This window comes from Anaerococcus nagyae (assembly GCF_040364225.1).
Classification (GTDB): Bacteria; Bacillota; Clostridia; order Tissierellales; family Peptoniphilaceae; genus Anaerococcus; species Anaerococcus nagyae.
On record NZ_AP031484.1, the window covers coordinates 173,014 to 230,684 of the forward strand.

Genomic DNA, 57,671 nt, shown 5'->3' on the forward strand with positions numbered 1-57,671 from the left:
ATAGCATCCACTTTATTTTGTCTTAAAAGGTTGAGATAAGCTTTTTTTCTAGTTAAGTCATTAGTACTGTCACCTAGGAGAGTGAGGTATCCATTTGCATTAAGCCTTTGTTCAAGCTCGTAAGCGGATTGTGACTCAAAGTACTTTCTAATGTCAGGAACCATAATTCCAACAAGAGAAGTTTTATTTTTTGCAAGAGATCTTGCAACTCTATTAGGAGTATAGTCATTTTCTTCAATAATATTTAAAATCTTTGCCTTAGCTTTATCACTTACTTTATCAGAATTATTTAGAACTCTTGAAACAGTAGCGATAGAATATCCAGATTTCTGTGCGATATCATAAATATCCATATAATCACCTATTCAATAATTTGTAAGCGCTTACATTACATCTATAGTCTAACGCTTCTATATTTATTTGTCAAGTTTTTTCTTAAAAAGTTATCTTGATCAATTAATAAGAATTCCTATTAGGTTTTTTGTGTATTTTTTAATATATTTATTATATTCTCTAATCCAATACTTTAGGATCATTTTTAATTTCTTCGATTGTAATAGAAACACTAATCTTTCTAAGATTAAGGCAATCTCTAATGAAGCATCTTTTAAGCTACTACCCAACTTGTAAAGTTTTCCATAAATCATTCTCTTTTTTGTATTTTATAGCTAAATCATAACTTATATAAATTTTGTGAAATTTTACAAAATGATTGTAAAATATTAAAAAAGGAGGGCTTATGGATCGAAATGTAAACTTGACTAAGGGTGATATCACTTCTTCTCTTTTAAAATTATCAATACCACTAGCCTTAACTGCTTTTATCCAGATTACCTACGGTTTTGTAGATATGTTTTTTATAGGACGCTTAGGTTCTAATGCCCTTGCAGGTGTTGGACTTGCAGGATTTTTGATATGGATTGCAAATTCTATTACTATGATACCCAAAGTTGGTATGGGGGTTTTTGCTTCACAAGCTTTTGGAAGAGAGAACAAGAAAGAAACAGTTAGAGTTCTAAACAATGGTTATATTTTAACTATTATACTAGCCATTATATATACTTTAATACTACTTATTTTTAGAAATTTATATGTTGGGTTTTTTAAATTATCAGATGTTGCTAGCCAAGATGCTAAAGATTATATATTCATATTAGCTTTAGGCATAACATTTTTCTTTATAAATCCAGTTCTTTCTCAAAGTTTTCAATCTTTAGGAAACTCTTTAACACCTTTTAAGATCAATTCAATTGGTCTTATAGCAAATATTATCCTAGATCCAATTTTGATTTTTGGATGGGGTCCTATACCTAGACTTGAGGTTAAAGGTGCAGCCATAGCTACGGTACTGGCTCAAATTATTGTTAGTGTAATATTTGTAGTCAGAATTATTAGAAAGAATGAACTTCTAAAGAATTCCATAAGTTCTTGGGATCTTAGAGTAGAATGGATGAGTCAAATATTTAAGCTAGGGCTTCCATCTGCCTTGATGAATGCTTATATGGCTTTTGTTAGTATGATGCTAAATAAGTTTATGGCAGGATTTGGGGAAGCAGCGGTGGCTGCCTACTCTGTAGGTAGTCAGCTTGAATCTATAACGTGGAATACTACAGAAGGTCTGCAAATAGGTATAGCTGCAATGGTTGGGCAGAATTATGGTGCCAAATTTCTTGATAGGGTACATGAAGTTATCAAAAAGTCCTTTAAGATAGTATTTTTTATAGGTGCTATATCCATGCTAGTTTTATTTATCTTTAGATATCAGCTGATAAGAATATTTGTCCCAAGCGATCCAGAGACAATAAAGCTTGGAGCCTTATATCTTGCTATTTTATCTGTTTCTCAAATATTTATGGCAGTAGAAATTGGACTTACAGGAGCTTTTAATGGTATGGGAGATACCAAGACTCCAGCAAGGATAGCTATAATATTAAATACTATGAGAATCCCATTCTCTTTAGTGTTTATGCCGATATTTGGAGTGGCAGGAGTGTGGATTGCTATGACATTAACTTCTGTGTTTAAGGGAATATTTAATATGATATTAATGAAAAAGAGAGTGAGAAAAGAACTTTTATAATAAGTTGATATTATTAAAAAATAGCTGAGTACTTTAAGTTACTTAGCTATTTTTTTGTGTGGAGATTTTACTAAAATTTTATCTAAACTTTACATATATATAAATTTTGTAAATAATATACAAAGTATTTTTACAAAATTTATATAAAAACTTCAAATACATTGATAATCAAAGACTTATATATTTTACAATTGTATAATATCTAGTTTACAATTATCATCTAATATCTAATAATGAATGCGATTTTTTGACAAGCTTATTTAAATTATGGAAATAAGAAACTAATATTTATTTTGAAATTAATTAAGCATTCAAAAATTTTTAGTTATAAGGAGACTAGATGAGTAACATTAAACTCGAGAACATCTATAAGGATTATATTGAAGGAGAGCACGTAGTTCGTGATTTTAATCTTGATATAAAGGATGGTGAGTTTATAGTACTGGTTGGTCCTAGCGGTTGTGGAAAATCTACAACACTTAGGATGATTGCTGGCCTGGAAGATATTACATCTGGTAAATTATATTTTGAAGAAAAGCTAATGAATGATGTCCATCCTAAGGATCGTGATATAGCTATGGTTTTTCAAAACTACGCTCTATATCCACATATGTCTGTGGCAGAAAATATGGGTTTTGGTTTAAGAATGCAAAATATGAGCCAAGATGAGATTAATCAAAGGGTAGATAAAACTGCTAGTATTATTGGGCTTACCGAATATCTTGATAGACTTCCAAAAGAACTATCAGGAGGGCAAAGGCAAAGAGTAGCTTTAGGTCGTGCTATATCAAGAAATCCTAAGGTATTTTTAATGGATGAACCACTAAGCAATTTAGATGCTAAACTTAGAGTCCAAACTAGATCTGAAATATCAAATATTTCTAAGGAATTTGGTAATACTACTATTTATGTAACTCATGATCAGGTTGAGGCTATGACCATGGCTGATAGAATTGTTTTGATGCGTGATGGTATTATACAACAAGTTTCAACACCTAAGGATATATACTTATATCCTAATAATGTTTTTGTCGCAGGCTTTATGGGATCACCTGCTATGAATTTCATTCCTGTGAAAGTAACAGAGAAGGGATTAGAGACTAAGACAAGCCTACTAAAGATAAGTGATGTTATGCTAAATGGTCTTGCTTTAAGGGGTTATATGGGCAAGGAGATTATTTTTGGTATAAGGCCTGAGAATCTGTATCTTTCTAAGGATGTTGGTGAAAATGATAGATATGTTAAATTTGATACCAAAGTAAGACTTGCAGAAATGCTAGGATCAGAAACATTGATTCATTTCTTAATCGATAATATTAATATCATTGCAAAAGTAAATACTCTTGATGATTTTGATAGAAATCAAGATATTACCCTTGCTTATGATTTAGATTTTGTAAATTTATTCGATAGGCAAACTACAGAAAGAATTACCTTAGATAGCAAAAAAGATTATAAGCATTTTATAGGAAAGGAGGAAAGAGATAGTGGAAAACACCAATCCGACTATGAAAAATCACGTAGATCAAACTCAAATAATAGCTCAGTCGAGCATTATAAGTCAGCTAAGCTCAGCTAGTTTTGGTCAAGAAGCTTATGATCCTAACTTTAAGCCTATAAAAAAGACGTTTTTTCAAAAAATAGCAAAGTATAAGACTTTTTACTTAATGCTTTTACCAGCTTTAGTGTTTTTTATATTATTTTCTTACTGGCCAATGACAGGAAATATCTTAGCCTTTAGAAAATTTAGTTTTAGTTCTGGTATGTATGGCAAAGGCTGGGTAGGTCTTCAATATTTTAGAGAGTTTTTTGCTGATAGGCAAACGCCAACATATATCAAAAATACTCTTATAATATCAGCAATTAAGCTATTTATTTATTTACCTTTCCCAATAATACTTGCTCTAATCTTTAACGAAATTTCAAATACTAAGCATAGATCTGCTTTCCAATCAATAACATATCTACCATATTTCATATCCTGGGTAGTTGTAATTGGTATGTTAAATAAACTTTTTGCACCAAATACTGGTCTTATTAATGTAATGCTTAAAGGTATTGGAGTAAGTGATGGATCTAAGTTCTATCTTATGGATAATAAATTTTTCTATCCTGCAGTATTTGGAACATATCTATGGAAAAATGTCGGTTGGGATTCGATAATATATTATGCAGCAATAATGGGTATATCACCTTCATTGTATGAGGCGGCAGCTATTGATGGAGCAAATAGATTAAAGCAAACAAGGCATGTAACTCTTCCTGGTATATCAAGAACAATTATGATACTATTTATAATTTCTCTTGGGGGCATACTTTCAGCAGGTTTTGACCAAGTATATTTAATGCAAAATCCAGGAAACTATAAGGTATCAGAGATAATTGATACATATATAGTAAAGACAGGACTAGAAAAAGCAAGATATGGCCCAGCAACAGCAGTTGGTCTTATCCAAGGACTTGTAGGATTGTTACTGACAGTGATTGTAAACAAAATCGCAGATAAATTTGGCGAAAATTCTTTATGGTAAAAGGAGACATAATGAATATTAAAAAAACTTTTAGCAAGGCTATCATTATGGCAATGAGTCTTGTAGCGTTGACAGCTTGTGGAAATTCCAAAGATTCAAATACAGCTACTGATAAAAATCAGACTACACAAACAGAAACTACAAATGAAGATAAAAATGACAAAGAAGCTGGTAAAAGCAAAGAAAGTACAGATGATAATACTGATAAGCCAGATACTTGGATAGCAGATAGAGAAATAAAACTTCTAGTATTTGAATCAGCAGGAGATGCTGGAGAGGATACTATCAGCCCAGAAATAGCTCAATATATCAAAGATAGAACTGGCATTACTTTAACTATAGAATCTGTATCAAATGAAGACTCTTATGAGGCTCTTGCAGCTGGGCTTTCTTCAGGAGATTTACCAGATGCAGTAGCATTTTATTTAGATAATTCAGGCAGACCAGAGTTTCCTCTACTTCTAAAAGCAAGTAATGAAGGAATGTTTGCTGATATATCTGAAGAACTTAAAAATTCTAAAGTCTATGGAAAATATTTTGAAGATGGATATTTACCAAAAGATACGAAAGATAATATCATGATGAGAGATGATCAAGATGGAGCAACATATCTAGTTCATATGTCCATTAATAGAAAAGAAGCTGATCCAGGTCGTAAGACAATCGGTGGTATGTATATGAGAAAAGATATAGCAGAAGATCTTGGTGTAAAGACAGATGATATAAAAACTACAGAAGATATGCAAAAGCTTCTTGAAAAAATTAAAAAGGGAGATTACAAGGATAAAAATGGTAACCCTGTAGTGCCACTTGGACCAACATCTTGGGGTGGATCTGATAGACCTTGGCCATATAGAGACATGGTTTGGGAAGGTGAAGGTGCCCAAAAATTCTTAAAAGATGGGGATAAAGTAAAACACGAATGCATGACAGATTATGCAGAAAAAAGAGTAGCTAAAGTTCGTAAGTGGATTGATGAAGGTCTTATGGATCCAGAGTACTATACCATGGAAGAAACACGTGCCCAAGAGGGGATCCAAAATGGATCATTTGCTATAGTAGCTGACTCTCATAATTACAGACCAGAAATTGCAAATGGTGAATGGATTCCACTAGGAGATCTTAAAAGAGCAGATGGTTCAGATAATATGGTAATGGCATACAAGTCAGGTTATACAGGTTGGGCAATTCCATCAACTACAAAAAATCCGGAAGAAGTTGTAAAATTTGCTGATTGGATGGCTTCTAAAGAAGGTAAATTACTTTATTTCTATGGACTAGAAGGTAAACACTACGATATGGTAGATGGCAAACCAGTTCCTAAAAAAGAATTAGTTAAAGAAGCAGAAGAGAACCCAGATGAGGCTATCAAAGAAGGCTTTAGAGGAGTAAGAGCATTCTGGGGTGAGCACTTTGCTTATACAGATATGGATAACTATGAAGACTTTGGTGAAGAATCCTGGGGCGATAGCGTAAGAGATGAAGGCGGCAATGAAGCTCAAAAAATCATTGAAGAATACAATTATGATGAAAAATATAAAAACAAAGAAGTTATAGATGGTCTTTATCCAAGAGCTTACTTATTTGAATTTGAGGGAGAAGATGGCAATTTATCTCAAGCTCTTGATGATTGGAATGATGCGTTATTAAAAGCTTATTATGCAAAAAGTGATGAAGAAGCAAAAGCACTACTAGACCAAGCTCGTACTGGCCTAGAAGAAGCAGGAATAGATGATTTCTGTAAATTCCTAGAAGATAAAGAAAAAGACGGAGATACAATATTCTATTAATTAGAATATAAAAACATAGGTATACTAGACCAGTGGATAGGGCGTAGGTGTAGCGGAGACCCCTATTTCCCTTTCCATGAACACCCATATACCCATTTCACCCCCCTCCGCCTCGGTAGGGCCAATGAGTAGTAGAATTTCAATTCACGAATTCTATTTTATTAAATAAGTGATATTAAATTTTGAATTTTTTTAAAATTTAATATTGCTAGATAATCAATAAAATTTATATAGTATTCTCCGGAGATTTCCGGAGAATTGTTTTTATAAGGGAGGATTATGAAAAGTACAACAAAACCAATGCAATCTAGCAAATGGTCACAAATCATATTTTATATCGTATTGATACTTATGTCCCTTGCAATTATTTTGCCATTTTTACACATATTAGCCTTAGCTTTTAACTCTGGTAAGGATGCTGCTACAGGTGGGATTACATTTTTCCCAAGAAAGCCTACAACTGAAAATTTTCATGAAGTATTCAAACAAAAAAATCTAGTAAATGGTTTTTTTATATCAGTATTTAGGACAGTTATTGGTACTGTTGCAGGAGTATTTTTGATGAGTATGGCAGCTTGGGCTCTTACAATTCCTGATTTACCAGGCAGAAGTAAAATTACATTCTTTATATTTTTTACTATGTTATTTAGTGGGGGAACCATTCCTTATTATTTGGTGCTTAGCCAGCTTAATCTAACCAATACCATATGGGTTTATGTTATTCCATCTTTATATAGCGTGACTAATATTTTACTTTTAAGGTCTGCTTTTCAGCAAGTACCTATGAGTTTGGTAGAGGCGGCAAGAATCGATGGTATGAAAGAATTTAGGATATTTACTGATATGGTTTTGCCAATGAGTAAGCCAACCCTTGCAACTGTTACACTTTTTACAGCTGTAGGACATTGGAATGACTGGTTTGCTGGAAGCTTTTATGTTAGAAATCAAAAGCTAAAACCACTGGCAACATTACTTCAAGATATGCTTACCCGTCAACAAGGTTTAGCAGATGTGCTTGCTAAAAACTCGGGGGCAGCCTATCAACAACTTGATAAGGTACAAATAACAGGGGATTCGCTTCAAATGGCTACTATTATAGTTGTAATATTACCTATAGTAATTATGTATCCATTTATACAAAAATATTTTGTTCAAGGTATAACTATAGGATCTGTTAAGGAGTAGGAAATGGAATTTAAAAATAATACATTTAAAATAGTGCAATTTACCGACACTCACTTTGGAAATTTACCTCATCATGAGGACGATTTAAGAACTTTTGATCTCATTGATGAAATTCTAGAATTAGAGAAGCCTGATTTAATAGTGCATACAGGTGATATTATGTGGTCTGATGGAGTTAAAGATTCTGATAAGGTATTTACCATTGCTATGGAGCATTTTGATAAACATAATATTCCACTAGCCATAACCTTTGGCAATCACGACTCAGAAGAAGGCATAAGCCGCTCTGAACTTCGTGAAATTTATGAAAATACCATTACTAATAAACCAGTTAAGGAAGACACCTTTATAATAGATGATAAAGAGTCCTATGTAATTTGCCTAAAAGATAAGGGAGAGGATATTGCAATTCTCTACTTTATAGATTCTGGTGCTGATGATAAATTTGGCTATGGAACATATGAGTGGGATAGTCCAGAGCAGGTGGAATGGTTTAGAAAGACTTCTGCTAGATATAAAAAAGGTGATGGGATAAAAAGAGGCATAGTTTTCCAACACATACCAGTCCCAGAATATTGGCAAAGTATGGGAAATATCATTTCTGGAGTCCAAGAAGAAACAAATGAAGCAATATCAGCTCCTAAAATTAATACTGGATTATTTGCTAATATGTTGCTTAATGGGGAGACTTGGGGAATGATAGTGGGCCATGATCATGAAAATAATTTTGATAGTACACTATTTGGTATCCACTTAGCCTATGCTAATTCATCAGGCTATCAAGCTTATGGAGACGTCACTAAAGGCGCTACTGTTATTGAAATAAGCAAAGATCCATTTGAAATAAAAACTAGAAATATTCAGATTGATGAGAACAAATAAATTATTTACGAGCCAATATAAAGAATTGTTTTTACCTCTTATTGTAGAGCAATTATTTTTAACGCTTATAGGAAATTTCAATGTTTTTCTATTCTCACTCTTTAACGATCAAATGGTAGCAGCAATTGGTATATCAGATCAACTTTTGAATATATTTGCTATGATTACAAATATAGTTGTACTTGGAGCGAGCATATTAATCATTCAAAATGCCGACAAGTCACGAATAGAGTATGTGAAATCAATCCTAAAGGAATCTGTAATATTAAATCTTATCATAGCATTATTAATAGTATTAAGTGTATTTTTATTTAACAAAAATTTACTGCAATTAATGCAAACACCTAAAGAACTATTGGATGAAACTTCTATATACATTAGAGTAGTTTCGTTAAGCATAGTCTTCTTAGCAATGACTTCGTTGATGCTTGCGAGTTTACGTGCTTTTGGCTATGTAAAAAATGCGGTGAGTGTTTCTGTCTTAAATACCGTACTTGTAATAATAGGAAATAGTCTAATAGTTGTTCTAAATTTGGGAGGTATATCTTATATAGCAGTTGCAACGCTTTTGGCAAGACTTTTGGGAATGATAATAACTTTTCTTACATTAAAAAAGAATATTCCAGAATTATTTATAATAGATAAACCCTTTAAGAAGCTTCCTCTAAAAAAGGAAATACTATCACTAGGAATACCTTCTGCTATGGAACAAATCTCTTATAACTTTAGTCAGACCATTATAACAGCAATTATAGCATCCTTAGGAACAATAGCGGTAAGCTCAAAAATCTATACTCAAACTATAACTTCATTTATATTTTCAATAGGAGTTGCGGCAGGAGTTTCTGGTAACCTTATTATTGGAAATCTTTATAGAGAAAAAAACTTTGAAAAGATCGAAGATTTTGGGATTATGAATACAAATAAGATTAGCTTAATAGCAGCGGGAATTAACTTGATATTAGCTTTGCTTGGGAATTATATAGTAAAGATTTTTACAACTAATCCAGATATTATGGAAATAGTTAGAAACTTGCTGTTTTTTCAAATATTATTAGACCCGATGAGAGTTTCCAATGAAATACTGGTTAATAGTTTAAATGTATTAAAAGATGTAAAATATCCTGTTATGGTAGGAATTATTACAACTTACGCTTTAGTAATTCCTTTGTCGTATCTTGCGGTAAATAAGCTTGGTATGGGTCTTCAATCAGTATGGATAGTTTTTATAATTGATGAAAGCCTTAGAAGATTACTATTTACAAAAAGGTTTAAGTCTGGAAAGTGGATAAAATTGAATGAGGTGGAAGATGGACAGAAAATTTAAAAATTTAGCACATATAGTATTTGAAAAAATATATTATTATCTGATAATGTCTTTGATGTATGTAGTATCAATAATAGCAGGCTTAGTTTTTTTAACTTTTGGAGGGTCTCACGTACTTTTATATAAGCTAAATGATAAGCTAAGTCATGAAAGATATAAGGAAAAGATAAAAGTTTTTAAATTTTTCAAAAAAAATTTTATTTCTTTTACAAAGAAATATATAAAAGTTAGTATATTATATGTAAGCTTAATTTTAATCTTAGCTGTTGATATATTTTATTTTTCAACAAGTATAAGCCCTATATTTACAGCTTTATTTTATCTTATACTAATTCTAAGTTTTATAATTATAAATGCTATAGAACTAAGCTTTTTACTAATGGCAAAATATTCAGAAATGACATTTAGGGATGTTGCTCAAAATTCTATATCTTTAATTATAGTAAACATAGTAGATGTCTTATTTTTAGACGCAATAGTTGCATTAGTAGCAATTGTTATTTATAAAATATCTGACATTTTGCTTATTATACTATTTCCAGGAATTTTTATAGATCTAAGCTATTATATATTTAACAAAATGCTAGATAAAAAATCTATAAGCTATTTATTGTTTAATATAAAGTAAACTAAAGTTTCATATAGTTTTAGGAAATGGACAGTTACAAATTAATAAAAATCTATCCTTTCTTTAGTAGAAAGTTTTATATGTAGTCCATCGTCTAATAGATACGATTTTTGGAATGAAGTTTAAATGATTTTTGAAGGATTTATTTCTTTATAGCCTCATTTTAAGATTCTCTTATCAGATTTTTGAGAAATATATGAGTATAAATATTGTGGATGTAATAAAAAGTTAATATAGATGTTCTATTAATTAGTATAAACAAAAATAGGAGTGATTTCTATTTTTATAATGCTGTAATATAAATCTTATGAATTTATTTTTAAAAGAAGCTATAGATATGACTTGATTCTACTAATCTTAATATTTTAATAATAAAACCCCCAGTGGTAGAATTTTATACCACTGGGGATAATTTAGTTTATTATAGAACTCTATTTACCAAACATATTCTTATGTCTAATAGTTATTATAGATCGTAAAAGACTTACTAATATCCTATCTTAATGAACTTTCTTGTTCGTAATTAGAGTCTTCATTTCTTGTATTTCTTCTTTTGATTTCATATTCTTTTTTAGTCATTACATCATCAACACGAACATTAACTTCAACAACTTTTAATCCAGTCATTTGTCCAACAGATTGAGCTATATTTCTTTTTAATTCTTCAAATACTTTTGGAGCTGAATAACCATATTCAAGAATAATTGAAGCGTCTATAGCAGCTTCTTTTTCTCCAACATCAGCAGAAATCCCTTTTGTTAGAGAACGTCCACCAAATTGTTCAGAAATTCCAGAGAAGAATCCACCTTTCATATCTAGCACTCCAGGAACTTCTTGACAAGCTATTGAAGCTATTTTTTCAATAACAGAATCTTCGAAAGTAAGTTTTGATTCATGAGCTTGTTCTCTATCATCTCTGAAATTATCTTGGAAGTTATTTATAGCATCTTCCCTACGTTGCTCTCTTTCAATTCTTTCTTCTTGTTTTTCCTTTTTTTCTTGCTCTTTTTTGTTTACGCCTGCAATTTCATTGTATTTTTCTTGATTTGCCATAATAATATCTCCTTTTTTACTTAATATTTATCAAAAAATTTTTCTAGTTTAAATATAGTTTCCGGATCGCCATCTTTATACTTACCATAAATTTTGCCAATATTGTATAAGATTATAATTAAGAGAGTTCTAAAAAAACCTATTGTTAAAAATAGTATTGAAACTATAAGTCCAAGTAATGCATATTTGAACTCATTCCAATGAGAGCTTTCAAAATTTCTAAATTTACTTTTAAAAAGTGAATCTTCTTTATCTTTCTTTTTTTCAACTACAACTATTTTTTCATTATCATTTTTTTCTTTAGAGTTCTCATAATTATTTTGATAATCCGAAAATTTTTCATAATTATTATTCATATGAACCCTCTTAGACTACTCTCTTATTAGAATCTTTTTTAATATCGTAGAATTCGATATCTACCTTATTCACAGGATAACCAGTGAAAGTTTCTAAACTTTGTGCAATATCTTCTTTAATTATTTGTCCTAATGAATTTAAGTTTTCACCTTCATAAACACCACATTTAACCTTAGTATTTATTTCGTTAGACTTTCCATTTTTGACCTTGACAATAGCATCTGAGCTTCTAATCTCTGGATATTTTCTTACAGTAGTGAGTACATTATCTAGAATTGCTTTTGAAGTAATAAGCATTTCACCAGAATTATTTTTATCAATTATATAATTATTAATTGTAGGAAGAGCAAGAGCTCTAATAAAAACATATAAAGCTAATAATGCTCCCAAAATTGCAACTACAGTTAAGAAATAGAAAAACCATCTTTGCTTATTGTAGTTATCTAGTGTTGCACTGACTTTGCCATAATCAAATATCAAGAAATATGAACAAAATATAGCAAGTAATGTGGCGATAGCAAAAATAACATTAATCCATTTTCGCCATCTTTTCAACTTAACCCCTCCTTTCAAGAATGTTAATATTAGACTTATCTCTATATAAAATATATCCACAAAATCATAATTTAATCATAAAAAAGAAAATTTTTAAAATTTATATGGATACAAAAATTAATCGTTCTTAAGTAAACTAAAAAAATATTACTTGATTTGTTTATTCTCTAAAAGCTCCTTATTTTAAAGCTTACTTCTAAGTTTAGAGTATAAAAAATAAGAAACCTTTTCCTGGGCTATTGTAATTAATTTTTATATAACTATAATGGAATTAGGAGGTAAGCTCATGCAAGATTATAGAAGAGAACATGATTCTTTAGGAGAAATAGAAGTAGATCGCAATGCTTTTTATGGAGCTAACGCTCTAAGAGCTCGTGAGAATTTTAATATTACAGGGAGAACTTGTGATGATAAGTTAATTGATGCTATTCTTGAAGTGAAAAAAGCCTGTGCAATTGAAAATGAAAAGATAGGTCTTTTGACCAATGCTCAAAAAGAAGCAATTATTTCTGCTTGTAATTTACTTTTAGGAGGTTCTTATAGAGATAATTTTATAGTTGATCCTATCCAAGGAGGAGCTGGAACTAGTTTTAATATGAATGCCAATGAAGTTATTGCCAATATGGCTAATCAGTCCTTAGGTGGGAATTTAGGAGTTTATGATAAAGTTCATCCAAATGATCATGTAAATAAAGGTCAATCTACTAATGATGTCATACCAACTAGTGGTAAGATTGCTCTTATTAGATATTTTAAAGAACTATATGATGAAAACATTAAACTTATAAATGCCATAGAAGATAAGGCAGATGAGTTTAAGGAAGTTTATAAAATGGGAAGAACTCAGCTACAAGATGCTATTCCTATAAGTCTAGGTCAAGAATTTGCAGCTTATGCAAGAGTACTTAAAAGAGATAATGAAAGATTTAAAAAAGCTATACATAGTCTATCATTTGTAAACTTAGGTGGAACTGCTATAGGTACAGGACTAAATGCTGATAAAACTTACGTAGAAGAGATCGTACCAGTCCTAGCTGAAGTAACAGGCCTTAATCTTAAACAAAATGAAGACTTAATAGACGGTACTCAAAATTTAGATGGATTTACTTACTCATCTAGCATATTAAAAACTTATGCATCAAATCTATCAAAGATTGCAAATGATTTAAGACTTATGAGTTCTGGTCCCCAAGTTGGTATAGCAGATATAAAGTTGCCAGCTCGCCAAGCAGGATCATCTATAATGCCAGGTAAGGTAAATCCTGTTATACCAGAAGTTGTAAATCAAGTTGCTTTTGGCGTAATAGGTAATGACTTAACAGTAACCATGGCTGTTGAAGCAGGACAATTAGAATTAAATGCTTTTGAGCCAATTATATTTTATAAGCTTTTTGAATCTTTAAAGACTTTAAAAGGAGCTATTTATACATTAAGGGTAAATTGTATAGAAAATATTACAGCAAATGAGAAGTATTTAAGCGATCAAGTGGAAAAAAGCGTAGGCTTAGTAACAGCATTAGCTCCTCATATAGGTTATGAAAAAGCATCTGTAATTGCTCATAAAGCTCTAGAAACAGGTGAAAGCGTTAGAGATTTGGTATTATTTGAAGGCTTGATAGATGCCAATGAATTAGATGAAATCTTAGATTTCAAAAAGATGATTCAACCTGGAATTCTTGATGAAGATAAGTTATTATAAGAGGAAAATATGAAAAAAAGAATCGAAGAAGACACTATAGGTAAAATTGAAGTTGCTGAAGATGCCCTTTGGGGAGCACAAACCCAAAGATCTTTTGAAAACTTCCCACAAGGGGTAGAAACAATGCCCCTTTCTCTATTAAAAGCAATAGTATATATAAAAAAAGCTTGTGCTGAAATAAATTTCTCTGAGGACAGACTTAGTGAAGAAAAGCGTGACTTGATAGTTTATGCAGCTAATCAAATTATTTTTGGCCATTATGATGACCAATTTCCGCTTACTATCTGGCAAACTGGTTCTGGGACTCAGACTAACATGAATGTGAATGAAGTAATAGCTCATATTGCAAATAAAAAGAATGGAAAAAGTATCATACATCCAAATGATGATGTAAATATGAGTCAATCATCAAATGATGTTTTTCCAACAGCTATGCATATATCAAGCTTCTTAAATCTAAAAGAAAATCTATACAAAGAAATAGAAGCGACTATCGAAATATTAGAAAAATTAGAAAAAGAAAACGAGACTATAAAAACAGGAAGAACTCACTTACAAGATGCAACGCCTCTAAAACTTTCCCAGGAAATTTCAGGATGGAAAGTAATGGTTAAAAGAGATTACGAAACAATAAAAGTAGTAAGTGAGAATCTAAAAAGGCTGGCTATAGGCGGGACTGCGGTAGGAACAGGAATAAATGCAAGTAGTGATTTTGGTAAAAAGGTAGCAAAAGAGCTTTCAAAACAATTAGATTGTGAATTTGAAAGTGATAATAATAAGTTCTATGAGTTAGCAAGTAAATCAGCTTTAGTAAATAGTCATGGTAGCCTAAAGGCCTTAGCAAGCGATCTATATAAGATTGCTAATGACATAAGATTTTTATCCTCTGGTCCTAGATGTGGTATAGGTGAACTTATAATACCTGCCAATGAACCAGGATCATCCATAATGCCAGGTAAGGTAAATCCTACTCAAGTTGAGTCAATGACAATGGTAACAATCCAAGTTATGGCAAATGATTTTGCTATAACTATGGCTAATAGTCAAGGGCAACTTCAATTAAATGCCTACATGCCATTAATAATTTATAATATGGATCAATCTATAAACTTACTTGCTAAGTCCTTAAAATGTTTTAGAGAAAATCTACTAGTAGGACTTAAAGCTAATAAATTAAAGATAAAAGAGAATTTAGATAACTCTTTAATGCTTGTGACAAGTTTATCTCCGTATATAGGTTATGATAAGGCAAGTAAGATTGCAAAATATGCTTATGATAATAACTTAACTTTAAGAGAAGCTAATAAAGATTTGGGATATCTATCTGATGAAGATTTTGACAAATATGTAAGAGCAGAAGACATGGTATAGGAGTTTTATGGATAAAAAAATAAGATAACTGTTTTTCAGAAAGTATACAAAGTCGATTTTATAATTTATTAATAATTTAAATTAAGCTACAACCCATCTTGATTAGATGAATATACCTTGATTTGTTACATTCATCTCTAAAACTAGTGCGAAAGCATAGAAAAGTTTGCCTAGCAAACGAGTTTTAGTGTGAGTGAAAAAACGAGTGCATGGAGAGATCTTATGAGATTTCTCCGCTCACTACGTTCGATTGAAATAGGTAAATTTATATTTTGTCAAAAGTCTGCAAGATAACTATCTTTTATTATTTATCAATTTTTATAACGATAACAAATTTTTCACTATAATAGAGAGTGATTTAATAAATAAAAATGAAAAAGTATTGAGATAAGAAAATATAAGAGATAACAAGCTAAGTACACAAAAAGATGCAAATTACAATAGAATATACATATATAATGTAGGTAAGAATAATCACTATATGCTAATCTATACAAAATCTAAAATATTTAGATTATATTATTTTTATAGTAAGTTTATGGTAAGTGAAGAGAAAATCAATATCATAGCAAGTAATTCATCCTATAACAATATCGTTAATTAAAATTTAAGGAAAGTACTAGAAAGTCAATATAAAAACTGAAATAAATAAAGATACAAGGAACAATATTATATAATATTGTTCCTTGTTGGAATAGCTAGCTATATTTCATATAAGAATAGTGAAAAATAAAGGAGCTGTTGCAAAACTATGAATAATTATCATCACATCATTAGAAGGTTATCTTAAGAAATTTTTTACATGCTTGCAGACTCATGAAAACAAAATTTTCATAGAGGTTCTTCTAATGATTTTGGGACGCTTTATTCATTCTGTAACAGCTACTGAACTTTTATATTTATAGTAATTTTTTTATTCGTTTAACAAATTATCTTTATCAATAAGAGCTATAGTATCCATAGTAAGATCAGCTATATTTTTTATATCATCCCATTCATTCTCATTATAAGGAAAATCCTTCACCCCGCAGCTATGTATTCCCATATTCTTAGCTACTTTTATAGCATATAAAGCATCATCATATAGGATGATATCAGATGCATCTACCCCAAATTTGTCTATAGCATATTGCCAATATTTTGGATCTGACTTTTTATAATTTGTCAAATCAGGTGTAGTATAAAAACTAAAGTAATCAGCTATGCCTAGCCTTTCAAAAGCAAGTTTTAAATATATAGAGTCAGTTGAAGAAGCTATAGCCATCTGATAACCTGCCTTATGTAATTCTTCTAAGGATTTAATAGCTCCATCTTTTGGCATTAGAGAGTTCCTATAACCATCTTCTATAATTTCATTAAAATAGTCTCTAACTTCATCTTTAGTCATATCTTTGGCAAGATTTTCAGCTATAAAAGCGCACATTCCATCTAGTGGAAGAGCCTCAATCTTACCTTTTTCTTCAGCAGGAAGACTACTTAAACTAAAGTCATATTTCTCAAAAATTTTATTGATTGGATCTATCCAAATATGCATAGAATCAAGTATAGTTCCGTCACAATCAAAAAGTAATTTCATTATTTCTCCTTTATAAATATAGGGGAAGTTATGATTAGTCTTTGATTATCCATATCTTTCATATCCCCCAAGACTTCAAATCTTATATACCCTAAATCAAAATTATTTATTTCAAAGTCTATATTGCTATCATAGTTTATGTCTTTTTCTAAAATTAATCTTTCGTTATTATAAACTACAAATTTATGAGGAACTATTTTAAGCTCATCTTTATTTTTAAAGGTTGAATCAGTGATTCTAACAGAAGCTTTGATTTCCTTAGAATATACTTTATCTCCAAGTTCAATATTATCTAAATTCAAATGAAGAATTGGTCCATAGCTTATATAAGTATGGAGTCTTTTAATAGCCTTTAAAGTATTTTCTTCGCTAATATTACCATCTATACCAATCATGCTAATAGCTACGCTTTCTTTTGGATTGGATGGATTGTGCCAATCGCGTCCTGCTAGTGCTGCTAACTTATAACCATCCTTTAAAAGTTTAGTCCAACTATCATAAGCCTTTAAAGTGGACTTGTTAGCATGAGCATCTTCGCTATTTACGAGCTCTATATAATTAAATTTAGAATAATTATCTACTAGATATTCAAAGTGACAGCCGGTGCATAGAGGATTTCCTATATCAAAAGGATGAGCCATACCAATAACGATATTTGAATCATTACTTTTAATATTATCAATACATTCTTCTATATTATCTAGTTTTGCTTTAGTATAGTTTCCAGCATCTTTACTCCCTAAGATAAGCATATGTCCATAGAATGTAGTCCATTCTATACCATGAAATGCTGGAAGGATTTCCTTATCAAGATTATTTTCATAAATTTCATCAAGGCCAGAATTTGTATTATGATCTGTTAGAAATATCCCCTTATAACCAAAATCACGAGCGTTTTGTAAAAGCTCTTTTGGTGAAAATCCGCCATCAGAGTGGTAGGTGTGGGAGTGAAGTTCTATAGGGTAGTATGTTAGTTTACTCATCTAGGGCCTCCAGTGAAAATTTACAGTTTACCTTACTATTGCAAGAGTGCATGCTTAATACAAATTCATAAGCTCCTGCTTTAATATCAGTTTTTTTATAACCTAGGCTGGATTTTTTAGGACTGATGATTATTTCTTGTTCGTTATTTTTATTGTGGTAAGCCCCTATAAAGTTTCCTTCATAGAATAAAGAAGTGGTAATAAAATTTTCTATTTGACTTTTTAAAGTATCTTCTCTTTCTTTTTTACTAAACTCACCTTTCGGCATGTATTTATCTATGCATTCTTTTAGTATTTCTATACGTTCATTTTCAGGGACACGGGTTGGACTATAGGTCATATTAATTCTTATTTTTTGATAGTTTTTATCCAGAGTAAAAGGATATCTTTTATGGGTGAGAGTATCCCCTCTATCAAGTTTTAAATCTTTATCTAATATTATCATTTGTTATCCTTTATATTTGTTTATGAATAATTATAAAAATCAAATATTAAAGCTATATTATTTTTATGTAAAATATTATTAAAGTATAAAGCTTATGCTATACTAGAGGTAGAAAAGGAGGTTGTTTTGAATATTTTACTTGATTTATATTTAACATTTGCTAAGATCGGTTTGTTTACTTTTGGTGGGGGCTATGCTATGCTTCCATTATTGGAAAGAGAGGTTGTAGATAACAAAAAATGGGTATCTCGTGATGATATCTTAGATTACTATGCTATTGGCCAATCTACTCCGGGTATTATTGCTGTAAATACAGCTACATTTTGTGGATATTCTCAAGCTGATGACTTAGGTGGGATTGTTGCTTCTCTGGGGTTTATAACTCCTTCTATAATAATTATTTTAATAATTGCAAACTTTTTGGAGAAGTTTGCAGATATAGTTTGGATTCAACATGCTTTTGCTGGTATTAGGGTTGGTGTAAGTGCTCTTGTTTTTTATTCTGTATTAAAGATGGTAAAGTCTAACGCCAATACAGGACTTAAATTTGCTATATTTTTATTAACCTTTATAGCGATTGCATTTTTATCCATATCACCAGTAATTGTCGTTATAAGTGTTGGAATTTTTGGAATTTTATTGGGAAAGGGAGGTCATAATAAAGATGCTTAGCTTGATTTGGGAATTTTTCAAAACTGGACTTTTTGCATTAGGTGGAGGTATGGCTACTATTCCCTTTTTGCAAGACATGTCTAGAAATTATGGTTGGTTTACTGAATCCGATCTATTGGACATGATAGCAGTTTCAGAGTCAACGCCTGGAGCAATAGGTATAAATATTGCAACCTTCGCTGGATTTAAGTCTTTGGGTATAGCTGGAGCAATACTTGCAACTATATCACTTATTACTGCGCCAATTATAATTGTACTTATAATATCTAGAATGATGGCAAAGTTTAAAAATTCAAAGATAGTTGCTGATATGTTTTATACCATAAGACCATCGACTGCAGGCTTGATACTCGGGGCCATGAGTTCTGTCATGGTATATACACTATTTAATGTAGATTTATTTAAAAGTACTGGAAATATATTAGACTTTTTTAGAATAATACCAGTAGCTTTATTTGCTATATTTTTATTTATATTGATAAAATTTAAAAAAGTACACCCGCTTATAATTATAGGTGTAAGTGCAGTTTTGGGTGTAATTTTTGCCTTATAGGAGATTAGTTATGAAAGAACCAGTAAAAATTTTAAATTTTGGATCTCTAAATATTGATAAAATTTATAATTTAGATCATATAGTAAATGAGGGAGAAACGGTTGCTACAATTTCTTATAAAGAAAGTCTGGGTGGCAAGGGTCTTAATCAAACAATTGCTTTAAAAAGAGCAGGAGTAGATGTATATCACGCTGGTTTTGTAGGAGAAGTAGATGGAGAAATTCTCTTGGACTACCTAAGAGATAATAAAATCAGGTCCTTGGTAAAAAAGACTTCTGGAAATTCTGGTCATGCTATTATACAAGTTGATAAAAATGCTAACAATTCTATAATTGTAGAAGCAGGAGCTAATAAAAAGATTGGAAAAGCATATGTAGATGAAGTTTTAGAAAAATTTTCTCAAGGAGATTTCCTTCTTTTGCAAAATGAAATCAGTAGCTTGCAATACATAGTAGATCAAGCATGTAAAAAAGAAATGAGGGTATTTTTTAATCCATCACCAATTGATGATAATATAAAATTTATAGACCTAAATAAGATAGATACTATCATAATAAATCAAAGTGAAGGTCGTAGTTTGAGTGGTTTTGTAGAAACTTTTGAAATATTAAATTATTTTAAAGAAAATTTTCCAGAACTTAAAGTAGTATTAACTTTAGGGAGATTAGGAGGTATATATTCTTATAAAAATGAGGAAATCAGATTTAAAAGCCATAAGGTCAAGGCTTTAGATACAACAGCAGCAGGTGATACTTTTTTAGGATATTACTTAGCTAGTGTTGCTAGTGGATTAGATATAGAAGAAAGTCTTAATCTAGCAAGTCTAGCAGCAGGCCTAGCTTGTACTATAGAAGGCGCAGCCCCTTCTATACCCTCTTATAGAGAACTAGAAGTATATATGAAAGAAAATAAAGTGGAGATATAATGAAAAAAGTAAATACGATTTTTGATACAGATCCAGGTATAGATGATGCCTTTGCTATAAGTTTTTTACATAATAGTAAAGTTTTTGATGTAAAGATGGTATCATCTGTAGCGGGAAATGTTGGATTAGAACATACTACAAGAAATTTACGTGGCTTGGTTAAGGCAATGGATTGGGATGTACCAGTTTATAAAGGACTTAGTAAACCTCTTATAGGTGAACAAATATTAGCAGAAAAATTTCATGGAGTAAATGGACTTTTAGGTTATGAATTTAAAGATGACCAATTAGCACCCTTAGAAAAAGAATCTGCAATAGAAGCTATGATAAAGGTTCTAGAAGAAAATGAAAAGACTCTAATAATTACCGTAGGACCTCTTACAAATATAGCTAGCTTGCTTACTATAAGAGAAGATTTAAAAGAAAAAATAAGCGAGATAAATATAATGGGTGGAGCAATAGGCATGGGCAATGTAACTGCAACTAGTGAGTTTAATATATTTGCAGACCCCGAAGCTGCAGATATTGTATTTTCTAGTGGTGTAAAGATTAATATGCTTGGCCTTAATGTAACTACACAAACATCCTATGATATTAATATGCATAAAGAGTTTAAAAAGTCAGAACTTAGAATAAATCAAATATTAGCAGACATTATGGATAGAAGAATAAAAAGAGCAGGAGCTGAGGAAAACTATACAACCCATATGCACGATACTCTAGCAGTAATGTATGCTACAAATCCTGAGATATTTGAAAGTAAGATGCTACATATAGACATTGAGACTAATGGAAAGTACACAAGGGGGATGACTATAGCTGATACAAGACTAAATTCTCTTTGTGAGAAAAATATAAATGTAGTGACTAGTATAGATAAAGATAAATTTAAAAAAATATTTATGGAAAACTTATTATAGAAAATAGCAGTCGAGACCATAATAATGTGTAAATTCACCATTTATGAATAATCAAATGAATTAATTAAAGGCATAACATTTTTATTAAAGTCTTAAGAAGAATAGTTTTTGATATATACGATTCGTTAATTTTATAATTAGAATATGTCTTACTATAAATCTTATTAATGCAAGTTGATTTAAGTAATATTTATTAAATTTATGTAAAAAGATTCCATGGATAGGATCTCCTATCCATGGAAAAGTATTTGACTAATTATTATTTACCAAGATAATTTGATAAAGAAACATTTTAAAATAGAAGAGAGTTCGATATCTTTGGGTGCATAGATTAAATTATTAATATTATTTTGTCATATAAAGAATGAACAAAATAATACCAGTTAATACTATAGTTATACCTACAGATAGGATAACAGTTTCCAAACCATTTTCATATGTTATTGGTTTAAAGCTATTATTACTCTTTTTATAAAAGATTATAGTATCAATAGCAGACATTTCTAATATTATCGCAAGAATGTACCAAACATTTAAGGAAGCCTGTAGTATTTTTATTGCTATAGCAAAACCAATAAATAACATTAAGTTTGGGATATAAAGTTGTGATATTGATATATTTTTTTGCCTTGTCATAATTATTTACCACACTGTTCATTTATTCGAGTCCATACTACACACAAAATTGATAAACTGTTAGGATAATATATTAACACATAATTTTTATTATGTAAAGTACTTTTATATTAAAATAGCACCCATAAGAAGTTCTATTAAACATCTAGTTCATAAAAATTGATAGTATCTGTGTAATTCTATAAAAAGAAAAAGGTGAAACCTTAACTAATACAATGTTTTAACGAGCAAACGAAACTAAGAGGAATCGAATGATATAATACACTTTGCAATTGATGGTAAAGTACAAAATTTAATTAACGATTCAGCCATACGAATGATTAAAAACCTACCATCTGATTGAGTTCAAGCTTTATTGATATTAATGAATTGTATGGTAAATATTTTACTAGATATATTTACACAAGATTATGGACTTGACTTCGGGATAAAAGTAATAAATATTCAATATTGTTTAAATATATATGTTTAGTAATGTTAATAATTGGAATAGTAAAAGTTATGACAAGTAATCTTATCATTTAGCATAGCAAAGATAATAATAACTGAGTATTTTACTCTTAAAAGTATAAATAAATATCAACCACATTAATTAAACAATTAAATGAGATGAAGATGATAAAAGAGGCATCTACAAGATAAATAAACAAATCTTATATAAGTAAAGTATATAACAATCTTTAGCTAGTAAGTACGCTATTTAGTTAATAAATATTTAGAGATTATCAAATGAAGATTTGAGTTTATTTTTTGTAGTAGCCTCTATATTTTAATATAATTAAATTGTTGTTATAAGTTTTTTCTTAGGCTTGTTTCTCCTAATAGAAGCAAATATAGACCCCGCTATATTATGCCAAATAGAAAATATAGCTCCTGGTAATGTTGCTAGTGGATTTAGAGTAAAATTTACACTTGCAAGTTGTATGGCAAGCCCACTATTTTGCATGCCTACTTCTATTGCAAGGGCGGTTGCCTTATCATAATCCATTTTGGCTAGTTTTGCTACCAGTAGACCACCTAAAAGACCTAGGGCGTTGTGAATTGCTACTATTACTAATACTATAAGTCCTGATTGAGCAATCTTATCTGCATTTGCTCCTATAATTCCTGATATTATTAGGATTATAGCTAAAGATGAGATAAGAGGAAATACATCTTTTGACTTTGAAACTGATGTAGGATTTATTTTCTTTATTGAAATTCCTAAAAGTACAGGTAGAAGGATTACTTTAACTACTGATTTAAACATAGCAATTATTGAAACATCAACCCATCTTCCAGCTAATAAGTATACCAAGGCAGGTGTTACTATAGGTGCAAGAAGTGTGGAAAGTATAGTCATAGATACTGACATAGATACGTCCCCTCCTGCTATGTGGGTGATGACATTGGAAGCTGTACCGCCAGGGCAAGATCCAACTAGAATTATCCCTAAAGCTATATCCTTATTTACATGAAAAGTTATAGCTAATAACCATGCTAATAAAGGCATTATTGTAAATTGAGTTAAAGATCCTATTAACACTTCTTTGGGATTTTTTATTATTTTTTTAAAATCTCTAGTATCAATACTTGTTCCCATACCAAACATAGCTATGGCCAAAAATATAGTAGTGTATGAGGTCATCCACGAAAAATATTGGGGTAAAAAATAGGCTATTAATGAAAAAACTATTATTATAAGTCCAATATTTTTGCTTATCTTTTGGGATATATTAGCTAGCTTATTCATATTAAACTCTGTAAATAAAGTTATCTATTAGCCTGGTTTTTCCAATAAATACTGCTATAGCAATAAGCCTATCGTCAGCAAAGTCTTTAGAATCTTTCATAGTAGTTAAATCTACTGCACTTATATAATCTATTTTAGCTAGTTTTTCAGATGATATGATTTCTTTCATTTTTTCTAAAACCTCACTAACGCTAGCCCCATTTTTAGCTAATTCTTCTCCTTTAAAGATAGCTTTTGATAGGCAAAGGGCAGCCTTTCTTTCTTTATCTGATAGATAAGTGTTTCTAGAAGATAAAGCCAATCCGTCATCCTCTCTTACTATAGGGCAAGGGATAATCTCTATCGGAATATTTAAATCAAAAACAACCTTTTTGATAATAGCTACTTGTTGGGCATCCTTTTGACCAAAGTAAGCCCTATCGGCTCCAGTGATGTTAAATAACTTAGTGCAAACTGTACAGACGCCTCTAAAGTGACCAGGTCGTTTTGCTCCGCATAAGTTATTGGACATATCTTCTATATCTACAAAAGTTTTTCTATCATGATACATTTCGCTAGCTTCTGGTGCGAAAATAAAATCTACACCTATATTCTCACATAGCTTACTATCAGATTCTAAATCTCTAGGGTAGGTTTTAAGATCTTCCTTTGGACCAAATTGTATAGGGTTTATGAAATCAGATACAACTACAATATCATTTTCTGCACGAGCTTTTCTTATAAGACTAGCGTGTCCCTCATGTAAAAAGCCCATAGTAGGGACAAGTCCTATACTTTTGCCTTCTATTTTATATCCTTTTAAATCTTTCCTTAGTTCATCAATACTTTTAACAATTTTCATAAAAATCTCCTCTAAATATATTAGAGATAGCCTCATACACCACTAAATTTATATTTTACTTAAGATAAAGTTCCATGTTTTTCGTAATTTGATACTTTCTTAATTTTATTTTCATCATCCACAAAGACTACTTTTGGACTATAATTTTCTAATTCTTCCTTATTATAGCTTGCATAAGCCATAATTATTACCTTATCTCCAGGACAGGCGAGTCTTGCAGCAGCACCATTTAGGCAAATTACACCGCTATTTCTTTCGCCAGCTATTGTATAAGTTACAAGCCTTGCTCCACTATCAATATCTACAACTTGTACTTTTTGATATTCTCTTATACCTGATTTTTCAAGTAAATCTTCATCTATAGTGATAGAGCCAACATAATTAAGTTTAGCCTCTGTAACTGTCGCTCTATGTATTTTTCCCTCTAACATTTCAATATTCATAAAATCTCCTTAAAAAAACAAGGCTATTAACAATCTATTTTTTAACGATAAAAAATCAATGGCCTTGTCTAAGTAACTAATTAATATTTTGAGTCTCATTACTTATATAAGCTCATTTTTTAAAATAAAATATAATGGTGTAAAAGAGTATAGTTTTCACTAGAAATACCATCTCCACTGGTATTATAATGTTTTAATAAAAAATTAACAAGGATAATTTATCTTTAATCTAAAAATAATTTATATTAGTTAATTATATATTTAAATATAGTATAGTATTAACTAGTCAAAGATAGAAACGCAATGAATATCAGATGATATTCTAGAACTGGTAGGTAGCCCAGTCGTCTAAATATTATTTATTTAGGTAAGTAACCTTCCCCTCCGGGTTGTCCATTCTTTGAGAAAAATATTAAGGAGGGTATGTATGAATAAAGTATCAATAAAATTAACTGTATACTTTGAGGATCCGTTTTGGGTAGGAGTTTTTGAGAGGGTTGAGGATAACTCTTTATCAGTTTGTAGGGTGGTTTTTGGTTCGGAGCCAACAAATAACGAAGTATATAATTTTATTTTGAAAAATTATAATAAGCTTAGATTTAGTCAAGATATTAATATTAAACTTAAAAAGAAAGCAACTAATCCTAAAAGACTGCAAAGAGAAGTTGGAAAACAAAGCAAACAGGTAGGAGTATCCACAAAATCTCAATTAGCATTGGAAAGGCAAAAAGAAAAATATAAGTTGGAAAAACAAGCTAATAAAAAACAAAAAATGAGATTAGAAAAGGAGAAAAAGTATGAGCTTAAAAAAAGAAAGCGTAAGCAAAAGCACAAGGGAAAATAGGAATTTAACTCAAAGATATGGATTGACCTAGATCTTAAATAAGGATAAGTGTTTATAAGTTTTTTTGTAGATTAGTTATAAATATGAAATTATAATTTTTTTGTTTTCTTACGAATGAGTTGAGTAGTTTATTACTAGACATGGATGATTATAAAAATAAGAATTACAGAAATGAAGAAATATAAATGAAATTAAGAAGAAAATATTGATAAGCATGGCCATAGAACTATGTATATTTTTAACAGTAATTTAGGCATAGGGTATATTTTTGATTTTCAGATTTAGAATATGTGTCAAGTTATAAAAAAAGTTAACTATAGAAGGCGCCTTATACATTCATAAGATCTTTTCTTTAATAATAGTTAGATAACAAGTCATAAGAATATAGTAAATAAGACTGGAGCCACCCAACTCCAGTTTTTTGATCTGTTCTCATAATAAAAATCCCCCTGATTAATTTTCTTTACACTAATCAGGAGGTTTTTATACGTAAAATCTTACATAGTTTACTTAAGTTAATTTTAAACTATTTTCTAATTCTTTTTCTAATCTCGCCTATAAGTAGTGGTAGGAATGATAGTAGTAGTATTATCCACCATTGCCATGATATAAATTCTAGTTCAAAGAGCTTTCTAAGGATTGGAACATACATTACTACTAGTAATAGGGCAAAGGATAATAGATTTGCTTTTACTAGGTTCTTGTTTGAGAACCAACCTAGTTCTTTTAGAGTATATTTTTCACTTCTTACTGAGAATGCTCTTAGAAGTTCACTTGTTATAAGTGTTGCAAATACCATTGTATGTGCACCTTCTATGTTGTTAGGGAAGATGTATTTTAGTCCTATGACATAGGCGAGTAGCACTGATATTGTTATAGCTATGGATTGGAAGATGATTCCTTTTCCTGTTTCACCTGATGTAATTGCAGCATCTGGATCACGAGGTTTACGTTCCATTATATCTGCTTCCGCTGGTTCAACTCCTAGTGCTAAGGCTGGAAAAGCATCTGTTACTAGGTTTAGCCAAAGTAGTTGAATAGGTGTAAGTGGACTTGGTAAGCCAAATAGTATTGATAAAAATACTATAGCCACTTCTGCAATATTACATGAAAGTAGGAAAGATACAAACTTTTTGATATTTGAGAAAATTACTCTACCTTCTTCTACTGCATTTACTATTGTAGCAAAGTTATCATCTACTAGGATCATATCAGCAGTATCTTTGGCAACGTCGGTTCCTGTGATACCCATTGATATACCTATATCAGCGTTTTTGATTGCTGGAGCATCATTTACTCCATCTCCTGTCATGGCTACTACTTCACCATTTGCTTGTAGGGCATTTACTAATTGCACCTTATTTTGTGGAGATACTCTGGCAAAGATTCTCTTAGTCTTTACTATTTCTCTGATTTCTTCTTCTGACTTATTATTTAGGTCGCTTCCTTGCATGGCTTGATCTTCACATTCTGCTATACCAAGTTCTTTTGCAATAGCAAGGGCTGTTTCAAAATAGTCACCTGTTATCATAAATACATCTATACCTGAGTTGTGACACTCTTCAACAGCTGCTTTGGCTTCTGGTCTTGGTGGGTCAATCATACCTGTAAGGCCCACAAATACCATTTCACGTTCTATATTTTCTGTTGAAAGCTCTTCATTTTCAAGACTTTCATATGGTTTAAAGGCATATGCCATAACACGAAGAGCTTGTTTAGCAAGTTTTGTATTTTCTTTTAGAACTTTTTCTTTTAAGTCATCTGTGAAATCTTCTAACTTACCATCTATCATAATTTTTGATGAGTTATTAATCATAACATCTGGTGCACCCTTTGTCATTGCATAATAAATTTTATCAATATTATGGAAAGTTGTCATCATCTTTCTATCTGAATCGAATGGGATTTCATCTATTCTTGGATGAGCCTCATTTAAGTCTTCTTGAACAATATCCCATTTTTCAGATAGAGTAAGCATTGCAGCTTCTGTAGGATCACCTGTAATTTCGTAGGATCCATTTTTTTCAATCAAGTTTGCATCGTTACTTAATGATGCAATTGTCATGATTAGCTTAATTTGACTATCATCATCTATTACATCGCCTTTGTGTGAGATATCACCTTTTGGAGTGTATCCACTTCCTTCAACATCATATTCTTTAAAGTCTGTGTAAACTTTTGTTATAGTCATTTCATTTTGTGTAAGAGTTCCTGTCTTATCTGAACAAATTGCTGTAGTTGAACCTAGGGTTTCTACTGAAACTAAGTTTTTAACTATTGCTTTTCTATCAACCATTCTATTCATACCTATAGATAATACTATAGTTACAACAGCTGTAAGTCCTTCAGGTATTGCTGCTACTGCAAGAGATACTGCAACCATAAAGTTATCTAATATACTCATTGATGTTCTAAAGTAGCCTACAACAAATACTAATGCACATATGATAACTACTAAAATAGCAAGCTTTTTAGATAGGTCTTTAAGTTGCCTTTGTAGTGGGGTTTGCTTATCTTCTACGGTATCAAGACTTGTTGCTATTCTACCGATTTCTGTATTATGACCTGTTGAAGTTATAAGACCTTCACCGTGTCCATAGGTTACAATTGAAGATGAATAGGCAAAGTTCTTACGATCTCCTATACCTACTTCTTTGTCATAAAGCTCTTCAGCATCTTTTTCTACTGATACGGATTCACCTGTTAAAGATGATTCATCAATTTGTAGGTTGCGTGAGTCTAGAAGCCTAATATCAGCTGGTATAATATCTCCTGTTTCAAGAACAACTATATCTCCTGGTACTAGATCTTCTGCTTTAACCTTTCCACGCTTGCCATCTCTAATAACTGTAGCCTCTGGAGAGCTCATTTTTTGTAGTGCTGCTACAGAATCTTCGGCTTGACCTTCTTGGTAGATACTCATAATAGCATTGATAACTACAATTGCAATTATTATAATAGCTTCTATTTTATCTCCAGTAAACATGGATACTATTGATGCTAATATAAGTAAGATTACCATTGGATCAAGGATTTGCTCTAGAATTTTTTTGCCCAGAGATTTCTTATTGGATGATTCTATTTTATTAGGTCCGTATTTTTCCAAACGGCTACTTGCTTCATTAGAGCTTAGACCCTTTTTAGGATCAGATCCAATTTTTTCTAATATTTCTTTTTTAGAACCTTGGTAGTCCATAATTCCTCCTATAAATGTTTTTGCAAAAATGGTAATAAAAAAGACTTTTGACGAGTACCGCCAAAAGTCTTGCCACCTTGTGAGGGTTTATTTAACCGGAATATAAATTCGTTCTGACGATTAAATAATTGGGCTACTCCCTTTCTGCTACTTTAATTATAACCAAAATATTAAAAATTACAACAATTTTATTTAAAAGTTATTAATAATGGGATTTTATTTTTGAATATAAGCTTTTAGTAAATCATAAAGGCCATTAAGTCCATTTACATGAGTTCTTTCATAGCCATGACTTGCTGCCACTCCTGCGCCTATTAGGGCATGACGAAAGTCATTTGCACTTACAACTGCTGCTGAGGCATCTGATCCATAGAATGGATAGATGTCTATAGCGTAATCTATATTTTCAGTTTTAGCAATTTCGATTAAATCATTAGTCAGATCAAAGTTGTATGGACCTGACGAATCTTTTGCACATATTGAAACTTTGGTTTCATCTGTCTTAAGGTCATCATAAACTACACCCATATCTACAGCTACCATATCAGTTATTCCTTTTGGATGACCGCTGGCTGCACCATGTCCTACTTCTTCATAAACTGTAAAAGTCATATAGAGTGGACGATTGATTTTTATATTATTTTCTTTTATATCTTTGGCAATAGCCATAAGAAGTCCAGCACTTGCCTTATCATCTAGATGACGAGATTTCACAAATCCATTGTCCACTCTAAATCTAGGATCAAGAGCTATAAAATCTCCTGCAGATATGCCAAGTTTTTCGGTTTCTTCGAAAGAATTAGTGATTTCGTCTATTACTACTTCCATATTAATATCATCTCGGGTAATTTCTTTTGGATCGCTTGAACCATGGACTGCTGGATTATTTATTCTCAATACTCCAGTAAATTCTTTGCCTTCGCGAGTTATGATTGTAACATTTTCTTGTTCTGCATAAGAAAGAGGAAATCCACCAAGTGTTGTAACACGAACTCTACCATTTGATTTTATAGATCTAACCATAAGACCTAGGGTATCAATATGAGCTGATAAGAGCAATCCATTACTATTGCCTTCATTTATAGGTACAACTACATTTCCTTTATGAGTTTGGTAAGGTTCGTATCCCATTTTGGTAAACTCGTCTATTAGGTATTTTTCGGCTCTTTTTGTATATCCAGTTGGGGAAGGAGTATTACAAAGTTTTTCTATATAATTTAATATTTGTTGTGTCATTTTCTCTCCTTAGCCGTTAGATGCTGATGAATTGGCGCGTTCTCTATCTATCATATTATTTAGACAGATTACTAAGGCTATAAGTTCCTCCGTATAATTTTCATCAAAAATTGCTAGTTCGTAAGTATCTGTTAGAGTAAAAATCTTCCTGTTTACTGTTCCTATATTTTTATCAGAGCTATTTTTAATATCAAAGTCATAGTGGAATATATCGCCTTTTAGCTCTAAAGTTTCATTATCCATGTAAACATGAACTTTGTGTCTAAAAAACTCGAATTTTTGTTGAATAACCATTTGGGATCCATCAGCAAAGTCTATAGTGTACTTTGGGAAAAAAGCTATAAGCTCTCTTGATATATTTATTATTTTTTTTCCATTAGGATCACTTACACTTGACTTATAACCTATAAATGTAAAATCCTGATCTAGGTAGTAAGCTTCTCTCCCATCTTCATCCAAAATTGGATAATGATCTGTAATCTTGAAAAATTTTTCTTTAAAATATAATTTTTTCATAGTCTATCCTTTATTTACTTTAAGCTTTCTTCTATTATATAATACTTGTATAAATTAACAAATGAATGGGGGATTTTATGGTTTATTTAATTACTGTTATTTTTCTAATTCTTGCTGGGATTATTTTTTATAAAGGCAAGGACATTGTTATTAGACCTGCTATTAATAAGATGGATACTTTATCTCTCTTATTTGTGTGGCTTATTTTTATAGTTTTTGGATACTTTATAAAATTTAAGATTAGCGAAACTTTTGTTATGTGTGTAGTTATATCAATATATGTTATTGCAGCTAGATTTAATAGGGGATTTTTACATGATGGCTTTATTTTTCAAGGAAATGTATCCTTTATCAATCAAAAACATGAATTTTCTGATCTGAAACAAGTAAATTTTATAACTGAGGATAAGCAAGCGATATTTACTTTGGTCATCAACTCAAATTCTATTGATACTTGGCGTTTTCCTATCGAAAAAAAGGATGAAATCCTTAAAATTTTTAAGGATAATAAGGTGCAAGTTATTTATAAATAGATAAAAGTCTAAGAGCGTTTTTTAAGGTGCCCCCATAAAGTTGGATCTAGTATCAGAATTAGCTTAAAAGCTTACTCTGGTATTTCTTTGTTTCATTCCTACCCCTAGGGGTAGGAAATTTTTATGCTGCATTCTTCTTTCTATATTCTACTGGTGATAAATATCCTAGTTTTTCTTTTATTCTTTCTTCGTTATAATATTTTATGAAGTCTTCAATTGTTTTCTTTAAGTGCTCGTACGAATAGAATTTATTTCCGTAATATATTTCTTGTTTTAATATTCCAAAGAAATTTTCCATTGGCGAGCTATCCAAACAATTTCCTTTTCTTGACATAGATTGACCGATACCATTAGACTCTAGTTTTGATGTATATTGCTTTACCTGATATGCCCAGCCTTGATCTGAGTAAAATATCCTTTCTTCTTTTGCTTTGTTAGTTATTTCTTCATCTTCATTTGGCATATTTAAACGTTTTTGCCAATACATATATGTTGATCTTGGTAGATTAAAGTATATTAACAAGTCTTTCAATTTGTATTTGTTTCTTAAGACCCTGATTGTTTCAGCAATTGTATTATTTCTGCATCTGTCATTTGAGACAATTCTATCTTTTTTATTGCATCATTTTCTAGTTAAAGCCAGTAGTTTTTTTCTTCTAATTTATTTATTGTTCTAGTTCATATATTTTTAACCTAGATATTATGAATGATAATAAACGTTGATGATGTGATATAGAAATAGGTGATATTTATGATTCGGTATAAATATATAATAATTTTAATTATTGGATTTCTGTTAATCTTATTGTTTAAAATATAAATTACAAAATTGCTTTTAAATTAAACGAAGATTTATCAACATTACAAAAGTGATACTAATAACGCTCAATCAGTGAAGCAGAAAGTTTCTGTCTTAGGATATAAGGACAAAAGAAGTCTTATGCTGAAAAAGAAATAAGAGATTAGGCAATAAGTTAAATAAAAAAGGGAAGAAGAATTTATATATAAATGCTACCAATAGGATTATGTCTGAATTCATAAGTTAGTAATAATAAATAAATCAAAATAAAGTTTGGATTCGGATGTTTTAATATAGAGTTACATATTATGTAAGAAGGGAGTGTGATGATATGAAGAACTTGAATCCACAAGGGTACAAAAATGGAGATAAATATAACATAAAATAGTAAAAGTTAAAATGAATTATTCAAGGAGAAAAACATGAAAATATTTAATAGAATTATTGCTATGATTTTAGTCTTTGCAAGTATTTGTACTGTAATACCAACAAGTGTATATGCTAAGACTGTAGATAAAAATACCAAAGGACATATTGAAATTAAAGTTGATGAAAATGGAAACCCTACAGAAGAAACAATTAATGAAATTTCGGAGTCATTAGAATTTATAGTTGAGGAAGCGTTAATCTTGGACTCCGATGGTGGCATAATTGGTGTTGATGCTAATAAACTGATTAAAAGATTTGGACATTCACCGAATTTAGACAAGTTAGCTGAAATAACCAATAAAGAAATTGATAAAAATGGTAAAGTAATGCCATATAATGCATTTACAGATTGTATGATAGAAGCAATAAAGGATTACTTTGGAGTTGGTTTAGTAGGTATATTGACTTCTGGAACAGTGTGTAAGTTGATTACAGAAAAAGCTTGGAAAGAAGTAGTTAAATTATAGCTAAGAGTATAGTGAAAACCAGAGGTAAATATATTGGAGTAACAAGTATTGTAGCAACTTTAATATACTATGAAGGCAAGTGTGCATATAAATCTTATGCATATGTAGATTTAGATAATGGATATTTTATGAATAGAAAAGATGGGACTAATCTAATTTGCATGAAGGGATAGAACATGAATAAAAAGAAATTATTATATATAGAAGTTTTATTTCCTTTGATTTGGATAATATCATATGTACTTTGGAAAATATTGATTAGAAAAATGTTTATAGTAGATGCATTAAAAGATGGAGCCGCTGTCATGGCAATTATGTATTTAATATTAAATTTGCTTCTGTATACAAACTATGAAAAAATTTTTTTAAATGATAAATAAATCCCAGACCAAGTATATAATTAAAAAATAATCGATGAGTTAAATCGATAGAGTCCTGTTAAAATTAATATAATGTAGAAATCAAATTATAAAACTAAGAACTTATATTAGGAGGATATATGAAAAATTCTAAATTAAACAAAAAACTATTTGCGATAACTATGGCGATTCTAATCTTTTCTCAAACTACTGTACCAGTTTTTGCTTCTAGCTACAATAAGTATAAATCTTCAAACGATGAAGTCAAATATGAGAGTTTGTTAGCTAATAATTTACCTGATTATAAGAAGTCAGAGCTACTTGAATTGAAAAATGAACTTGATTTAAATTATGAAGAGATTAATTTTCTTGAAGAACAATATTTAATAAATCATAGTGGAACAGAGCTAAGATGGAAAGTATCAGCAGTAAAAAAAAGTCATCAAAGTAGCTAAACCAATTTTAAAGAAAGCAGCGAAGAAATTCGGGGTAAAAATGGGTGAAAAAGGAATAGCTGATTTAACAGACTATTTATTTGAGTGGGAAGATGATCTTCAAAATGGTATAGAAAACTTCTTAATAAATAAATGGGGATGGAATAAAACAGCAGCTCATTGGACAGCAAAAACAATAATGTTTGTTGCATTTTAAGTGAGGTAGTAAATATGATAAAAAAAATCTTGTTTTGGATTTATTTGGTTTTCTCAGTATTAATTTTAATTATATCATTTATTAAAAGGATACTGGAGATAGACCTTTTAGCTGAGAATCATATATTAAATAAACTATTAGTATTTTTATCAAATTTAAGTATTACAATGAAACTTGTAATTGTAGTAGTTTGGGTAGTGGTCACCATTTATTTATACAAAAATTATGCGGCTTATATTGATAAAAAGTAATTGGTAAGGCTAATTTGACAATTTAAATATAAAAAAAGAACGATTAGAAATATAAGGTGCCCCATAAAGTTTGACCTAATATCAGAATTAGCTTAAAAGCTTACTCTGGTATTTCTTTGTTTCATTCCTACCCCTAGGGGTAGGAAATTTTTATGCTGCATTCTTCTTTCTATATTCTACTGGTGATAAATATCCTAGTTTTTCTTTTATTCTTTCTTCGTTATAATATTTTATGAAGTCTTCAATTGTTTTCTTTAAGTGCTCGTACGAATAGAATTTATTTCCGTAATATATTTCTTGTTTTAATATTCCAAAGAAATTTTCCATTGGCAAGTTATCCAAACAATTTCCTTTTCTTGACATAGATTGACTGATACCATTAGACTCTAGTTTTGATGTATATTGCTTTACCTGATATGCCCAGCCTTGATCTGAGTAAAATATCCTTTCTTCTTTTGCTTTGTTAGTTATTTCTTCATCTTTATTTGGCATATTTAAACGTTTTTGCCAATACATATATGTTGATTTTGGTAGATTAAAGTATATTAACAAGTCTTTCAATTTGTATTTGTTTCTTAAGACCCTGATTGTTTCAGCAATTGTCTTATTTCTGCATCTGTCATCTGAGATAATTCTATCTTTTTTTTTATTGCATCATTTTCTAGTTGAAGCCAATAGTTGTTTTCTTCTAACTTCTTTATTTTTTCTTTTAGTTGTGCTTCATTTAATGAATTATCTTCTTCAGTGGTTAATTGTGCTGATAATTCTATATTTATATCTTTTGATTTATCTGGTATTTTTGCCATTTTTGAAGGTCTTCCTCTCTTCTTAGGTTTAAGTCCTTCAATTCCTTTTTTTCTATATTCATTGACCCATTGAGTGATTATCGATGGATTATTGATTTTAAGATTGTTTGCTAGGCTTTGATAGGACATTTCTCCTGTTAAGTACAAGTTTACTACATTTAGTTTAAATTCTAAAGAGTAATTATTATTTCTTCTTGATACTTTTAGCCCATCATAGCCTTGGGTCTTGTATGCACTGACCCACGTTTGAATAGCACGCTTATTAGGTATATTATATTTTTTTGCTAATTCTCTGTATCCTATTTTCCCTTCAAGATATTCTTTTACTAGTTTCATCTTAAATTCTGTGCTGTATTTTGCCATTAAAACCTGCTAACAAAAGTCAAGGAGAAAAGCAAATTAATTTTACTTTTCTACTTGTTATTTTGAGTTTAAATTTGACCATACCAAATAAGCCGGCTATTGTCGGCCTGTTTTAATTATTGTATTCTTAATTCTATGCTGCTTTTAATACCTTCTTTTCTTGTTTTGATGCCATAACTTTTGCATAGTATATTCTTAAGAATTTATTTAATCCTGCAAATTTACAAATCTTCTTAGCCTTTCCATCTTTTTCTTTTTTTATCATATACAGATATATATCGTTTTCAGTATCTTTTGCGCTCATCATGCATTTCATAGCTTGATAACCTACTTTTCTTAGTATTGCATTGCCTCTTTTTGTTATTTTTCTCTGATCGGCTTTAAAATTCCCTGACTCATATGGTGGTGAATCTATTCCTACAAATGATATTAAACTTTTTTTGTTTTTAAATTTTGATAAGTCTCCAAATTCCGCTGTAATTTGCACTGCTAATTTATCTGATATTCCTGAGAATTTCTTTGCTTCTTGATATTCTTCTAAGGGCTCGGCAATTTCCATCATTTGTGATAAAATAGTGTGTAAAATTTGATTTATATGTTTTATCAATTCTATTCCTTCTTGTATGCTAGTCTTTATATATGAGCTATTAGAAGGTTGAGTTGAGATACTTTCCTCTGCGAGCTTGTATATGGATTTAGCTTTATCTGCATTAGGATGGTATCTCTTTTCTTTTGCCCAGTTTTTAAAATCTTCTATGAATTTTTCTTCTGGTTTTTCTAATACTAAATTTTTATGCCACCATATTTCTAAGAAATCCAATAGTTTATCTTTTGAAAAGTCTCCTGAAGCATGTGGAATTAATTTTTTTATTCCTGGAAATGTTTGGCTTATTGTTTGGTCTATGAAGTTCATTTGATTGATTCTTAGGTCCATATAGTGCTGATAGGATCTGTTTAATTTTTTTAGGACTCTGAAATTTTCTGAATCCACTTTATATTCTTGTAATTCCTTCCAGTACATTAAGCCATATTCTGCTATTTGTATGGCATCTATATTATCATTTTTTGCTTTTCTAAAGTTAAGTACTCGACAAAACTGTTTCATTTTCAAAGGGTTTACTACACTTACAAAGTATCCTTTATCTTTTAATTCATAGAGGATTGGAAGATGGTATTTCCCTGTTGCTTCCATGACTATTTTGACTTCTTCATTTAATGAATTTAGTTTTTTAAAAAATTCTTCTACTTTCGTTTTGTTAAGATGAACATCAAAAGGCTTCCGAACGATTTTGCTACCTTGTTCTAATGCACAGGCTGTAAACTTTTCTTTTGCTATGTCTATCCCTATAGATATCATATTATGACCTTCTTTCCTTTAATTTATAGTTCCTACCTGCACCATTACACTCATTTTAGCTCGTGACACGGACGTTTTGCCCAACCTGCTTAACCGAATTTGAATAATGAAGAGGTAGTTGACAGTTTTTATGACGGATATTTTAACCCTAAAACTGACTCGTCATACTACTTCTTAATTATACAAAAATAGTGCAAGATAGAAATAATTTCTTTCTTACACTATTTATGGTACTAAAAACTGACCTCCTTAAGTTAGTTTTTTGGTCTAACTTTTGGGGTCAGTTCATTTTTTGCTATTAGACTTTTTATTTTATTTTTTAACGGCCGCCACCTCCGCCACCGCCAAATCCTCCGGCTCCTCCGCCAAAGGATGCTGATCCACCAGCTCCTGCAAAGGATGAGCTTTCTCCACCTGTGCTTGTAGCGTGAGAGTAGTTACTTATGTGGTGGATCATATGGTAGTTATAAAACCCGTAATATGCATAATCTGGATTTACATTTACAAATCTATCGTAGGCATCTTCGCTGATACCAAATAGAGCAGCAAATATCATATATTTATCCAAAATGCTTATATCTTCAATTTTTTTTGTATCTATATTTTCATAGTCTTCTAGGTAATTTTTGAATCCTACAAAATTTTTGTATAAATCCATACCTTCTTCTGTAAGATGGAGTTCTTCTTTTGTTTTGCCTCTTGCTTTTGCCTTGGTTACTTTTTCTACATATCCTTTTGATATTAATGTATCTAAACTAGATTTGTCTATTCTTTGGGAGAGATTTTCTAAGGATTTATGGTTTTTCTTCATATATTTTTTTAATGATGATTCTGTGATTTTCCCACTATCTTTTTCATATGCTGCGCCTATGAGATATCCAAATAAATCTTCTTCTATTTGTCCCATATTTTCTAGTTTGTGATTGATTTCTATTTGATCTAAGGATTTTTTAAAAGGCCCGTGGTCTTTTTTATCTTCTATAAAGCTAATTGCTCCTTCATTTATCCATTTTAAGAAAAATGCATTGATAAGATTATCAAAATTTGTTTTATTTGGGTAGGCATTCTTTGCAATTAAATATAAATCTTCTAAATTTCCCTCATAAGGTATTTGATCAAAATTATAATGTTTTATATTTTTTATGTCTGGTATTTCTTTTATGTTGGCAAATTTATAGGTATTTGCCTCATCCACAGCTTTTTTTATACCAAATGCTCCAAGACCTATACCAAATAGAGTAACAATGGCTACTAAAAAAGCAGGAAAATCCGAATCGTCATCTGTAAGCTGGGCTGTACCTTCGGTGTCTTCAAAGTTAGCACCCTCAAAGGCCACATCTTTGTAGTCATCAAAAATTTTATTTTCTCTGTAGCTGGTATTGAAAGTTCCTTTTGGGAATTTGAGTAGTATTCTTCCTTTGCTAATGTCTCCAGTTGTTTTTGCAACAATGGTTCCATTTTTGTTATTAATATCTCCCTCATATCCAAAAGCCCACATCTTTGTATTTTCATTTATAGGATTGTAGGAATTTATTTTTATAGTAAAATTATTTGGTTTTGGATCTAGACGTGCTCCTACAAATTCGAAAAACAGCATATCGCTATCATTTAGACCAATTATTATTGGATTAATTTTATATTTTAGTTCATAGGTGTTATTTTCATTTCGTTTAGATATGCCCCAGCAAAGCTCTACTTCATTATCGTTATCGTCTATGCGACCATATTTGTAAGCTTTTCGCTCAAAACTTTCATCTATATTCCAAGGATCTTTTGGGCTAAAATTCTTACCGTCCATGGATACGGAAAAATCTTCAATTTTAATTCCTTTTAGATTTTCAATATTTTTATATCTTTCACTAAAATCATTATCTCTTTCATCAATTTGCCACTCTTCATTTACTTTTCCTATACCATTTTTATCAACATCAACATCTATATTGATATGATCAAAGTTTTCAGCAAAGACCGTTTGTGGTATAAAAACTAAAAAACTTAAAAATAATAAGTTTACAGCTTTTTTTAACTTTTTCATTTCATCTCCTTTCAATGTATGATTATTTTAATTTTATAAGTATTATACCCGTAAAAAATTATAAAATAGATTGATGTATCTTTGTTGACATTATAAATAATCGGTTGTAAAATTGCATTAGATTAATGGCGGTTGCAAAACTATGAATAATTATCGTCCCATCATTAGAAAGTTCTCTTGGGAAAGTTTTTACATGACCTGTTGGCCCGTGTAGGCAAAATTTTCGTAGAGGTTCTTCTAATTATTTTGGGACGATTTATTCATTCTGCGACATCCCATTTGGGTCTTTAAGGAAGGTTTATTTATGCAAAGTAAATTTTTGAATAGAAAAATTCAAAATTCTACAGAAAATCCAGCTTTTGTTTTGGCTATTGGATTTCTGATTTTAATTACAATAGGCGGGTTGATTTTAAGTACATCATTTGTTACTCAAAGTGGTAATAGAACTGGAATTATTGATTCTTTTTTCGTAGCAGCTAGTGCATCTTGTGTAACAGGACTTAGCCCTGTCAATACGGCCGAACACTGGAATTTCATGGGGCAATTAGTTATTATTTTATTAATCCAAATCGGTGGTTTAGGGATAATGACTGTTGCCTCTTTAATACCTCTGCTTTTAGGAAAAAAGATAGGAATAAAGTCTAGGATTATTTTAAAGGAGCAGCTAAATGTAGAAAATACAGAGGGAATGATTAAGCTATTTAGGTATGTTCTAGTATTCACTTTAGCAGTAGAAAGCATTGGAGCGGTTTTGCTTTCATTTAGGTTTATACCAAGCTATGGCATGAAGACAGGTATATGGTATTCTATATTTCACTCTATATCAGCATTTTGTAATGCCGGATTTGATACTTTGGGGGATTCTCTTTATCCGTTAAGAAGTGATTATCTAGTAAACATTACAATTATGGCTTTAATTGTAATAGGTGGTCTTGGATTTATGGTAACTAGTGAACTTTATTATAAGAGAAGCTTAAAAAATTTATCTACACACACCAAACTAGTACTAATGACAACTATATTTTTAATAGTTATTGGTGCCTTAGGTTTTTTTATAATTGAATCTGGAGATGGTGGAGTTTTACAAAAAGAGAGTTTAGGAGCAGGTATATTAGAATCATTTTTACAATCTGTATCAGCAAGAACAGCTGGATTTTACTCAGTAGAGCTGGGAAAAATTAAAGAATCTACCGCTTTGGTGCTTATAATACTTATGTTTATAGGTGGTTCACCAGGATCTACAGCTGGAGGAGTTAAGACAACAACATTTGCAGTATTATTATTGGCTACAGTATCGGTTATAAAAAATGAAAAAGAACCTGTAATTTTTAAAAGAAGAATTAGTGATCAAAATATCAAGAAAGCTTTATCTATAGTATTTATATCGATGTTTATAGTTTTGATCGTAAGCTTTTTTATATCTCTGATAGATGGATTCAGTTTTATAGATATTTTATATGAAACAGTTTCTGCTTTGGCAACAGTAGGTGCTACTAGAGGAATAACTCCAGAGCTTTCTAAGATTGCTAAAATTTTAATAGGCTTTTGCATGTACCTAGGTAGGGTTGGTCCAATGACTATGGCTTTTGCCTTTGGTTTAAAAACAGATGAAAAATTAATTAGATATCCAGAAAGTTTTATAAGTATAGGTTAGGAGATATTATGCAAAAAAATATAATTGTTTTAGGAATAGGTAGATTTGGTCAAGCTCTTTCTACAAAATTATTTGAAAAAGGGATGTATGTAACAGCGGTTGATAAAGATATAAATAAGGTAGAAAAAATAGCCAACAATGTTTCGAGTGCTGTACAAGCGGATATAGCAGAAGATGTAGCTATGAAATCTTTAGGGATAAATAATTATGATGTTGCAATAATAGCAACTGGCACGGATTTGGAATCTTCTATAGAAGCAACTCTAATTTGTAAAGATGAAGGCATTCCAGAAGTTATAGCAAAAGCTACAAGCCAATCTCATGCAAGGATATTAAAGAAGATCGGGGCAGATTATATTATATATCCAGAGTTAGATACAGCTGAAAGACTAGCTAGGTCCTTATCAGGAACTAATTTAATAGAAAATATTCAATTTTCTAATGATTATTCATTAATAGAGATTGTAGCTAAAAAAGAGTGGGTAGGCAACACAGTAGGAGATTTAGATTTTAGAAATAAATACAAAATGAACATGGTTGGTATTATGAGAGATGAAGAAATGATTATGGATATAAACCATGATACTAGAATAAATGAGAGTGATGTATTAATCTTGATAGGATCAAATGAAAACGCTAATCTAATCGAAAGAAAAATATGAGTTAAAGATTTAACTTATAAATAGTAGGAAATTATAGCGTATAGAAAATAATCAAATAAATTTAAGAAAATGTTTGCAATAATTTTTTTCTATGCTATAATATAAGTAGCTATTAAATAGCTAGGTTTTTCATTATTAATTCCTTATAGTTTTCCCTTTTGAAAACTAGGACTAACTTATTCTTTTCTAAAAGAAACAGGGCCTTTGGAGCCCTTTTTCTATGTTTATTTTTATTAGTATCTATATTTAGGGTATAATTCATAAAAAAGATTGGGAGGTTTTTATGCCTTATTATTATGGATTTGATAGAACTTACGTTCTTGTACTTATTGGATTTATCATAACGATGATTGCGCAGGCTAATGTTCAAAAAGCCTTTGCAAAATATAGTAAAATTGATACACAAAAACATATAACAGGAAAACAAACGGCAGATTATATTATAGATACTCATGGATATAATGATATAAAGATAAAACAGATTTCAAAAGCTATGGGAGATTATTTTAATCCGGCTACTAAAGAAGTTGCTCTTTCACCAGAATCTATAAAAGATACTTCTATAGCTTCTGTAGCTGTAGCGGCCCATGAGTTGGGTCATGTTATTCAATACAAAGAAGGATATGTACCATTACAAGTTAAATCTTGGCTTGTTCCAGCTGTGAACTTTGGATCTAAATTGAGTTTTCCAGTTATAATTGCTGGTATGTTTCTTTCTAGCCAAAATCTTTTAGATATAGGATTAATTTTATTTGCTATAACATTATTATTTCAAATAGTGACTCTTCCAGTAGAATTTAATGCATCTAGACGTGCCCTAAATGTTCTCGAAGAATCTGGTATGCTTGTAGGTGAGGAAAATAAGTATGCAGCAAATATGTTAAAAGCTGCAGCTTACACATATGTAGCAGCAACACTTACGACAGCTTTACAATTTTTAAGACTTTTCTTACTATTTGGCAATAGAAATAGAGACTAAAAGTTAATACAATTTATAAAACCATAAGAATGGATAGAAACATTTTTATGGTTTTTTATTTAGGGCTTATAGTTTTATAACTTATGTATTATAATAGAAGTTAGAGTATTATTTTTACATTGTTCTTATCTAAATTTTATATTGGAATGATACATTTATTAAAAATTATCTGAGGAATTTATGATTGAAATTAAAGATTTAAATAAAATTTATGAAAATGGCTATGAAGCCCTTAAGGATATAGATCTAAAAATCCCTGATGGAGCTCTTGTAACCCTATTGGGACCATCTGGGTGTGGGAAATCCACGGTTCTTAACATTATAGCAGGTATTCTAGATCCCACTCATGGAGATATCTTGTTTGATGATAAGTCTGTAATAAATCTTCATCCTAAAGATAGAAATATAGGTATGGTTTTTCAAAATTATGCTTTATACCCTCATATGACAGTACTTGAAAATATAACTTTTCCTTTGACTGTAGGAGATAATAAGATTAAAAGATCTGAAGCCAATAAGGTTGCTCAAAGGTATATGGATCTAACATATATTACAGATTATAAAGATAAAAAACCAAATCAATTATCTGGTGGTCAACAACAAAGAGTTGCTATAGCTCGAGCTCTTGTTCAAAATCCGAAGATACTACTGATGGATGAGCCTTTAAGCAATTTGGATGCCAGACTTCGATTGTCTATACGTGAAGAAATTAGAGATATTGTAAAAGATGTAGGAGTTACAACTATTTTTGTAACTCACGATCAAGAAGAAGCACTTTCGATTTCTGATTATATAGCTTTAATAGATGATGGGGTTATACAGCAATATGATATACCTCAAAATTTGTATCTTGAGCCTGCTAATTTATTTGTGGCAAAATTTATAGGTAATCCTATTATAAATATTTATGAAATGAGAAAAATAGAGAATTCTTTAGTAAGTGATGATTTTTCTATAAGCTTGGATGACTTTGATAAAAATAGATTTAAAGAAATATTAGATAAAGATAAGTATCTTATAGGAATCAGACCAGAACATTTTAAGTTAGCTGATAGCGGAATAATTGTTAGAGTAGAAAATATCGAAATGATAGGTAGGTATATGATTTTGCACTTTACTTTAGATGGTGTAGCCTCAAGAGTTATAGCTGATAGTAAGCTTAAAATAAATAAGAATGATAAAGTAGCGCTTACTATAGATTATTCATCAATATATCTTTTTGAAGAAGATGGAAAGAGAGTTTACTGATGAAAGAAAAATCCAATTATAAAGCTGAGAATTCACCGAGAGCTTGGCTTTATCTTTTACCTGCTTTAATATTTATAGGTGTTTTTACAATATATCCACTTTTTAGAACTTTTTATATGTCGATGCAGTCAAATAGTATACTAAATCCGACTTTTGTAGGACTTCAAAATTTTTCTGCTGTAATTAATGATGCACAGTTTAGACTTGCTATGAAAAATACTTTTATTTATGCTGTTACAGTAGTACCTTTATCACTTATAATCTCTATGCTTATAGCTCTAATACTATACGATAAGGTAAAGGGATCAGAAATTTTTGAGACTATATTTTTTATACCCTATCTTACATCTGTGATTGCTATAGGTATTGTATTTAGATATCTATTCCATGGTAAATATGGATTTTTGAATTACTTTTTGGGACTATTTCATATAGGACCTTTTGATTTTTTAAATGACAGGAACTATAATATGCCCGCTTTGATTATCTTTGGTATTTGGAATGCCTTGGCTTTTAACATTATAGTTATTTTGTCTGGCCTTAAGGGGATTGATAAAAACTACTATAGGGTGGCTGAAACTTTTGGAGCAAGCAAGTGGGAACAATTTATAAAGATTACTCTTCCAGAGCTTTCACAAATTATAACATTTTTGTTTTTGACAAGCTTTATTTCTGCCTTTAAGGTTTATAATGAAGTCTTTGCCTTATTTAATGGAAAGGCTGGTGTAGGTAATAACCTTGTAACAGCTGTTTTCTATATTTACAATAAATTTTATGTAGAGTATAGGTACGGACATGCTATGGCAGCAGCGGTTTTACTTTTCTTGATGCTTTTAGTTTTGACTTTCTTACAAAGAAAGATAATAGAAAGGATAAGTAAATAGGAGGTATTATGAATAAATTTTTAAAGGTTCTAGGGTATATTTTTATAATATTAATGGCAGCTATAACCCTGTTTCCGTTTATATATATGATTTCATCATCGCTTATGAGTTTTCAAGAAGTTACAAGTATACCACCTAAATTTTTACCAAAGACCGTTCAATTTACAAATTATAAAGATGCTTTGAAAGTTGCACCTTTTGGCAGATATTTCCTTAATACTATTTTTGTCACTTTGATTAATACTTTAGGGACATTAATAACTACAACTCTTGCTGCATTTGCACTAAATTTTTTAAAATTTAAGCATAAAAAGGCTATAGAAAATATTTTGTTAGCCTTACTTATGATCCCATTTGAAATCATAGTCTTTACTAATTTTAGAACTATAGCAAAGCTTTCACTCTTGGATACTTATTTGGCATTGATATTACCTTTTATGGCAAGTGTATTTTATATAATTTATCTAAGACAATTCTTAAGGTCTATACCTATGGATTACTATAATGCAGCAAAAGTAGATGGAGCTAGTGATTTTGAGTTTATAAGTCGTGTTATGATTCCTTTATCAAAGTCTACGTTATTTACTATAGGGTTATTAAATTTTATAACAGGATGGAATTCTTTCTTGTGGCCTTTACTTGTGACAAATAGTAAAAATATGAGGATGATAAGTAACGGTTTATCAGCCTTTGCTACAGAAGCAGGATCGTATATTCACTTGCAAATGGCTGCAAGCACTATAACAATTCTACCAATTTTAGTATTATACTTTATATTTAGAAAGCAAATTCTTAAGGGAGTTTCTTATGGAGGAATTAAGGGTTAAATCGTTTTTTATGGGGTATATAAATACAGTAATGATAAATGTATATTTTATAAGGAGAGGTTATGAACAAGAAAGTCTATTCGTTACTTACAACTTTAATGTTATCTTTAGCTGTTTTAGTAGGTTGTAGCAATCAAGATGTCAATACAGATAAAAAAACTGATACAGCTACAAATGATGCTAAAGTAGAAGAAAAGGCAGATGATACTAAGGATAAAAGCAAAGAAGATAAAGATAAGAAAGAAGAATCTAAAAATGATAGTGAAGATGAGAAAGCTGAAATAACTTTCTGGCATGCTATGGGTGGTGGTCAAGGCGAGGCTTTAGAAAGCCTTGTAGCAGATTTTGAAAAAGAACATCCAAATATCAAAGTTAATCTACAAAATCAAGGTAATTATGGAGATTTGAATCAAATTCTAGTTGCAACAATGCAGTCTCCAAGTGATTTGCCAACAATTACCCAAGCCTATCCTGACTGGATGTTGCAATTTGAAGATGCAAACCTAGTAACAGATCTTACGGATATGGTTAAAGGAGAAGATGGAATAGAAGATTATGATGACATACTTCCTGGAGTAAGAGAAGAAATCGAACAAGATGGTAAAATTATGGGCTTACCATTTAACAAGTCTACAGAAGTTTTATGGTACAACAAAACTTTATTTGATGAATTAGGTTTAGAAGTTCCTAAAACTTATGATGAACTTAAAGAAGTGTCAAAGAAAATTTATGAAGAAAAAAATATTCCAGGAGTAGGGTTTGATTCTCTACCAAACTTCTATGCAACATATCTTCATAATAAGGGATTGGAAATGGACAAAGACCTTGATATAACATCTCCTGAGTCAGTTGAAGCTGTAAATTACTATCTAGATGGTATTAAAGATGGATACTTTAGAATAGCAGGAACAGATCAATATATGTCAGGTCCGTTTGCAAATGAACAAGTAGGAGCATATATAGGATCCAATGCTGGTGAGGTTTACGTAAAAGATGGTGTAGAAGATAAATTTGAATATGCTGCAGCTCCATATCCAGCAGAAAGTGCGGTACAACAAGGAACAAATATCTACATGTTTGATAATGCAGATGACGCTCAAAAGAAAGCAGCATTTGAGTTCTTAAAATATTTAACAAGTAAAGAAGCACAAATCAAGTTTGCCCTAGATACAGGATACATGCCTGCAAGAACAAGTGCCTTAGAAGATAGTAAATATAAAGATTCTGATTCATCTATAGCTCCGATACTTGCTGATGCGACAAAGAACTTATATTCAAGACCATTAGCACCAGGAAGCCAACAAGCATATAATGATATAGGATCTACTTTAGAACAAATTCTATCAAATTCAGATAGTGATGTAGAGAGTGAGTTAAAAGCTTTTGAAACACAATATAAGTCAGATTTTGAATAAAATTAATTTAGCCAGAAGAGTATGTGTTCTTCTGGCTTTTACATTATCTTATTACTTGAAAATTCATACTATAAAAGTACAATTTATATAGAATCAATGGATTCTTATTTTTTTAAAACCAAAGGTCAGAGATAGTCAAAAAGTCAAACTTTTTCTTGACCTTTAATATAATAATTGTAAAGTAAGAAGAAACTTCAGAAAGCTGGTGAGTTTATGGCAGGTCTTACATCAGATATAGAAAGATTTCTAAAGGCTATGCTTGAGGAATCTACTGATGGGATGCTTGAAATTGGACGAAATGATTTGGCCATGCAATTTGATTGTGCGCCAAGTCAAATAAACTATGTTCTCTCAACTAGATTTACCCCTCATAACGGGTATCTAATAGAAAGCAAGCGAGGTGGTAATGGTTTTATAAAAATCATTACTATAGTAGAAGAAGATAATTACTTATCTTATTTAGTAAAAAATTTAAACAAACAGATGACTGAAGCAAATGCTGATAGTTTGTTTGTTGACTTATATAATAGAAAATACTTTACTAAGGATGAATTTTTGATGGCAAAGTATGCTACAAGCGATAAGGCTTTGGTAGAAGTAGATAGTAAATTTCGCAATAGGGTACGATCTGACATTATAAAAAATATCATCTTAAGTGTTTTAGCAAGGAGTTAATTATGAAGTGTGAAAGATGTGGCAAAGAAGCAACAGTTAGCGTCAAAGCCATAGTGAATGGCTATGAGCATGATTTCTATCTATGTAATGAGTGTATGACTTATTATACTGATATGAATGCTCAAAGTAGTGATAGTGAATTTCATAACCTTAATTTTAATAAATCAAATTTAGAAAATTTGATCCAAAAATTTGTGCCATCCTTGGATGATATGATTGATGGATATTACGAATATAAGTTCAATCAAAACAACCATCCATATAACTATATGGAAGGGCTTAATCAAAAAACTTGTCCTAATTGTGGTAACCTTGAATCTAATATTAAATCAGGAATTTTTGGATGTGAAGAGTGCTATAAACTTAGCGAAAAGCTAACCCCAAAAGTTCTTAGAACTTATAATAATTATGATAAATACACGGGTATGCTACCTAAAAAAGATCGTGAGTTTAAAGAAGTGGCTTTAGAAATTAAAGATCTTCAAGAAAAACTGCAACAATCTGTAGATACAGAAGATTATGAGCAGGCAGCTTCTTTAAAGGAAAGAATAGATGATTTAAATATGAAGGTGAAAAATTGATAGAATATGCAAAAGATATAATTCTAAATTCTAACCTCTCTTTAAGACGTAATCTAAAGGATGTTGATTTTCCTACTACAATGACCTATGAGGATAGCGAAAGAGTGATAGAAAGAATCAAGAAAATATATCCGGATGAAGTTACTTTACTAAGTGAGATTGATGAAATTACTTTAAACAAACTTATAAATGACATGGTCTTATCAGAAGATTGTGATAGTAAGCTAGCTCAAATAGCTATTGTTATCAAGGATGATTATATTCTGACAATTAATGATCGTGACCACATAGCTATAAATATAAAAAACTTTGATTTAGATGTTAAAAAAGCTTATAAAAAAGCTTATGAAGTAGAAAGAGAGATGGATGAACTTCTAGATTTTTCTTTTATGGCAGAATATGGATACCTAACAAGTGATGCTAGAAATGCAGGTGCAGGTCTTGAAATTAGACTAAAGATGTTTTTGTTTGGATTAGTAAATGCAGAAGAATCTTATTATGGTTTCAAACAAGGACTTATGAGTCACGGTATGTATGCTCAAAGATATGTTCCAAAATATTATGACAAATATGTAGACGACATATATCTTGTAAAAAACTTTGGTAATTATAGAGATAACATGGATGATTATGTAGATGGTTTTGCAGTCAATATAGATTCTTTGGTAAGAAATGAGAGAAGATTTAGAAGAGATTATCAAATTTTAAATAATATTTCAGATGAAGATATATTAGAAGAAATAAATATTAGTTTAAATACTTTAAATAGTGAAAATCTAAAGAGCCTCAATACTATAGCTAGCCAGTTATATAGGCTTAAAAAGTATAATAAACTAGGCTTTAATACTGACTTAACTAGTAATGAGCTAGACTATTTGATATTTAACTTAACCAAAAATAAGTATAAGGGTAAAAAAGACCCTGATAGAGCTGAGTTTCTTAACTCATATATGAAGGAGAGACAATGGAAGCTAACAGATTAAATAAATTAACCCAACAAGCAAGACGCGAGTCATACTCTCTAAACCATGATTATATAGGTAGTGAGCACTTGCTCCTTGCTCTAATGAAGACAGGTTCTGTAGCGACAAAGGCGCTAGAAGCGGCTGGAGCAAATTATGATTTGCTTCGCCAAGTAGTTATAAATAATATAGGTCAAGGTCAAGCAGTACGTCCAGCAACAGAATATAGCAAAAAGGTAAGGCAAATTTTTGAACTTGCAAGGCTTAATGCATCAAGACATGGTCAAGTATCAGCAGGAGAAGAAAATGTTCTGTTTGCAATACTTGCAGACGAGGACTCTCTAACTAATATAATGTTCCTCTTATCAGGGGTAGAAAAAGAAACTGTAAAGAGGAATCTCAAGGAACTTTTAACAGGTCAAGTTGAAAGTTCAATAAATGAGAGAGAATTATCTGAAAACATCACTAAATATTCTAGAGACCTCAATAAAGAAGCAGAGGATGGAAAAATTGATCCAGTAATAGGTAGAGATGAGGAAATTGAAAGAGTCATCCAAATCCTAATGCGTAGAACTAAAAATAATCCTATTCTAATTGGTGAACCTGGAGTTGGTAAGACAGCTATTTCCGAGGGACTTGCCCAAAGAATAGTAGAAGGTGAAGTTCCAAGAATTATAGAAGATAAGACAATTCTAAGTTTAGATTTAGCAAGCATGTTAGCAGGTACAAAATATCGTGGTGATTTTGAAGATAGACTTAAGAAGTTATTTGATGAACTATCAAAGCATGATGATGTAGTTTTATTTATAGATGAATTTCATATGGTACTTGGAGCAGGAGCTGCAGAAGGATCGATGGATGCTGCAAATATTTTAAAACCTATTCTTGCCAAAGGGGATATACAAATTATAGGCGCTACAACAATAGAAGAATACAGAAAATATATTGAAAAAGATAGCGCTCTGACCCGCCGTATGCAACCAATCCAAGTGGAAGAACCATCATTAGCCGATACTCGTAAAATAATCTATGGAGTTAAGGACAAATACGAAACTCACCATGGTGTAGAAATCACTGATGAAGCTATAAATGCAGCAGTCGAACTTACTGATAGATATATAAACGATAGGTTTTTACCAGATAAGGCTATAGATGTAATAGATGAGGCGATGAGTAAGATAAGGATAAAATCTTATCAAGAAGAAGAACAAGATATAAATCCTGAAGATAAGATTAGAGAATTAACAATTCAAAAAGAAGAAGCTGTAAGAGATCAAGATTTTGAAAAGGCAGCAGAGCTTAGAGATAAGATAAACCAAACTCAATTTGAAATAGAAGCTGAAATAGAAAAGCAAAATAAGGATAAAGCAAATCTTTTTATAGATTACGATGATATAGCCAGTATAGTTGCCTCTTGGTCAAAAGTTCCAGTTACAAAACTTACAGAAGATGAAAAGGAAAAATATGCAAATATTGATCATGAACTAGAAGGGACAGTAATAGGTCAAGATGAAGCTATAAAATCAGTAGCGCATGCTATAAAAAGAGCTAGAGTAGGATTAAAAGATCCAGCAAAACCAATAGGTTCCTTTATATTTGTAGGACCAACTGGTGTAGGAAAGACCTATCTAGCAAAATCATTAGCAGAAAATATTTTTGGATCAGAAGAACACTTAATTCGTATGGATATGAGTGAATATATGGAAAAATTTGCCGTATCTCGTCTAGTAGGTTCACCTCCAGGTTATGTAGGATATGAAGAAGGTGGACAGCTTACAGAAGAAGTTAGGAATCACCCTTATTCTGTAATTCTATTTGATGAGATTGAAAAAGCTCACCCGGATATTTTCAATTTACTTCTTCAAATCCTGGATGATGGAAGGCTTACAGATGGACAAGGTCGCACAGTAGACTTTAAAAATACAATAATTATTATGACAAGTAATGTAGGCGTATCAAGTCTTAATGAAAAGCAAACCATAGGTTTTGAAACAGGTGACATAGAAGAGAAGAGTAAAGATAGAACTCGTGAGATTATAGAACGTGAAGTGAAAAATGCCTTTGCACCAGAGTTTCTAAATAGACTAGATGAAGTTATTATGTTTAACCCTCTTAGTGAAGAAAATATAGAAGAGATTACCAAGCTAATGTTAGATAAGACTCGTCAAAGATTAAATAACATAGATATTGATATAGAGTACGATCAAGATGTCATAAAGCTTCTAGCAAAAGGCGGCTTTAATGAAGAATATGGAGCAAGACCACTTGAACGTCATATAACCAAGATGATAGAAGATAGACTTGCAGAAGATATCCTAGATAATAAGCTAGACCGCGATGCAGTTATTAAACTAACTGTAAAAGATGAAAAATTAGAATTTGAAAACGTAGCAGAGGACAAAAAAGAATCTCTAGCCACTGAATCTATAGAATAATCCTAAAAAATAAAGCTACTCATAAACCACCCTTAAGATGGTTAGGGCATAGACAAAGTTGATTTTATATTTTATCAACAGTTTAGCCAACCAAGGGGTGGTTTTTTTATATCTAGAGATACTAATATTGACAAATATTTAATAATTTATTATAATAAGGGAGTAATAAACGTTTTCATATGCGTTTATAAGCAAGGAGGAATTAAATGAAGAATGTTTTTAAAGGGCTAGCAGCTCTATCATTAGCTTTTGTTTTATCTGCTTGTGGTGCAGGTAAAAAAGATTCATCAAATGAGAGCAAAGATGCAGCTGATGTAAGTGCTAAGTTAACAGTACAAGTTGAAGAAGCTTGGCTACCACATTATGAACAAGCTGCAAATAGGGTTAAAGAAAAATATCCAAATGCAGATATAGAATTTAAGAAAGTATCTGCTTTTGATCATCTTGATATATTAGACTCGACAGATGCAACTAATGAAGATGTAGCTGATTTATTTGCTATACCAGCAGATAGGCTTTATGTGCTTCATGGAAATGATGTATTGGGTGCTATTGATTCTAAGAAACTTCAAGAAGAAATTGGTGGATGGGATAATTTTGATGAAGGTATAGGTGGGAATTTTAATATAGATGGAGAATATTTTGCCTTTCCTTATAATATAGAATCCTTAGTAACTTATGTAAACACAGCTAATGCAGAGGATAAAGGCATTGATATAGAAAAACCAATAGAGATTAATGATATAAAAGATCCAGAGACTGTACTATTCCCATTATTTGATGCTTGGTATGGTGTAGCGGCTACTAATTCTTCAGAAATTGAACTTTTAAAACAAGAAGATGATGATACTTTATATACTGATATGACAAAAGATTGGAAAGATCTAGAGCCAGAAAAGAAAGCTACTATCAAGGGAATATTTAATTACTGGAAAAAACACTATGATGCAGGTACACCTTTATTTGATGCTGATGCAGGTTGGGCTTATATAGATGATAAGTTTAAGACAGGTAATGGTGGTGTTGCACGTTTAGGTGGACCATGGGATGCTGATCCTATTTCTAAACAAGCAGGTGAAGGCAATTTAAAAGTATATCCAATAAATCATTTGACATTAAATGGTAAACCACTTGCTCACTGGCAAGGTGGATGGGGGCTTGCTATTAACTCTAGAATAGAAGAAGATAGTGACAAAGTAGCTATAGCAGATGAGATGATTAAAGAGATTGTTAACCCAGAATATGCAGTGGATTTATTTAAGTCAACTGGCAAGATCCTTGAAAATGTAGATGCAGAAACTTATAAGGATTCTGATTTACCAGATGAGGATAAAGAAATTATTAGTGCTACTATAGAGTCATACAATAATTCTCCAAGAAGACCGTTATTTAAAGAATGGACAGACGTTTGGGATACTTATAAAAATGCTATTCTTTCATGGAACTCAGTAGCACCTAAAGATGAACAAAAGGCTTATAATGAACTAAAGGCATCATTTGAATCAATGATGGAAAATTTTAACTAAAAGGATATTTAAAAAGGTCAAGCAATTGACCTTTTATGTTTTATATGAATAAGAATAGAGAAAATCAAGAATTTTTAATGAAAATCCTCATAGTATCAGCTTTGATAATATTATTTTCATCTTTGGAGGCTATGTTTTTTGCTAAGGATATCAATTTCTTTAACAATTTTAAATATGCTAATGGGATAAGCTCTTACGATCAATATTTAAATTATATTTTATTTAATTTATTTTTGAGCACGATTAACCCTATAATCATATCCATATATACATTTTTTACTATAAATAAAAGAGGTGTTAACAACATTTATAGGATGTTTTTTGGATTTTCTACTTTCCTTTCGCTTATAAATGTTGTAATGCAATTTAGAATAAAATCTATTTTTTATTATTTAGTCATTATCCTACATATAATCTTATTTTATTTTATAATAACAAAAGAAAGGACCTAGGAATTATGAAATATGAAAAATACCTAGTAGACGATCGAGCTAACCTACATCCTAGGAAAAACCAATATATAATCGATCAAATTGAAGGGAAGACAGATGTAAGTAAGTCTAGTCATCCTTATAATATTAAGCTTAATGAATATAAGAAAGAGGAAAAGAAACTCTTAAATATTAAAAAAAGGGAGGCTTCCATAATATCAAAAAAGGAAGCTCATTCAAAAGATTTTAAAGATTTAGCGGCAAAATATTATCTGGCTCAATCCATGTTAGATTTTTATGAATCTAATTCAGATTTGACTTATGATGCTGAGCTTAAAGCTAAAGAAGCTAATATTTATATAAATGAAATACCAGACATTATAGACCATGATTTATATCTAAAAAGTCAACTTACTGAAAAAAGTAATAAGCTTCATTTATTGACAGAAGAGGATATAAGAATTGCTAATGAAAAAATAGATGAAGATAAGAAAGCTTTAAAGGGAAAATATGATAAAGATTTAGGACTTTTAAAAGAAAGTTATAGTAAAAAACTTATTTCTAAAAAAGCTTATAAGTCTGAAAAGCAGAAGCTTAAAAAGAGCTTTGAAGATAATAATAAGGCTATAGAATTCCAAAATCCCAAAGTTTCTCTAGAAGAAGAAATTAAGAGTCTAAAGTATAAGATTAAGCAGGATCTAAAGGAAGAAAGGAAAATCTTAGCTAGTGATTTAGCTGAAGCTCGTCGCAGAACTCCTATAGAAACTGAGAAAACAAGCGCATGGAGATCTATTGTAGGACTTCCACTCCCAGGACTAGGTCAGCTTTTAAATGGCCAATGGCAAAAGTCTCTATGGTTTTTCTTAGGAAGTTTATTCATATACTTAATTGCAATTCCTTATGCCTTAGGCTTTGGTAATTATCAAGGTCAAGGTATAGCTGGACTTATAAATCTTGCAGAAGGTGGTGCCAGACTTGATAGGTCAATCCTATTTATGATTGAGGGAATTATTGCCTTAGTATTTATATTAATAGCAATATTTATATATATTAAGTCTTTTAAGGATACCCGCAATGTCGAGAAAGCTGAGATGGCAGGAATTAGACCAAACAATTGGTTTGAAACTCGTAAATTTATGAGAACAGATGGATTTCCATATCTTATAACTACTCCAGCTTTAATACTAATAGTGTTTATAGTAATAGTACCTATTGTTACAGCAATATTGATCTCTTTTACTGATATGAATCCTCAAAATCAAAATAAATTTCACTGGGCAGGTCTTTCTAATTATATAACAATTGCTAAAGGTCAAGGTATAGCAGGTAAGGCTTTCTGGAAGATATTTGGATGGACATTAGTATGGACTTTGGCAGCATCAACACTTGCTATTGTTCTAGGATTTATATTTGCTCTTCTTGTAAATAATGAAAGAATAAAGGGAAAGAAATTTTTTAGGACAGTATACCTACTCCCTTGGGCAGTTCCTGCATTTATAACTATTATGTTCTTTTCTATTATGACTAGTCGTGGAGGGGTATTGTCTAATGCTTTTTCTTCGCTATTTAATACGAGCTTAGATATAAAGAATAACACCTACCAGACAAGATTATCTTTGATTTTAATACAAGGATGGCTAGGTCATTCATATATATTCTTACTAACAACAGGAGTGCTTCAAGCAATACCTAAAGACTTATATGAAGCTGCAAGTATAGATGGAGCAAGTGGAATAAGAAGAACATTTAAAATTACCATACCTTTGGTACTATTCCAGATAGCTCCAATGCTTATTAATCAATACACATTTAACTTTAATAACTTCTCCATTATTTACCTTTACAATCAGGGTGGACCGTTTAATCCTAAAGTTTACGGAAATTTAGCTGGATCATCAGATATCCTTATATCTTATATCTATAAGCTAACAATGGAAAGTCAATATCAGGCGATAGGTGCCGCTATAACAGTATTTATATCAATAATATTAATTATTATATCTTACTTAGGTTATAGAAAATCTTCCGCTTTTAAGGAGTATTAATATGCTAAGAAGAAAAAATAAAGAAAATGACCTATATTTATCAGACTTGCAACCCTTATCAACTGGTGGGAAGATAGCCTTATTCTTAACATACTTACTACTTATAGTATGGGCAGCTATAATACTTATTCCACTTATAATAATGACTATAAGTAGTTTTAATGGAAATCAAGGCCAATATATTTCTATGGCAGGTGATTTTCAGTTTAGTCTAGATAACTTTAGATATTTATTTGAGCGAACTTATTTTTTAAGATGGGTTTTAAATACACTAAGAATAGCTGTTATAACTACGATCTTAACTTTGATATTTGTATCATTTACAGGATATGCCTATTCTAGATTTAGATTTAAGGGAAAGAGGGCAAGCCTTATAGCTATAATGCTAGTGCAAATTATCCCAGCTTTTGCAGGGATCACAGCCTACTATGCAATACATTCTATAGTAAATGGTATAATTCCTATTTTTTCTAGATCTGCAATGCTTATTTTAATCTATTCTGGTGGATCGATAGCTACAAATACCTTTATACTAAAAGGATATCTAGATAGCATAAGTCCAGAGTTAGATGAAGCAGCTCGTATAGATGGATGTTCAAATTTTGAGGTTTATAGGTTGATAATTATGCCTTTGGCTAGACCTATGCTTGCAATAATTGCATTGCAATGCTTTATAGGACCATTTTTAGATTACTTAATGCCAAAGATACTGTTGACTAATCCTATGGATTATACACTAGCAACAGGACTATTTACTTTGATTAATGATATGAGAACGATGAATCAGCCAGCATTTGCAGCAGGTGGATTCTTATCTGCAGTACCAGTTATGATATTATTCCTTATATTACAAGATGAGCTAGTATCAGGACTTTCAAGTGGTGCTGTTAAGGGTTAGGAGATTTAGATGAGAGTAAAATTAGACAATATAGGGAAAAAGTATGAAGGTCGTGAAAATTTCACTATAAGAAATATAGATTTAGATATAGAGGATAAAGATTTTTGTGTTATTCTTGGACCATCCGGATGTGGTAAATCGACTCTAATAAGGATGATAGCAGGTCTTAACTCTATTACAGAAGGAACTTTATACTTTGATGATAAGATAATGAATAAGGTAGAGCCTAAGGATCGTGATATAGCCATGGTTTTTCAATCATACGCCCTATATCCACATATGACAGTTTATGAAAATATGGCCTTTTCACTTAATATGAAAAATGAAAGCAAAAAATTAATTGATGAGAGAGTTAAAAATGCTGCAAAAATCTTACAGCTTGAGGATTATCTCTATAATAGACCATCAGATATATCAGGTGGGCAAAGACAAAGAGTTGCCCTAGGTCGTGCCATAGTACGTAATCCAGCAGTATTTTTAATGGATGAGCCTTTATCAAATCTTGATGCTAAGCTACGTGAGTCTATGAGAGTGGAGATTGTAAGGCTTCATAACCAATTAAATACCACAAGTATTTATGTAACCCATGATCAGACAGAAGCTATGACAATGGCAACAAAGATAGTTTTATTAGATAAGGGGATAGTACAACAAGTAGGAGCTCCTACAGATTTTTATAGGAAGCCCAACAATCTATTTGTTGCAGGCTTCATAGGTTCTCCGACTATGAATATTATCGAAGGAAAAATCACTGATGGAATATTTGTAAGTAATACAGGGGAGATTAAAATTAGACCTTCAGATAAAGATAGTAAGCTTATAAGAAATTATGAAGGTAAAAAAGTTTATTTAGGAATTAGATCAGAAAGATTTATAGCTGAGAAAAGAGATTATAATACCCTAAGTGCAAGCATTGATGTAATTGAAATGCTAGGAAAGGAACAATTGCTTTATACAAAATTAAATGATGGAACCAATATAGTGATAAGTCAACCAGGTTACTTTGATTACAATATAGGTGAAAAACACTACTTTACCCTAGATCCAGAAGCTCTGCACTTTTTTGATGGAGATACTACTGAGAGAATAAATTAATATAAAGAGCTCTTACTAGATGACAAAATATTTTAGTTTATCATCTAGTAGGAGTCTTTTCTATAGCAAGTAGTTTTTTCTTTAAATCTAGCCCGTAAGCATACCCGTGTAGTTTACCATCAGATCCTATTACCCTATGGCAAGGTATTATTATCATAATAGGATTTTTTCCAATTGCACTTGCAACTGCTCTAATGGCTTTGGGTTTACCTATGGATTTCGCTATTTCCTTGTAGGTTTTGGTATCTCCATAGGGGATATTTTTAAGCTCATTCCATACTGTCATCTGAAACTTTGTTCCTTTAGGCTCAATATTATTATAAAATGA

53 protein-coding genes and 3 pseudogenes (2 of these 56 only partly in view) are annotated in these 57,671 nt (G+C 30.8%); 36 read left to right on the forward strand and 20 right to left on the reverse strand.

The features are described from left to right. Positions 1-353: the 5' portion of a LacI family DNA-binding transcriptional regulator gene (locus tag ABXG81_RS00745; protein ID WP_353528890.1), read on the reverse strand. 649 nt of this gene lie to the left of the window's left edge; only the first 353 of its 1,002 coding nucleotides appear in the window; the start codon lies at positions 351-353; its stop codon lies beyond the left edge, outside the window. Between the two features lie 386 nt (positions 354-739). Between ABXG81_RS00745 and ABXG81_RS00750 the strand changes: the two genes are divergently transcribed. The 8 genes and pseudogenes from ABXG81_RS00750 to ABXG81_RS00785 all read left to right on the forward strand — a co-directional run bounded on the left by ABXG81_RS00750 (position 740) and on the right by ABXG81_RS00785 (position 10,423). Then, on the forward strand, positions 740-2,080 hold the full coding sequence (locus tag ABXG81_RS00750; protein ID WP_288223148.1) for an MATE family efflux transporter: 1,341 nt from the start codon (positions 740-742) through the stop codon (positions 2,078-2,080). Between the two features lie 340 nt (positions 2,081-2,420). After that, positions 2,421-3,500: pseudogene (locus ABXG81_RS00755) on the forward strand (ABC transporter ATP-binding protein); the annotation flags it as partial. 67 nt (positions 3,501-3,567) lie between these two features. Continuing rightward, positions 3,568-4,611 (forward strand): ABC transporter permease subunit, encoded by a 1,044-nt coding sequence (locus ABXG81_RS00760; protein ID WP_209814394.1) that lies wholly within the window; start codon positions 3,568-3,570, stop codon positions 4,609-4,611. Between the two features lie 11 nt (positions 4,612-4,622). Beyond that, complete coding sequence (locus tag ABXG81_RS00765) at positions 4,623-6,401, forward strand: extracellular solute-binding protein (protein ID WP_209814392.1); 1,779 nt, start codon at positions 4,623-4,625, stop codon at positions 6,399-6,401. Positions 6,402-6,680: 279 nt separating this feature from the next. Further along, the gene (locus ABXG81_RS00770) at positions 6,681-7,586 is read left to right on the forward strand and encodes a carbohydrate ABC transporter permease (protein WP_117522255.1); all 906 of its coding nucleotides are present in this window, start codon (positions 6,681-6,683) and stop codon (positions 7,584-7,586) included. Positions 7,587-7,589: 3 nt separating this feature from the next. Then, a complete protein-coding gene (locus ABXG81_RS00775) occupies positions 7,590-8,468 on the forward strand; it encodes a metallophosphoesterase family protein (protein ID WP_316116380.1) in 879 nt (292 codons plus the stop codon). Beyond that, positions 8,455-9,795 (forward strand): MATE family efflux transporter, encoded by a 1,341-nt coding sequence (locus ABXG81_RS00780; RefSeq protein ID WP_316122485.1) that lies wholly within the window; start codon positions 8,455-8,457, stop codon positions 9,793-9,795. Before ABXG81_RS00775 ends, ABXG81_RS00780 begins: the two co-directional genes overlap by 14 nt. After that, on the forward strand, positions 9,779-10,423 hold the full coding sequence (locus tag ABXG81_RS00785) for a hypothetical protein (RefSeq protein ID WP_353528891.1): 645 nt from the start codon (positions 9,779-9,781) through the stop codon (positions 10,421-10,423). The genes ABXG81_RS00780 and ABXG81_RS00785 overlap by 17 nt, the downstream gene beginning before the upstream one ends. A gap of 495 nt (positions 10,424-10,918) precedes the next feature. On the opposite strand, the gene ABXG81_RS00790 is transcribed toward ABXG81_RS00785, so the two are convergent. Genes ABXG81_RS00790 through amaP form a run of 3 tightly spaced genes read right to left on the reverse strand, consistent with a single transcriptional unit; the run spans position 10,919 to position 12,388 of the window. Then, positions 10,919-11,476, reverse strand: a complete 558-nt coding sequence (locus tag ABXG81_RS00790; protein WP_209814386.1) for an Asp23/Gls24 family envelope stress response protein — start codon at positions 11,474-11,476, stop codon at positions 10,919-10,921. 20 nt (positions 11,477-11,496) lie between these two features. After that, on the reverse strand, positions 11,497-11,832 hold the full coding sequence (locus ABXG81_RS00795; protein ID WP_117522250.1) for a DUF2273 domain-containing protein: 336 nt from the start codon (positions 11,830-11,832) through the stop codon (positions 11,497-11,499). A gap of 10 nt (positions 11,833-11,842) precedes the next feature. Then, complete coding sequence (amaP, locus tag ABXG81_RS00800; RefSeq protein WP_181965156.1) at positions 11,843-12,388, reverse strand: alkaline shock response membrane anchor protein AmaP; 546 nt, start codon at positions 12,386-12,388, stop codon at positions 11,843-11,845. A gap of 286 nt (positions 12,389-12,674) precedes the next feature. Here amaP and ABXG81_RS00805 point away from each other — a divergent pair, with 286 nt between their 5' ends. Both ABXG81_RS00805 and ABXG81_RS00810 read left to right on the forward strand, forming a co-directional pair. Further along, positions 12,675-14,087 carry an aspartate ammonia-lyase gene (locus ABXG81_RS00805; RefSeq protein WP_353528892.1) on the forward strand — a complete coding sequence of 471 codons (1,413 nt, stop codon included), beginning with the start codon at positions 12,675-12,677 and terminating at the stop codon, positions 14,085-14,087. Between the two features lie 9 nt (positions 14,088-14,096). Then, positions 14,097-15,458 (forward strand): class II fumarate hydratase, encoded by a 1,362-nt coding sequence (locus tag ABXG81_RS00810; protein WP_117522188.1) that lies wholly within the window; start codon positions 14,097-14,099, stop codon positions 15,456-15,458. Between the two features lie 913 nt (positions 15,459-16,371). Here the strand turns inward: ABXG81_RS00810 and ABXG81_RS00815 are convergent. The 3 genes from ABXG81_RS00815 to ABXG81_RS00825 are packed head-to-tail and all read right to left on the reverse strand — an operon-like array spanning position 16,372 to position 18,462. Then, positions 16,372-17,034 carry an HAD-IA family hydrolase gene (locus tag ABXG81_RS00815; protein WP_117522187.1) on the reverse strand — a complete coding sequence of 221 codons (663 nt, stop codon included), beginning with the start codon at positions 17,032-17,034 and terminating at the stop codon, positions 16,372-16,374. Then, positions 17,034-18,017, reverse strand: coding sequence for a CehA/McbA family metallohydrolase (locus tag ABXG81_RS00820; RefSeq protein ID WP_353528893.1), 984 nt, complete (start codon positions 18,015-18,017; stop codon positions 17,034-17,036). Before ABXG81_RS00820 ends, ABXG81_RS00815 begins: the two co-directional genes overlap by 1 nt. After that, the gene (locus tag ABXG81_RS00825; protein WP_117522185.1) at positions 18,010-18,462 is read right to left on the reverse strand and encodes a hypothetical protein; all 453 of its coding nucleotides are present in this window, start codon (positions 18,460-18,462) and stop codon (positions 18,010-18,012) included. Before ABXG81_RS00825 ends, ABXG81_RS00820 begins: the two co-directional genes overlap by 8 nt. Positions 18,463-18,588: 126 nt before the next feature. Between ABXG81_RS00825 and ABXG81_RS00830 the strand changes: the two genes are divergently transcribed. Genes ABXG81_RS00830 through ABXG81_RS00845 form a run of 4 tightly spaced genes read left to right on the forward strand, consistent with a single transcriptional unit; the run spans position 18,589 to position 21,532 of the window. Further along, the gene (locus tag ABXG81_RS00830; RefSeq protein WP_117522184.1) at positions 18,589-19,134 is read left to right on the forward strand and encodes a chromate transporter; all 546 of its coding nucleotides are present in this window, start codon (positions 18,589-18,591) and stop codon (positions 19,132-19,134) included. Further along, entirely contained in the window at positions 19,127-19,687 is a 561-nt protein-coding gene (locus ABXG81_RS00835) for a chromate transporter (protein ID WP_117522183.1), read from the forward strand. The genes ABXG81_RS00830 and ABXG81_RS00835 overlap by 8 nt, the downstream gene beginning before the upstream one ends. 10 nt (positions 19,688-19,697) lie before the next feature. Further along, complete coding sequence (locus ABXG81_RS00840; protein WP_353528894.1) at positions 19,698-20,612, forward strand: ribokinase; 915 nt, start codon at positions 19,698-19,700, stop codon at positions 20,610-20,612. After that, on the forward strand, positions 20,612-21,532 hold the full coding sequence (locus tag ABXG81_RS00845) for a nucleoside hydrolase (protein WP_209814374.1): 921 nt from the start codon (positions 20,612-20,614) through the stop codon (positions 21,530-21,532). Before ABXG81_RS00840 ends, ABXG81_RS00845 begins: the two co-directional genes overlap by 1 nt. 345 nt (positions 21,533-21,877) lie before the next feature. Here ABXG81_RS00845 and ABXG81_RS00850 read toward each other — a convergent pair whose 3' ends face one another. The 4 genes from ABXG81_RS00850 to panD form a co-directional block, all read right to left on the reverse strand. Beyond that, positions 21,878-22,168 (reverse strand): hypothetical protein, encoded by a 291-nt coding sequence (locus ABXG81_RS00850; RefSeq protein ID WP_353528895.1) that lies wholly within the window; start codon positions 22,166-22,168, stop codon positions 21,878-21,880. Positions 22,169-22,946: 778 nt separating this feature from the next. After that, the gene (locus ABXG81_RS00855) at positions 22,947-23,900 is read right to left on the reverse strand and encodes a bile acid:sodium symporter family protein (protein ID WP_353528896.1); all 954 of its coding nucleotides are present in this window, start codon (positions 23,898-23,900) and stop codon (positions 22,947-22,949) included. 1 nt (position 23,901) lies between these two features. Continuing rightward, complete coding sequence (gene panC, locus ABXG81_RS00860; protein ID WP_353528897.1) at positions 23,902-24,741, reverse strand: pantoate--beta-alanine ligase; 840 nt, start codon at positions 24,739-24,741, stop codon at positions 23,902-23,904. A 59-nt stretch (positions 24,742-24,800) separates the two neighbouring features. Continuing rightward, a complete protein-coding gene (panD, locus tag ABXG81_RS00865) occupies positions 24,801-25,184 on the reverse strand; it encodes an aspartate 1-decarboxylase (RefSeq protein ID WP_117522178.1) in 384 nt (127 codons plus the stop codon). Positions 25,185-25,611: 427 nt separating this feature from the next. Between panD and ABXG81_RS00870 the strand changes: the two genes are divergently transcribed. Next, complete coding sequence (locus ABXG81_RS00870) at positions 25,612-26,028, forward strand: YjdF family protein (protein ID WP_353528898.1); 417 nt, start codon at positions 25,612-25,614, stop codon at positions 26,026-26,028. 526 nt (positions 26,029-26,554) lie between these two features. On the opposite strand, the gene ABXG81_RS00875 is transcribed toward ABXG81_RS00870, so the two are convergent. The 3 genes from ABXG81_RS00875 to ABXG81_RS00885 all read right to left on the reverse strand — a co-directional run bounded on the left by ABXG81_RS00875 (position 26,555) and on the right by ABXG81_RS00885 (position 30,976). After that, complete coding sequence (locus tag ABXG81_RS00875; protein WP_353528899.1) at positions 26,555-29,224, reverse strand: cation-translocating P-type ATPase; 2,670 nt, start codon at positions 29,222-29,224, stop codon at positions 26,555-26,557. A gap of 216 nt (positions 29,225-29,440) precedes the next feature. Next, a complete protein-coding gene (locus ABXG81_RS00880; protein WP_209814362.1) occupies positions 29,441-30,460 on the reverse strand; it encodes a M42 family metallopeptidase in 1,020 nt (339 codons plus the stop codon). 9 nt (positions 30,461-30,469) lie between these two features. Continuing rightward, the gene (locus tag ABXG81_RS00885; protein WP_117522174.1) at positions 30,470-30,976 is read right to left on the reverse strand and encodes an LURP-one-related family protein; all 507 of its coding nucleotides are present in this window, start codon (positions 30,974-30,976) and stop codon (positions 30,470-30,472) included. Between the two features lie 77 nt (positions 30,977-31,053). Here ABXG81_RS00885 and ABXG81_RS00890 point away from each other — a divergent pair, with 77 nt between their 5' ends. Continuing rightward, positions 31,054-31,509: a hypothetical protein gene (locus ABXG81_RS00890; protein ID WP_316116626.1), complete on the forward strand. Its 456-nt coding sequence runs from the start codon at positions 31,054-31,056 to the stop codon at positions 31,507-31,509. Positions 31,510-31,630: 121 nt separating this feature from the next. Here ABXG81_RS00890 and ABXG81_RS00895 read toward each other — a convergent pair. Next, a pseudogene (locus ABXG81_RS00895) lies at positions 31,631-31,927 on the reverse strand (IS3 family transposase); the annotation flags it as partial. A gap of 803 nt (positions 31,928-32,730) precedes the next feature. On the opposite strand from ABXG81_RS00895, the gene ABXG81_RS00900 reads away from it, so the two are divergent. From ABXG81_RS00900 to ABXG81_RS00920, 5 genes are all read left to right on the forward strand, one after another. Further along, a complete protein-coding gene (locus ABXG81_RS00900; protein ID WP_353528900.1) occupies positions 32,731-33,204 on the forward strand; it encodes a hypothetical protein in 474 nt (157 codons plus the stop codon). Positions 33,205-33,215: 11 nt separating this feature from the next. Beyond that, complete coding sequence (locus tag ABXG81_RS00905) at positions 33,216-33,377, forward strand: hypothetical protein (protein WP_353528901.1); 162 nt, start codon at positions 33,216-33,218, stop codon at positions 33,375-33,377. 3 nt (positions 33,378-33,380) lie between these two features. Then, positions 33,381-33,584 (forward strand): hypothetical protein, encoded by a 204-nt coding sequence (locus tag ABXG81_RS00910; protein ID WP_353528902.1) that lies wholly within the window; start codon positions 33,381-33,383, stop codon positions 33,582-33,584. A 119-nt stretch (positions 33,585-33,703) separates the two neighbouring features. Continuing rightward, on the forward strand, positions 33,704-34,018 hold the full coding sequence (locus ABXG81_RS00915; RefSeq protein ID WP_353528903.1) for a hypothetical protein: 315 nt from the start codon (positions 33,704-33,706) through the stop codon (positions 34,016-34,018). A 40-nt stretch (positions 34,019-34,058) separates the two neighbouring features. Further along, the gene (locus ABXG81_RS00920; protein ID WP_353528904.1) at positions 34,059-34,214 is read left to right on the forward strand and encodes a hypothetical protein; all 156 of its coding nucleotides are present in this window, start codon (positions 34,059-34,061) and stop codon (positions 34,212-34,214) included. A gap of 401 nt (positions 34,215-34,615) precedes the next feature. On the opposite strand, the pseudogene ABXG81_RS00925 reads toward ABXG81_RS00920, so the two are convergent. The 4 genes and pseudogenes from ABXG81_RS00925 to ABXG81_RS00940 form a co-directional block, all read right to left on the reverse strand. Beyond that, a pseudogene (locus tag ABXG81_RS00925) lies at positions 34,616-34,909 on the reverse strand (IS3 family transposase); the annotation flags it as partial. A gap of 131 nt (positions 34,910-35,040) precedes the next feature. Continuing rightward, positions 35,041-35,634: a helix-turn-helix domain-containing protein gene (locus tag ABXG81_RS00930; RefSeq protein WP_353528905.1), complete on the reverse strand. Its 594-nt coding sequence runs from the start codon at positions 35,632-35,634 to the stop codon at positions 35,041-35,043. Between the two features lie 133 nt (positions 35,635-35,767). Then, entirely contained in the window at positions 35,768-36,991 is a 1,224-nt protein-coding gene (locus tag ABXG81_RS00935) for an IS110 family transposase (RefSeq protein ID WP_353528906.1), read from the reverse strand. 319 nt (positions 36,992-37,310) lie between these two features. Next, positions 37,311-39,026: a DUF2207 domain-containing protein gene (locus tag ABXG81_RS00940; protein WP_353528907.1), complete on the reverse strand. Its 1,716-nt coding sequence runs from the start codon at positions 39,024-39,026 to the stop codon at positions 37,311-37,313. A 304-nt stretch (positions 39,027-39,330) separates the two neighbouring features. Here ABXG81_RS00940 and ABXG81_RS00945 point away from each other — a divergent pair, with 304 nt between their 5' ends. The 15 genes from ABXG81_RS00945 to ugpC all read left to right on the forward strand — a co-directional run bounded on the left by ABXG81_RS00945 (position 39,331) and on the right by ugpC (position 57,343). Then, positions 39,331-40,680, forward strand: coding sequence for a TrkH family potassium uptake protein (locus ABXG81_RS00945; protein ID WP_353528908.1), 1,350 nt, complete (start codon positions 39,331-39,333; stop codon positions 40,678-40,680). A gap of 8 nt (positions 40,681-40,688) precedes the next feature. Then, on the forward strand, positions 40,689-41,342 hold the full coding sequence (locus ABXG81_RS00950) for a TrkA family potassium uptake protein (protein ID WP_209814354.1): 654 nt from the start codon (positions 40,689-40,691) through the stop codon (positions 41,340-41,342). A 283-nt stretch (positions 41,343-41,625) separates the two neighbouring features. Next, the gene (locus tag ABXG81_RS00955; RefSeq protein ID WP_117522163.1) at positions 41,626-42,321 is read left to right on the forward strand and encodes a zinc metallopeptidase; all 696 of its coding nucleotides are present in this window, start codon (positions 41,626-41,628) and stop codon (positions 42,319-42,321) included. A gap of 180 nt (positions 42,322-42,501) precedes the next feature. Then, positions 42,502-43,569: an ABC transporter ATP-binding protein gene (locus ABXG81_RS00960; protein ID WP_316116399.1), complete on the forward strand. Its 1,068-nt coding sequence runs from the start codon at positions 42,502-42,504 to the stop codon at positions 43,567-43,569. After that, positions 43,569-44,453, forward strand: a complete 885-nt coding sequence (locus ABXG81_RS00965) for a sugar ABC transporter permease (protein WP_288223269.1) — start codon at positions 43,569-43,571, stop codon at positions 44,451-44,453. The genes ABXG81_RS00960 and ABXG81_RS00965 overlap by 1 nt, the downstream gene beginning before the upstream one ends. Before the next feature lie 8 nt (positions 44,454-44,461). Beyond that, positions 44,462-45,280: a carbohydrate ABC transporter permease gene (locus ABXG81_RS00970; protein WP_117522160.1), complete on the forward strand. Its 819-nt coding sequence runs from the start codon at positions 44,462-44,464 to the stop codon at positions 45,278-45,280. Between the two features lie 62 nt (positions 45,281-45,342). Beyond that, complete coding sequence (locus tag ABXG81_RS00975; RefSeq protein WP_353528909.1) at positions 45,343-46,695, forward strand: ABC transporter substrate-binding protein; 1,353 nt, start codon at positions 45,343-45,345, stop codon at positions 46,693-46,695. Positions 46,696-46,908: 213 nt separating this feature from the next. After that, positions 46,909-47,370, forward strand: coding sequence for a CtsR family transcriptional regulator (locus ABXG81_RS00980; protein WP_117522158.1), 462 nt, complete (start codon positions 46,909-46,911; stop codon positions 47,368-47,370). 2 nt (positions 47,371-47,372) lie between these two features. Beyond that, positions 47,373-47,951 carry a UvrB/UvrC motif-containing protein gene (locus ABXG81_RS00985; RefSeq protein ID WP_117522157.1) on the forward strand — a complete coding sequence of 193 codons (579 nt, stop codon included), beginning with the start codon at positions 47,373-47,375 and terminating at the stop codon, positions 47,949-47,951. Beyond that, positions 47,948-48,934 carry an ATP--guanido phosphotransferase gene (locus ABXG81_RS00990; protein ID WP_353528910.1) on the forward strand — a complete coding sequence of 329 codons (987 nt, stop codon included), beginning with the start codon at positions 47,948-47,950 and terminating at the stop codon, positions 48,932-48,934. The genes ABXG81_RS00985 and ABXG81_RS00990 overlap by 4 nt, the downstream gene beginning before the upstream one ends. Next, positions 48,916-51,348: an ATP-dependent Clp protease ATP-binding subunit gene (locus tag ABXG81_RS00995; RefSeq protein ID WP_353528911.1), complete on the forward strand. Its 2,433-nt coding sequence runs from the start codon at positions 48,916-48,918 to the stop codon at positions 51,346-51,348. Before ABXG81_RS00990 ends, ABXG81_RS00995 begins: the two co-directional genes overlap by 19 nt. 206 nt (positions 51,349-51,554) lie before the next feature. After that, positions 51,555-52,874 carry a sugar ABC transporter substrate-binding protein gene (locus ABXG81_RS01000; protein ID WP_353528912.1) on the forward strand — a complete coding sequence of 440 codons (1,320 nt, stop codon included), beginning with the start codon at positions 51,555-51,557 and terminating at the stop codon, positions 52,872-52,874. Between the two features lie 457 nt (positions 52,875-53,331). Next, positions 53,332-55,350 carry an ABC transporter permease subunit gene (locus ABXG81_RS01005; RefSeq protein WP_353528913.1) on the forward strand — a complete coding sequence of 673 codons (2,019 nt, stop codon included), beginning with the start codon at positions 53,332-53,334 and terminating at the stop codon, positions 55,348-55,350. Position 55,351: 1 nt separating this feature from the next. Then, on the forward strand, positions 55,352-56,248 hold the full coding sequence (locus ABXG81_RS01010) for a sugar ABC transporter permease (protein ID WP_353528914.1): 897 nt from the start codon (positions 55,352-55,354) through the stop codon (positions 56,246-56,248). Between the two features lie 9 nt (positions 56,249-56,257). After that, positions 56,258-57,343: a sn-glycerol-3-phosphate ABC transporter ATP-binding protein UgpC gene (gene ugpC / locus ABXG81_RS01015; protein ID WP_353528915.1), complete on the forward strand. Its 1,086-nt coding sequence runs from the start codon at positions 56,258-56,260 to the stop codon at positions 57,341-57,343. A 40-nt stretch (positions 57,344-57,383) separates the two neighbouring features. Here ugpC and ABXG81_RS01020 read toward each other — a convergent pair whose 3' ends face one another. After that, on the reverse strand, positions 57,384-57,671 hold the 3' portion of the coding sequence (locus ABXG81_RS01020; protein WP_353528916.1) for a methylated-DNA--[protein]-cysteine S-methyltransferase. Its footprint extends 195 nt past the window's final position; 288 of the gene's 483 nt are visible here — the last part of the coding sequence; its start codon lies beyond the right edge, outside the window — the gene reads right to left on this strand; its stop codon occupies positions 57,384-57,386.

Excerpts from the sequence above, each read along its gene's own strand:
- ABXG81_RS00785 (WP_353528891.1), top strand. The coding sequence starts at position 9,779 with ATGGACAGAAAATTTAAAAATTTAGCACATATAGTATTTGAAAAAATA.
- ABXG81_RS00810 (WP_117522188.1), top strand. The coding sequence starts at position 14,097 with ATGAAAAAAAGAATCGAAGAAGACACTATAGGTAAAATTGAAGTTGCT.
- ABXG81_RS00790 (WP_209814386.1), bottom strand. The coding sequence starts at position 11,476 with ATGGCAAATCAAGAAAAATACAATGAAATTGCAGGCGTAAACAAAAAA.
- ABXG81_RS00995 (WP_353528911.1), top strand. The coding sequence starts at position 48,916 with ATGGAAGCTAACAGATTAAATAAATTAACCCAACAAGCAAGACGCGAG.
- ABXG81_RS00845 (WP_209814374.1), top strand. The coding sequence starts at position 20,612 with ATGAAAAAAGTAAATACGATTTTTGATACAGATCCAGGTATAGATGAT.
- panC (WP_353528897.1), bottom strand. The coding sequence starts at position 24,741 with ATGAAAATTGTTAAAAGTATTGATGAACTAAGGAAAGATTTAAAAGGA.
- ABXG81_RS00930 (WP_353528905.1), bottom strand. The coding sequence starts at position 35,634 with ATGGCAAAATACAGCACAGAATTTAAGATGAAACTAGTAAAAGAATAT.
- ABXG81_RS00915 (WP_353528903.1), top strand. The coding sequence starts at position 33,704 with ATGAAAAATTCTAAATTAAACAAAAAACTATTTGCGATAACTATGGCG.
- ABXG81_RS00960 (WP_316116399.1), top strand. The coding sequence starts at position 42,502 with ATGATTGAAATTAAAGATTTAAATAAAATTTATGAAAATGGCTATGAA.
- ABXG81_RS00880 (WP_209814362.1), bottom strand. The coding sequence starts at position 30,460 with ATGACACAACAAATATTAAATTATATAGAAAAACTTTGTAATACTCCT.
- ABXG81_RS00975 (WP_353528909.1), top strand. The coding sequence starts at position 45,343 with ATGAACAAGAAAGTCTATTCGTTACTTACAACTTTAATGTTATCTTTA.
- ABXG81_RS00945 (WP_353528908.1), top strand. The coding sequence starts at position 39,331 with ATGCAAAGTAAATTTTTGAATAGAAAAATTCAAAATTCTACAGAAAAT.
- ABXG81_RS00750 (WP_288223148.1), top strand. The coding sequence starts at position 740 with ATGGATCGAAATGTAAACTTGACTAAGGGTGATATCACTTCTTCTCTT.
- ABXG81_RS00855 (WP_353528896.1), bottom strand. The coding sequence starts at position 23,900 with ATGAATAAGCTAGCTAATATATCCCAAAAGATAAGCAAAAATATTGGA.
- ABXG81_RS00885 (WP_117522174.1), bottom strand. The coding sequence starts at position 30,976 with ATGAAAAAATTATATTTTAAAGAAAAATTTTTCAAGATTACAGATCAT.
- ABXG81_RS00795 (WP_117522250.1), bottom strand. The coding sequence starts at position 11,832 with ATGAATAATAATTATGAAAAATTTTCGGATTATCAAAATAATTATGAG.
- ABXG81_RS00815 (WP_117522187.1), bottom strand. The coding sequence starts at position 17,034 with ATGAAATTACTTTTTGATTGTGACGGAACTATACTTGATTCTATGCAT.
- ABXG81_RS00775 (WP_316116380.1), top strand. The coding sequence starts at position 7,590 with ATGGAATTTAAAAATAATACATTTAAAATAGTGCAATTTACCGACACT.
- ABXG81_RS01005 (WP_353528913.1), top strand. The coding sequence starts at position 53,332 with ATGAAATATGAAAAATACCTAGTAGACGATCGAGCTAACCTACATCCT.
- ABXG81_RS01000 (WP_353528912.1), top strand. The coding sequence starts at position 51,555 with ATGAAGAATGTTTTTAAAGGGCTAGCAGCTCTATCATTAGCTTTTGTT.
- ABXG81_RS00840 (WP_353528894.1), top strand. The coding sequence starts at position 19,698 with ATGAAAGAACCAGTAAAAATTTTAAATTTTGGATCTCTAAATATTGAT.
- ABXG81_RS00870 (WP_353528898.1), top strand. The coding sequence starts at position 25,612 with ATGAATAAAGTATCAATAAAATTAACTGTATACTTTGAGGATCCGTTT.
- ABXG81_RS00935 (WP_353528906.1), bottom strand. The coding sequence starts at position 36,991 with ATGATATCTATAGGGATAGACATAGCAAAAGAAAAGTTTACAGCCTGT.
- ABXG81_RS00985 (WP_117522157.1), top strand. The coding sequence starts at position 47,373 with ATGAAGTGTGAAAGATGTGGCAAAGAAGCAACAGTTAGCGTCAAAGCC.
- ABXG81_RS00820 (WP_353528893.1), bottom strand. The coding sequence starts at position 18,017 with ATGAGTAAACTAACATACTACCCTATAGAACTTCACTCCCACACCTAC.
- ABXG81_RS00765 (WP_209814392.1), top strand. The coding sequence starts at position 4,623 with ATGAATATTAAAAAAACTTTTAGCAAGGCTATCATTATGGCAATGAGT.
- ABXG81_RS00955 (WP_117522163.1), top strand. The coding sequence starts at position 41,626 with ATGCCTTATTATTATGGATTTGATAGAACTTACGTTCTTGTACTTATT.
- ABXG81_RS00920 (WP_353528904.1), top strand. The coding sequence starts at position 34,059 with ATGGGTGAAAAAGGAATAGCTGATTTAACAGACTATTTATTTGAGTGG.
- ABXG81_RS00890 (WP_316116626.1), top strand. The coding sequence starts at position 31,054 with ATGGTTTATTTAATTACTGTTATTTTTCTAATTCTTGCTGGGATTATT.
- ABXG81_RS00970 (WP_117522160.1), top strand. The coding sequence starts at position 44,462 with ATGAATAAATTTTTAAAGGTTCTAGGGTATATTTTTATAATATTAATG.
- ABXG81_RS00825 (WP_117522185.1), bottom strand. The coding sequence starts at position 18,462 with ATGATAATATTAGATAAAGATTTAAAACTTGATAGAGGGGATACTCTC.
- ABXG81_RS00875 (WP_353528899.1), bottom strand. The coding sequence starts at position 29,224 with ATGGACTACCAAGGTTCTAAAAAAGAAATATTAGAAAAAATTGGATCT.
- ABXG81_RS00980 (WP_117522158.1), top strand. The coding sequence starts at position 46,909 with ATGGCAGGTCTTACATCAGATATAGAAAGATTTCTAAAGGCTATGCTT.
- ABXG81_RS00940 (WP_353528907.1), bottom strand. The coding sequence starts at position 39,026 with ATGAAAAAGTTAAAAAAAGCTGTAAACTTATTATTTTTAAGTTTTTTA.
- ABXG81_RS00770 (WP_117522255.1), top strand. The coding sequence starts at position 6,681 with ATGAAAAGTACAACAAAACCAATGCAATCTAGCAAATGGTCACAAATC.
- ugpC (WP_353528915.1), top strand. The coding sequence starts at position 56,258 with ATGAGAGTAAAATTAGACAATATAGGGAAAAAGTATGAAGGTCGTGAA.
- ABXG81_RS00805 (WP_353528892.1), top strand. The coding sequence starts at position 12,675 with ATGCAAGATTATAGAAGAGAACATGATTCTTTAGGAGAAATAGAAGTA.
- ABXG81_RS00900 (WP_353528900.1), top strand. The coding sequence starts at position 32,731 with ATGAAAATATTTAATAGAATTATTGCTATGATTTTAGTCTTTGCAAGT.
- ABXG81_RS00850 (WP_353528895.1), bottom strand. The coding sequence starts at position 22,168 with ATGACAAGGCAAAAAAATATATCAATATCACAACTTTATATCCCAAAC.
- ABXG81_RS00950 (WP_209814354.1), top strand. The coding sequence starts at position 40,689 with ATGCAAAAAAATATAATTGTTTTAGGAATAGGTAGATTTGGTCAAGCT.
- panD (WP_117522178.1), bottom strand. The coding sequence starts at position 25,184 with ATGAATATTGAAATGTTAGAGGGAAAAATACATAGAGCGACAGTTACA.
- ABXG81_RS00965 (WP_288223269.1), top strand. The coding sequence starts at position 43,569 with ATGAAAGAAAAATCCAATTATAAAGCTGAGAATTCACCGAGAGCTTGG.
- ABXG81_RS00835 (WP_117522183.1), top strand. The coding sequence starts at position 19,127 with ATGCTTAGCTTGATTTGGGAATTTTTCAAAACTGGACTTTTTGCATTA.
- ABXG81_RS00780 (WP_316122485.1), top strand. The coding sequence starts at position 8,455 with ATGAGAACAAATAAATTATTTACGAGCCAATATAAAGAATTGTTTTTA.
- ABXG81_RS01010 (WP_353528914.1), top strand. The coding sequence starts at position 55,352 with ATGCTAAGAAGAAAAAATAAAGAAAATGACCTATATTTATCAGACTTG.
- ABXG81_RS00910 (WP_353528902.1), top strand. The coding sequence starts at position 33,381 with ATGAATAAAAAGAAATTATTATATATAGAAGTTTTATTTCCTTTGATT.